Annotated in this window: 48 protein-coding genes and 1 tRNA gene (2 of these 49 cut by a window edge); 23 read left to right on the top strand and 26 right to left on the bottom strand. The window is 47.4% G+C overall.

Going from position 1 to position 57,671, the window contains the following annotated elements; all coding sequences use genetic code 11:
• The 3 genes from EV202_RS03160 to EV202_RS03150 all read left to right on the top strand — a co-directional run.
• Positions 1-367, top strand: the end of a protein-coding gene (locus tag EV202_RS03160; RefSeq protein WP_131925377.1) for a CvfB family protein. The gene continues 470 nt to the left of window position 1, outside the view; the window shows 367 of its 837 coding nt (coding positions 471-837); the start codon falls outside the window, past its left edge; its stop codon occupies positions 365-367.
• Positions 368-529: 162 nt separating this feature from the next.
• Positions 530-1,459, top strand: coding sequence for a hypothetical protein (locus EV202_RS03155; protein WP_131925375.1), 930 nt, complete (start codon positions 530-532; stop codon positions 1,457-1,459).
• A gap of 88 nt (positions 1,460-1,547) precedes the next feature.
• Positions 1,548-2,726 (top strand): MalY/PatB family protein, encoded by a 1,179-nt coding sequence (locus tag EV202_RS03150; protein WP_207903428.1) that lies wholly within the window; start codon positions 1,548-1,550, stop codon positions 2,724-2,726.
• 153 nt (positions 2,727-2,879) lie between these two features.
• Here the strand turns inward: EV202_RS03150 and EV202_RS03145 are convergent, their stop codons facing one another.
• The 5 genes from EV202_RS03145 to EV202_RS03125 form a co-directional block, all read right to left on the bottom strand.
• Positions 2,880-4,211 carry a TolC family protein gene (locus EV202_RS03145; protein ID WP_131925371.1) on the bottom strand — a complete coding sequence of 444 codons (1,332 nt, stop codon included), beginning with the start codon at positions 4,209-4,211 and terminating at the stop codon, positions 2,880-2,882.
• Positions 4,212-4,239: 28 nt separating this feature from the next.
• Positions 4,240-5,346 (bottom strand): efflux RND transporter periplasmic adaptor subunit, encoded by a 1,107-nt coding sequence (locus EV202_RS03140; RefSeq protein ID WP_125238019.1) that lies wholly within the window; start codon positions 5,344-5,346, stop codon positions 4,240-4,242.
• 99 nt (positions 5,347-5,445) lie between these two features.
• Positions 5,446-6,690 (bottom strand): ABC transporter permease, encoded by a 1,245-nt coding sequence (locus EV202_RS03135; RefSeq protein ID WP_106069019.1) that lies wholly within the window; start codon positions 6,688-6,690, stop codon positions 5,446-5,448.
• Between the two features lie 41 nt (positions 6,691-6,731).
• Positions 6,732-7,985: an ABC transporter permease gene (locus tag EV202_RS03130; RefSeq protein ID WP_131925369.1), complete on the bottom strand. Its 1,254-nt coding sequence runs from the start codon at positions 7,983-7,985 to the stop codon at positions 6,732-6,734.
• Positions 7,986-8,082: 97 nt separating this feature from the next.
• The gene (locus EV202_RS03125; protein ID WP_106069017.1) at positions 8,083-8,799 is read right to left on the bottom strand and encodes an ABC transporter ATP-binding protein; all 717 of its coding nucleotides are present in this window, start codon (positions 8,797-8,799) and stop codon (positions 8,083-8,085) included.
• Between the two features lie 178 nt (positions 8,800-8,977).
• Between EV202_RS03125 and EV202_RS03120 the strand changes: the two genes are divergently transcribed.
• Complete coding sequence (locus EV202_RS03120; protein WP_106069016.1) at positions 8,978-9,958, top strand: ROK family protein; 981 nt, start codon at positions 8,978-8,980, stop codon at positions 9,956-9,958.
• Positions 9,959-10,602: 644 nt separating this feature from the next.
• Here the strand turns inward: EV202_RS03120 and ilvC are convergent.
• The 5 genes from ilvC to ilvD all read right to left on the bottom strand — a co-directional run bounded on the left by ilvC (position 10,603) and on the right by ilvD (position 16,641).
• Positions 10,603-11,646, bottom strand: a complete 1,044-nt coding sequence (ilvC, locus tag EV202_RS03115; protein WP_131925367.1) for a ketol-acid reductoisomerase — start codon at positions 11,644-11,646, stop codon at positions 10,603-10,605.
• A gap of 49 nt (positions 11,647-11,695) precedes the next feature.
• Entirely contained in the window at positions 11,696-12,445 is a 750-nt protein-coding gene (locus tag EV202_RS03110) for an acyl-[acyl-carrier-protein] thioesterase (RefSeq protein WP_131925365.1), read from the bottom strand.
• Positions 12,438-13,004 (bottom strand): acetolactate synthase small subunit, encoded by a 567-nt coding sequence (gene ilvN / locus EV202_RS03105; protein WP_131925363.1) that lies wholly within the window; start codon positions 13,002-13,004, stop codon positions 12,438-12,440. Before ilvN ends, EV202_RS03110 begins: the two co-directional genes overlap by 8 nt.
• Positions 13,005-13,024: 20 nt before the next feature.
• A complete protein-coding gene (ilvB, locus tag EV202_RS03100) occupies positions 13,025-14,776 on the bottom strand; it encodes a biosynthetic-type acetolactate synthase large subunit (RefSeq protein WP_131925361.1) in 1,752 nt (583 codons plus the stop codon).
• A gap of 65 nt (positions 14,777-14,841) precedes the next feature.
• The gene (gene ilvD / locus EV202_RS03095; RefSeq protein WP_131925359.1) at positions 14,842-16,641 is read right to left on the bottom strand and encodes a dihydroxy-acid dehydratase; all 1,800 of its coding nucleotides are present in this window, start codon (positions 16,639-16,641) and stop codon (positions 14,842-14,844) included.
• A 503-nt stretch (positions 16,642-17,144) separates the two neighbouring features.
• Between ilvD and EV202_RS03090 the strand changes: the two genes are divergently transcribed.
• Positions 17,145-17,720, top strand: coding sequence for an FKBP-type peptidyl-prolyl cis-trans isomerase (locus tag EV202_RS03090; RefSeq protein ID WP_131925357.1), 576 nt, complete (start codon positions 17,145-17,147; stop codon positions 17,718-17,720).
• Between the two features lie 189 nt (positions 17,721-17,909).
• Here EV202_RS03090 and EV202_RS03085 read toward each other — a convergent pair whose 3' ends face one another.
• Positions 17,910-19,193 (bottom strand): L-cysteine desulfidase family protein, encoded by a 1,284-nt coding sequence (locus EV202_RS03085; RefSeq protein WP_131925355.1) that lies wholly within the window; start codon positions 19,191-19,193, stop codon positions 17,910-17,912.
• Between the two features lie 732 nt (positions 19,194-19,925).
• Between EV202_RS03085 and aroC the strand changes: the two genes are divergently transcribed.
• Genes aroC through EV202_RS03070 form a run of 3 tightly spaced genes read left to right on the top strand, consistent with a single transcriptional unit; the run spans position 19,926 to position 23,535 of the window.
• Entirely contained in the window at positions 19,926-21,002 is a 1,077-nt protein-coding gene (aroC, locus tag EV202_RS03080) for a chorismate synthase (protein ID WP_131925353.1), read from the top strand.
• 43 nt (positions 21,003-21,045) lie between these two features.
• Positions 21,046-22,401 (top strand): dipeptidase, encoded by a 1,356-nt coding sequence (locus EV202_RS03075; RefSeq protein WP_125238008.1) that lies wholly within the window; start codon positions 21,046-21,048, stop codon positions 22,399-22,401.
• A 54-nt stretch (positions 22,402-22,455) separates the two neighbouring features.
• Positions 22,456-23,535, top strand: coding sequence for an anhydro-N-acetylmuramic acid kinase (locus tag EV202_RS03070; protein WP_131925351.1), 1,080 nt, complete (start codon positions 22,456-22,458; stop codon positions 23,533-23,535).
• A gap of 40 nt (positions 23,536-23,575) precedes the next feature.
• Here the strand turns inward: EV202_RS03070 and EV202_RS03065 are convergent, their stop codons facing one another.
• From EV202_RS03065 to mutA, 3 genes are all read right to left on the bottom strand, one after another.
• Complete coding sequence (locus tag EV202_RS03065; RefSeq protein WP_131925349.1) at positions 23,576-25,768, bottom strand: DNA topoisomerase 3; 2,193 nt, start codon at positions 25,766-25,768, stop codon at positions 23,576-23,578.
• A 403-nt stretch (positions 25,769-26,171) separates the two neighbouring features.
• Positions 26,172-28,319, bottom strand: a complete 2,148-nt coding sequence (gene scpA / locus EV202_RS03060; RefSeq protein ID WP_131925347.1) for a methylmalonyl-CoA mutase — start codon at positions 28,317-28,319, stop codon at positions 26,172-26,174.
• Between the two features lies 1 nt (position 28,320).
• Positions 28,321-30,222 carry a methylmalonyl-CoA mutase small subunit gene (gene mutA, locus EV202_RS03055; protein ID WP_106069004.1) on the bottom strand — a complete coding sequence of 634 codons (1,902 nt, stop codon included), beginning with the start codon at positions 30,220-30,222 and terminating at the stop codon, positions 28,321-28,323.
• A 273-nt stretch (positions 30,223-30,495) separates the two neighbouring features.
• Here mutA and EV202_RS03050 point away from each other — a divergent pair, with 273 nt between their 5' ends.
• Positions 30,496-32,157, top strand: a complete 1,662-nt coding sequence (locus tag EV202_RS03050; RefSeq protein ID WP_131925345.1) for a putative transporter — start codon at positions 30,496-30,498, stop codon at positions 32,155-32,157.
• A gap of 353 nt (positions 32,158-32,510) precedes the next feature.
• Here EV202_RS03050 and EV202_RS03045 read toward each other — a convergent pair whose 3' ends face one another.
• A complete protein-coding gene (locus EV202_RS03045) occupies positions 32,511-34,412 on the bottom strand; it encodes an AAA domain-containing protein (RefSeq protein WP_131925343.1) in 1,902 nt (633 codons plus the stop codon).
• 653 nt (positions 34,413-35,065) lie between these two features.
• Here EV202_RS03045 and EV202_RS03040 point away from each other — a divergent pair.
• The 3 genes from EV202_RS03040 to EV202_RS03030 all read left to right on the top strand — a co-directional run bounded on the left by EV202_RS03040 (position 35,066) and on the right by EV202_RS03030 (position 39,881).
• Positions 35,066-37,309 (top strand): aconitate hydratase, encoded by a 2,244-nt coding sequence (locus EV202_RS03040; protein WP_131925341.1) that lies wholly within the window; start codon positions 35,066-35,068, stop codon positions 37,307-37,309.
• Positions 37,310-37,312: 3 nt separating this feature from the next.
• The gene (icd, locus tag EV202_RS03035; protein WP_131925339.1) at positions 37,313-38,464 is read left to right on the top strand and encodes an NADP-dependent isocitrate dehydrogenase; all 1,152 of its coding nucleotides are present in this window, start codon (positions 37,313-37,315) and stop codon (positions 38,462-38,464) included.
• Between the two features lie 73 nt (positions 38,465-38,537).
• Complete coding sequence (locus tag EV202_RS03030; protein ID WP_131752198.1) at positions 38,538-39,881, top strand: citrate/2-methylcitrate synthase; 1,344 nt, start codon at positions 38,538-38,540, stop codon at positions 39,879-39,881.
• A 390-nt stretch (positions 39,882-40,271) separates the two neighbouring features.
• Here EV202_RS03030 and pfkA read toward each other — a convergent pair whose 3' ends face one another.
• From pfkA to cmk, 3 genes are all read right to left on the bottom strand, one after another.
• Positions 40,272-41,252, bottom strand: coding sequence for a 6-phosphofructokinase (pfkA, locus tag EV202_RS03025; RefSeq protein WP_106068998.1), 981 nt, complete (start codon positions 41,250-41,252; stop codon positions 40,272-40,274).
• Between the two features lie 143 nt (positions 41,253-41,395).
• A complete protein-coding gene (locus tag EV202_RS03020; RefSeq protein WP_106068997.1) occupies positions 41,396-42,259 on the bottom strand; it encodes a 4-hydroxy-3-methylbut-2-enyl diphosphate reductase in 864 nt (287 codons plus the stop codon).
• 94 nt (positions 42,260-42,353) lie between these two features.
• Entirely contained in the window at positions 42,354-43,046 is a 693-nt protein-coding gene (cmk, locus tag EV202_RS03015; protein WP_106068996.1) for a (d)CMP kinase, read from the bottom strand.
• Between the two features lie 265 nt (positions 43,047-43,311).
• On the opposite strand from cmk, the gene EV202_RS03010 reads away from it, so the two are divergent.
• The 9 genes from EV202_RS03010 to EV202_RS02970 all read left to right on the top strand — a co-directional run bounded on the left by EV202_RS03010 (position 43,312) and on the right by EV202_RS02970 (position 49,289).
• Positions 43,312-43,998: an energy transducer TonB gene (locus EV202_RS03010; RefSeq protein WP_106068995.1), complete on the top strand. Its 687-nt coding sequence runs from the start codon at positions 43,312-43,314 to the stop codon at positions 43,996-43,998.
• 81 nt (positions 43,999-44,079) lie between these two features.
• Positions 44,080-45,054, top strand: a complete 975-nt coding sequence (locus tag EV202_RS03005) for a polyprenyl synthetase family protein (protein WP_131925337.1) — start codon at positions 44,080-44,082, stop codon at positions 45,052-45,054.
• 18 nt (positions 45,055-45,072) lie between these two features.
• Complete coding sequence (locus tag EV202_RS03000) at positions 45,073-45,768, top strand: hypothetical protein (RefSeq protein ID WP_131925335.1); 696 nt, start codon at positions 45,073-45,075, stop codon at positions 45,766-45,768.
• A gap of 14 nt (positions 45,769-45,782) precedes the next feature.
• Positions 45,783-46,562, top strand: a complete 780-nt coding sequence (locus EV202_RS02995) for a TatD family hydrolase (protein ID WP_131925333.1) — start codon at positions 45,783-45,785, stop codon at positions 46,560-46,562.
• 161 nt (positions 46,563-46,723) lie between these two features.
• Positions 46,724-46,811: transfer RNA gene (locus tag EV202_RS02990), tRNA-Ser, on the top strand.
• An 81-nt stretch (positions 46,812-46,892) separates the two neighbouring features.
• Complete coding sequence (locus EV202_RS02985; RefSeq protein ID WP_131925331.1) at positions 46,893-47,708, top strand: MotA/TolQ/ExbB proton channel family protein; 816 nt, start codon at positions 46,893-46,895, stop codon at positions 47,706-47,708.
• Between the two features lie 5 nt (positions 47,709-47,713).
• Complete coding sequence (locus EV202_RS02980) at positions 47,714-48,199, top strand: hypothetical protein (protein ID WP_106068990.1); 486 nt, start codon at positions 47,714-47,716, stop codon at positions 48,197-48,199.
• Between the two features lie 35 nt (positions 48,200-48,234).
• On the top strand, positions 48,235-48,825 hold the full coding sequence (locus EV202_RS02975) for an ExbD/TolR family protein (RefSeq protein ID WP_106068989.1): 591 nt from the start codon (positions 48,235-48,237) through the stop codon (positions 48,823-48,825).
• Complete coding sequence (locus tag EV202_RS02970; RefSeq protein WP_007210400.1) at positions 48,825-49,289, top strand: ExbD/TolR family protein; 465 nt, start codon at positions 48,825-48,827, stop codon at positions 49,287-49,289. Before EV202_RS02975 ends, EV202_RS02970 begins: the two co-directional genes overlap by 1 nt.
• Before the next feature lie 185 nt (positions 49,290-49,474).
• Here the strand turns inward: EV202_RS02970 and EV202_RS02965 are convergent, their stop codons facing one another.
• Positions 49,475-50,011 carry a GNAT family N-acetyltransferase gene (locus EV202_RS02965; RefSeq protein ID WP_131925329.1) on the bottom strand — a complete coding sequence of 179 codons (537 nt, stop codon included), beginning with the start codon at positions 50,009-50,011 and terminating at the stop codon, positions 49,475-49,477.
• A 25-nt stretch (positions 50,012-50,036) separates the two neighbouring features.
• Positions 50,037-51,314 carry an IgA Peptidase M64 gene (locus tag EV202_RS02960; protein ID WP_131925434.1) on the bottom strand — a complete coding sequence of 426 codons (1,278 nt, stop codon included), beginning with the start codon at positions 51,312-51,314 and terminating at the stop codon, positions 50,037-50,039.
• A gap of 232 nt (positions 51,315-51,546) precedes the next feature.
• On the opposite strand from EV202_RS02960, the gene EV202_RS02955 reads away from it, so the two are divergent.
• A complete protein-coding gene (locus EV202_RS02955) occupies positions 51,547-52,023 on the top strand; it encodes an Lrp/AsnC family transcriptional regulator (RefSeq protein ID WP_106070482.1) in 477 nt (158 codons plus the stop codon).
• A 2-nt stretch (positions 52,024-52,025) separates the two neighbouring features.
• On the opposite strand, the gene EV202_RS02950 is transcribed toward EV202_RS02955, so the two are convergent.
• From EV202_RS02950 to EV202_RS02925, 6 genes are all read right to left on the bottom strand, one after another.
• Positions 52,026-52,514 carry a dihydrofolate reductase gene (locus tag EV202_RS02950; protein ID WP_131925327.1) on the bottom strand — a complete coding sequence of 163 codons (489 nt, stop codon included), beginning with the start codon at positions 52,512-52,514 and terminating at the stop codon, positions 52,026-52,028.
• Positions 52,515-52,531: 17 nt separating this feature from the next.
• Entirely contained in the window at positions 52,532-53,326 is a 795-nt protein-coding gene (locus EV202_RS02945) for a thymidylate synthase (RefSeq protein ID WP_131925325.1), read from the bottom strand.
• Positions 53,327-53,672: 346 nt separating this feature from the next.
• The gene (gene cls, locus EV202_RS02940; RefSeq protein WP_131925432.1) at positions 53,673-54,821 is read right to left on the bottom strand and encodes a cardiolipin synthase; all 1,149 of its coding nucleotides are present in this window, start codon (positions 54,819-54,821) and stop codon (positions 53,673-53,675) included.
• 224 nt (positions 54,822-55,045) lie between these two features.
• Positions 55,046-55,375, bottom strand: coding sequence for a DUF5056 domain-containing protein (locus tag EV202_RS02935; RefSeq protein ID WP_131925323.1), 330 nt, complete (start codon positions 55,373-55,375; stop codon positions 55,046-55,048).
• A complete protein-coding gene (locus tag EV202_RS02930; protein WP_106068982.1) occupies positions 55,362-55,907 on the bottom strand; it encodes an RNA polymerase sigma factor in 546 nt (181 codons plus the stop codon). The genes EV202_RS02935 and EV202_RS02930 overlap by 14 nt, the downstream gene beginning before the upstream one ends.
• Positions 55,904-56,644, bottom strand: coding sequence for a DUF6249 domain-containing protein (locus tag EV202_RS02925; RefSeq protein ID WP_106068981.1), 741 nt, complete (start codon positions 56,642-56,644; stop codon positions 55,904-55,906). Before EV202_RS02925 ends, EV202_RS02930 begins: the two co-directional genes overlap by 4 nt.
• Positions 56,645-57,341: 697 nt before the next feature.
• Between EV202_RS02925 and EV202_RS02920 the strand changes: the two genes are divergently transcribed.
• Positions 57,342-57,671, top strand: partial view of a hypothetical protein gene (locus EV202_RS02920; protein WP_131925321.1) — the 5' portion only. The gene runs 6 nt beyond the window's last position; the window shows 330 of its 336 coding nt (coding positions 1-330); it begins with the start codon at positions 57,342-57,344; the stop codon falls past the right edge of the window.

The following is a 57,671-nucleotide window of genomic DNA, read 5'->3' as shown; positions in this document are numbered from 1 at the left end:
AACGGATTTGGGTTTCAAGGCTATTATTGAACATCAATACGGCGGTCTGCTTTACGAAAGCGAGATCTTCCGACCGTTGCAAGCGGGCATGACGCTAAAAGCATACGTGAAGCAGGTGCGTGAAGATGGCAAGATAGACTTGATGTTGCAGAAGCCGGGAGCCGGGAAAGTGGAAGATTTTGCGGTTACCCTTTTGGAGTACATCCGCGAACAAGGTGGTACTACCTCACTGAATGATAAAAGTCCCGCAGAAGATATCTATGCCGTTTTCGGTGTTAGCAAGAAAACATTCAAGAAGGCAGTGGGGGATTTATACAAGAAACAGTTGGTGATACTGGAAGATAACAAAATAAGGATTAGGAATTAGTCTTTCATCTTTAGGAATTCCCCTATCTATAAATAGAGACAATCATTAGGGAGAGGGACTTTCTCTTCCTACTTTTGTCGTACAATCAAAAAGAGTAAATCGTGATATGACAATCCATAGGGAGTCGCATCATGAGATAAATTGCTAAAAAAAGGAGGGGTTATGAAACGGATAATATTTGTTTTTGTTGCAACGATGTTGAGTTTCACAGTTTGCAATGCCGCTATGAGCAACAGCCGGCTGCGTAAGGAAACCCGTTTCCTTACAGATAAAATGGCTTATGAACTGAATTTGAGCACGGAACAGTATAACGACGTCTATGAAATTAATTATGATTTCATAGACGGTGTACGCTATCTGATGAATGATGTACTCAGGGGTGAAGAGTGGGCATTGGATCGTTACTATGACTATCTGGATATGCGTAACGACGACCTGCGTTGGGTGTTGAGCAATCGCCAATATGCCCGCTTTGTGCAAACGTCTTATTTCTATCGTCCGATTTATGTCGATAACGGGCGCTGGGCTTTCAGAGTCTACGTTACGTATTCCAATCACAACCATTACTATTTCCCGCAACCGTATCACTATCGTACATATCGGGGTGGACACGGTAGGGCACACTATGACAATAGTTATTATAGAGGACGTTACCGGTATCCCTATTATACAGGGGCATGGAGTATCAGAAACGATAAATCCTATCATGCCAACCGTCGCTCTGATTTTGAATCGGTGAATGTGCGGTCCAACTCTGGCAGACGTCCTGCCGATAGAGACGATGTTTATACAACAAGGCGCAGCAGTCGGGAAATAAATACCGATACCCGTCGCGATAGCGCTAATGGCAGGAATATGGATATGCGCCGCAACAATGGTAATGATAAGAACAGTAATGTTCGTCGTAGCGACAGAGATGAGAGGAGGAGTACAGTGCGTCGTAGTGCTGACGAGCTAAGGAATAATGATGTCCGCCGCAGTAACAATAATTCTCGTGAAAGCATAGACAATAACAGTAATCGCTCGCGTAGAAGAAGTGCGGAAAACGCAACGGACGAGAACAATAGTGGGCATGTTCGTCGCAGCAGATGATAGACTGACAGCCGGCGATTGTTCTGAAGATATTCAGTAAGCTTTGGGTGAGTAATGAACAGAACGATAGCAAAAAAGAACAAACGTGATGGGAAAATATGATTTTGACAAAGTGATAGATCGTCGGGGCACCGGTGCCTTGAAGCTGGATATGTTGCAGGAATATTACGGTGACCCCGACTTGCTACCCTTGTGGGTGGCAGATATGGACTTTGAGACACCCGCTTTCATCACCGAAGCATTGCATAAAAGGCTGGAACATTCCTTATTCGGCTATACAGTGCCACCGGAGGAGTATTGGCCCACGGTTATTCGCTGGATTTCCACACACCATGATTGGGAGGTGCGGCGCGAATGGCTGACCTATATTCCGGGGATTGTGAAGGGCATCGGTATGGCTGTCAACGTGTTTGTAAAAGAAGACGAGGAGGTGATCATACAACCTCCCGTCTATCATCCTTTCCGCCTTACACCTTTGGCCAACGGGCGCAGAGTGGTATATAATCCGCTTCGTATGAACGAGGATGGCTCTTACAGCATGGACTTCGAGAATCTTGAGGCTGTGACCGGAGAGAAATGCCGGATGTTGATTCTTTCCAATCCGCACAATCCGGCAGGCATTGTATGGGATAGGGAAACGTTGGTACGTCTGGCCGATTTCTGCCATCAGCGCAATATCCTTGTTATTTCCGATGAGATACATTGTGATATGGCACTTTGGAATAATAAACACATTCCCTTTGCCTCTGTTTCGGAAGCCGCTGCCGCTTGCAGCATCACGTTCGGCGCACCTTCCAAAACGTTCAATATCGCAGGTATTGTCAGTTCCTATGCCATTGTGCCGAACTCCATTATCCGGCAGCGTTTCTTCAATTGGCTGAAGGCAAATGAACTGGGCGTACCCGCGGTTTTTGCACCCATAGCCACGATTGCTGCTTTCCGGGATGGGGAACCTTGGCGCAGAGAGATGTTGAAATATGTGGAAGGGAACATCGATTTGGTAATTGACTATTGCTCTGCCTGTCTGCCTCAAATCAGGCCCTTGCGTCCTCAGGCATCATTCTTGGTATGGCTAAACTGCCGTGGGCTGGGATTGGGTCACGATGAACTGGTGGATTTTTTTGTGAAGAAAGCTCGATTGGCATTGAACGACGGCGAGATATTCGGGCAGGGTGGCGAAGGTTTTATGCGGCTGAATGTAGCTTCTCCGCGTTCTGTGATACGAAAGGCATTGGAGCAACTCCGCCAAGCTGTGGTAGAGTTGTAGAATCACTAATTGTTGTCACTTGTTACAAAGAAAATCCCCTCTTTTCCGGTGTATGAAATGGAAAGAGGGGATAAATTAAACACAACAACTAAAATTATATTATTCGCTTCACTTTTCAGTGATGGTTTTAATGGGCTTCATCCGTATATCTTCTCATTCGATGGCTTTCCCTTTGTAGAAATCCAATATCTTGGTACGGAACAGATAGTCATATTTGGCTTGTAGTTCGTCCGATTGCGCCTTCATAAGATTCTGTTTGGCTTCATTGTATTCCACGGCATTGGCTTTTCCGTTTTCATACTTCTCGCTCATCAGCTTGAACGATTCCTCGCCGGCAATGGTGGCGGCGTGGCTGCTGGTGTACTTGCTCTCAGCTGCTGCGGCATTATACCACGCCTGCTGAATTTCTTTGTAAAGCACCTTTTTGGCATTGTCCAGTTGCAAGGCATGGTTTTCGTGTTCCAAACGTGCTGTGCGTACACGGTTACGGGTAGCCAGACGATTGAAAATAGGTATGTTGAGGCTGAACCCTACATATTTGTTGAAGTTGTCGTTCATCTGCTGGCTGAATGTACGGTCGATGGTGGAGTAATAGTTCGTGCCAAGGCTGCCGTTCAGACTCAATTGCGGGTAATAGTTGCTTTGGGCAATGCGGATATTGTGCTTGCTGCCTTCCAGACGGAACTGTGCGGCTTGGATGGAAGCTTTGCTCGCCATCGCTGTCTGAAAGATTTCGTCCGGAGGAGTGAGCGGTATCAAGTCCGGATTCACGGTTGGAGATTCCAACCTGAAGCCTTCCGGAGTCTCCAGCTCGATAAGCTGGCTGAGGTCGAGCAGTGCCAGTTTGTAGCTATTGTCGGTCTGCACCACATTCATTTCATCCTGCGCCACACGTGCTTTGGCTTCGGCCAGTTCGGCGGGAGAGGCTTTGCCCAGTTCTGCCAGCCGACCGATGCGGGCATATTGCTCTTTGCTTAATTGAGCCTGCCCCAAAGCTACCTGATGCAACTCTTCGTTGAACAACACTTGCAGATAGGCCGAAGCTATGTTGATTGCGATATCTTCTTTGGCCTTGTCCAAGTCGGCCATGGCGGCTTTGAGGTTCAGTTTTGCCAGTGCATACCTGTTGGGAATTTCCAGACCGGTAAAGATGGGAATATTGGTATTGACGGAGAAGTTGGTGCCGTGGCTGCTGGTATTTACGTACACGGTGGAATAATTTCCGGTGTCTTCGTTCTTGATGGCCGTTTGTGTGCGTCCCCAGTTCCAGCTTTGACCGGCATTGGCATTCAGATTCGGCAGTCGTGCCCATTTGGCCGTATTTACTTCTACGGCACTTTGTTTAGCGGCATTGGCCGTTTGGCGGATGCCGATGTTATGTTCGATGGCATAGTCTATGCATTGGCGCAAAGTCCACCGCTCCTGCGCTTGCACCGAGATGCAGCCCAATATCACGAGGGATAGGAATATCTTTTTATGTTTCATATTATATCTGTTGTTAGGCTATTACAGTTTATTTATCCTTTTTCTCTGCTCCGCGAATTTTGTCTTTGGCGGTAATCCCACTCTTGATGGCAATTTTGATGCCGTCGCTCATACCCACTTTAATGGGGCGGCGTTCAAATTTTTGCGCCGGTATGCTATCCGTCATCACATATACAAACGTGCTGTCTCCGCTGAATTCCACAGTGCTTTCCGGCAGAGCCAGTACCTTCTGCGCACGTTCCAGTACGATTTCTGCGTTTGCGGAATAGCCCGAACGAATCTGTACGCTGTCAGGAGCCGATATGGCTGCTTTGATTTCAAACTGGTTGGCACCGTTCTGTTCCACGCCTTTCGGAGATATATATTCCAATATGGCGTTGAACGATAAATTCTGCAAGGCACCGATGGTAAGTTTCACCGACATGCCTTCGTGTACGCGTCCCACTTCCGTCTCGTCAATGTTGCCACGGAAAATCAGGTCGTTCATATTGGCTACGGTAGCTATCGTGGTTCCGTCGTTGAAAGTATTACTCATAATAACCGAGTTTCCCACTTTGATGGGTACATCCAAAATCAGTCCGTCAATCGTAGAGCGGATGAGCGTGCTGCTGAAAGAGGCGCTGTTCTTGGTGATACCTTCCTTCACGATTTCCAGATTGTCTTTGGCTGTCTGCAACTCTTCGCGTGCCTGCTTTACGGCCACTTCTCCTTTTTCATATTCTTCGGCACTGATAAGTTTGTCTTTATATAATTTCTGTGTACGTGCAAAGTCTGTTTCGGCCTGTGTCGCATTGATTCCGGCCAGTCGTACGCGGCTTTCGGCAGAGTTCAATGTTCCTAACTCCGGAATCACTTTCACTTTGGCTATGACCTCGTTCTTCTTGATGGTTTGCCCCGCTTCCTTGTACACCTCTGAAACGATGCCCGAAATCTGCGGCTTGATTAGAACTTCATCTCTCGGCTCTACCTTGCCGGTAGCCACGGTGGTTTTTTCAAGGTCTGTCACTTCCGGAATTACGGTTTCGTACACCACTACCTTAGGCCGGGACTTTTGGTACAGGAATACAAACGTCCAAATAAACAAGGCAGCTACTACTACCAACAATGCGATTTTCAGATACTTTTTAGTTTTCATCTTATTCTTATATTATTGTTTTATTTTACAATATTGAGATTTTGCTGTATTGGGAATCTTGTTTTTATTAATGGGAATAAACCTGTACGTGTAAGATATTTACTCGTCCCTTATGGCTTCGATGGGCTTGATGTTCATGGCCCGATAGGCCGGTGCAATGCCGGCGGTGATTCCCAGCGCCATTACCATGATGGCAGCGCCTATCGCCATTCCGAAACTTACTTGGAAATCGGCCGGCAGATTAGAGGATTCCATGCCCATATTCATCATTTGCAATATAAATACGGAAAACGAGATGCCTGCCATGCCGGCAATCAGCGTCAGCACCATGCTTTCGGTCAGAATCTGCTCCATGATGGTACGCGGTGTGGCTCCAATGGCACGGCGGATACCTATCTCCGTGGTGCGTTCCTTTACGGTCACCATCATGATGTTCGACACGCCGATGACTCCGCTTATCAGTGTGCCCAAACCAATCATCCATATCAGCAGGTTGATGCTCTTGAATAGTGAATCGACCATTGAGAACAAAGCTTCGGCATTTAGAAACTGCATGCACTGCGTGTCGTCCGGATGCAGCAGATGGTATTGCTTGACGACACTTTCTATGTGCGGTTGCACTTCCGTCACTTTATATCCCGGTTTCATGGTGAGGCACATCAGCCCGATATCACCTCCGATGTTGTAGGTTGCGGCATAGGTGCTGAAGGGAATGGCGATGCTTTCGTCCGCGCTGCCACTTATCTGTATGTTGCCGCTTGTATCGCCTGCCATGCCAATCACCTGATAGTAAATGCCGTCTGCTTTTATCAGTTTTCCGCAAGGGTCGACATCCTTTCCGAATAATTCTTCGCTGACCTTTTTCCCGATGAAGCATACTTTGCGTTTCTCCAGAATGTCAATATCGTTAATGAAGCGGCCGTATTTTACCTTCTGCTTTTCTATAAAGTCGTATTCGGGATAAAGCCCTTTGATAACCACGCTTTCACTCTTCTTGTCTTGATAGACGGCAGTCGCACCCCATCGGTTCTGTAAGCAGGTCACGATGTCGACACCTTCTATCTGACGCACTCGCTGTATGTCTGTCTGTTCCAGATTCCACCAGCGACCTTTGCGGAATCCTTTGTAGGCTTCTCCGGTGCGTTGCGGCCAGACGAAAGCCGAGTTTTGTGCGAATCCCTCGAAGTTGCTGCTCATCAATGCTTTGAATCCGTTTCCTCCACCCATCAGGGTCACCAGCATGAAAATGCCCCAGAATACGCCGAAAGCAGTCAGTAAGCTGCGCGTTTTATTACGCGTGATGGTAAGTAGGATTTCGTTAAATGTATCTAAGTCGAATTTCATAATTTTCCGTATAGTCTGATAATTTTTTAGGATGCGGCTTTTTAATCGGCTCTCAATGCCTCTATCGGACGGGTCTTTACGGCCTTTAGCGCAGGAAACAGGCCTGCCAGAGTGCCTGCCATAATCAGGGTCATTGTAGCGCGGATGGCAATTCCTAAGTCCACGGTAGGATTCAGAAACATGGTTTGCTGTTGTACTCCTATATCCATTACGGCCTTTCCTGCCGTCATGTTCATGTATTCCGTCACTCCTACTCCCGCCACCATTCCTATGTAGCCGAAAAAAGCCGTGATAACCACACTCTCCACGATGACCAGCTTCAGGATAGACCAAGGACGTGCTCCCAAGGCTTTGCGTATGCCGAATTCTCTTGTCCGTTCCTTTACGGTAATCAGCATGATGTTCGATACGCCGACAATGCCGCTCAACAAAGTGAAGAGCCCGATAATCCAGATGGCTGTCCGCATGTAGTCGGCCCCCTTGTTCATCTGCGTCATTTGGGTGAAGCGATTCCATATCCAGATGGCGCCGTCATCGGTCTTGTCGAAACGTTGGTGAGCGCCGATGGCAGCCCGGTAGTCCGCTTCGAAAACCTTGTTTTCTTCTTCCGTATTCAGGTCTTTAATACTCATCAGGATGTTGTTCAACTTGTCTCCTTTGTTATATACCGTCTGTAAGGTGCTGAAAGGAACGAATACGTCTTGTCCGCCACTGTTTCCCTTATCCTTATAGACACCTACCACTTGAAACATCACACCTCCCATATTCAGCATTTTTCCAAGCGGCTTCGCTCCATGTTTGAAAAGTGTTTTCACCGAGCGTTCGTTGAGGATAGTCACTTTCCTTTTCTCACGGATATCCAATTGATTGATAAACCGTCCTTCGACCACGGTGGGGCGTTCTATCTCCAGATAGTTGGGATGTACGCCCATCAGTCGCTCGTTGATGTACTCGTTGCCATAGCTGATGTTCATGCCGCTTTGGTATATCACAGCCCCCGCATTTTCCACATGCTTCCGCATGTTTCGGGTGATGGTGAGGTCGCCGTTGTTCAGTTGGATTCTCCTTCCCTGACTCAGTCCGTCATAAGGTTTGCTGGTCCATCCGGCGCCCACTTTTATCGAATTCATGGCCAACGAAGCCATTTGTTCGTTTTGTGCATTCATCACCCCGTTGCCTGCTCCCAACAGCAGAATAAGGATGAAGATGCCCCATGCCACAGCAAAACCTGTGAGGGCGGTACGCAGTTTGTTGCGTTTGATGGTTCCGTATATTTCCTGCCAAAGGTCTATCATCTGTTCAATTTATTATTTCCTTATTTACAATTTTCAATTTACCAGGCAATGCGGCGAACCGGATTGCGGTTACGTTTTCTGCCGTCCTGTCTCCCGGTTACTTCATGAGTCCGTCTTTTCCGAAAGGCGAAGCGTCGTGATTCAGATTCTCTTCGATATTGCCTATGATACCATCCTTGATGTGGATGATTTTGTCTGTCTGATTGGATACGCCGCTTTCGTGGGTCACCACTACGATGGTCATGCCGGCTTTATGCAGGTCTTTCAGAATCTGCATCACTTCCACGGATGTCTTGCTGTCCAGCGCGCCGGTAGGTTCATCGGCCAAGATTATCTGCGGTTGGGTGATGAGGGCACGGGCAATGGCCACACGTTGCTTCTGTCCGCCGGACATTTCGTTCGGCATGTGGTGCGCCCACTCTTTCAGTCCCAAACGGTCCAGATATTCCATTGCCAACGCGTTGCGTTTGCGGCGGCTCACCCCTTGGTAGAAGAGAGGGAGGGCTACGTTTTCCATGGCATTCTTAAAAGAAATCAGGTTGAACGACTGGAAAATGAAACCGATCATTCGGTTCCTGTATTCGGCGGCTTTCGTCTCGCCGAGGTTTTTGATGAGTGTACCATTTAAATAATATTCTCCGGTGTCGTAGTTATCCAGAATGCCCAGAATGTTCAGTAATGTGGATTTTCCCGAACCGGATGCTCCCATGATGGAAACGAATTCTCCCTTTCCGATGTGGAGGTCGATGCCTTTGAGCACATGCAGAGGTGCTCCGTTGTTGTAGGTCTTGTTGATTTCTTTTAGCTGTATCACGGTTTCACTGTTTATTACTTGCTTTGGTTTTCGCTATTTTGACTATTAGACGCAAAGGGGGTGTCAAAAGTTGCAGTAGAGGAACACTTTTTTAAAAAAAGATTTTGCAGTGTCATTTTTCTTTGTGTAATTTGTAACCATAAATAATATTAACTAACCCTTTAAGCAAAGAAATATCATGAATTCAAGCATGGAAAAACCCTATGTGGTGGGTATTGACATAGGCGGTACAAATACTGTCTTTGGTATTGTAGATGCGCGCGGAACCATCATAACCAGTGGCTCTATCAAGACCGGAGCCTATGAGAAGGCCGAAGATTATGTAGATGAAGTATGCAAGAATCTGCTCCCTCTGATTATTGCCAATGGCGGTGTGGATAAAATAAAGGGAATCGGCATCGGTGCTCCCAACGGTAACTATTATAGCGGCACCATTGAATTTGCCCCGAATCTTCCTTGGAAGGGAGTGATTCCTTTGGCTGCCATGTTTGAGGAACGTTTGGGCATCCCTACCGCATTGACCAATGACGCTAATGCCGCCGGTATAGGCGAGATGACCTACGGTGCCGCACGCGGAATGAAAGATTTCATTATGATTACGCTTGGCACAGGTGTGGGTAGCGGTATCGTTATCAACGGCCAGATGGTTTACGGTCACGACGGTTTTGCCGGTGAATTGGGACATACCATTATCCGTCGCGAAAACGGCCGTCTTTGCGGATGCGGACGCCACGGCTGTTTGGAAACCTACTGTTCGGCCACGGGTGTAGCCCGTTCGGCACGCGAGTTTCTTGCCGCGCGTACCGAACCCAGTTTGCTGCGCTCCATTCCCGCCGAGAACATCACCTCCAAAGATGTGTATGATGCGGCCGTCAAGGGCGATAAGCTGGCTCAAGACATTTTCGAGTTTACGGGAACCATTCTGGGCGAGGCTTTGGCCGACTTCATCGCTTTTTCCAGTCCGGAGGCCATCGTTCTCTTCGGCGGTCTGGCAAAGGCGGGCGATTATATCTTCAAACCTATCCAGAAAGCCATTGACGCCAATATCCTGAGCATCTATAAGGGTAAGACCAAGTTGCTGGCCTCCGAGTTGAAAGACTCTGACGCTGCCGTATTAGGTGCCAGTGCGTTGGGTTGGGAGCTGAAAGAAATCAGATAACATTTTTATCCTGCTAAATTTGATAAATGGAACGTGCGCTGAAAGCTGACGAGCTTGAAGCGCACGTTTTTTTTTCGCTGACATCGTTTGTCTTCTCGCATCTTATTTCGGGCTTGCATAGGATTGACTTCCGCTCGTAACCTCACACTTCGTCACCCGTAACTCCGCACTTCGTCGCCCTCAACCCCACACTTCACCGTCTGCAATCCCACACCTTGCACTCGTTGAGCTCTCACGTTATGGTGCATACGGTGTGGCGTTGAACTTGTCAACGTGTGGGAGGAGCTGTTCCGAAAATTGTCTTTCTCCCTCCTCCACCTTGAAGTGCACCCCAAAAGTTTTATGTCCAACTTTTGGGGTGCACTTCAAGGTGGAGGAGGTATTTTCTATTCTTCTCTTCTCTATTCTTTTCTTCTCTCGCGCGCGCGAGGGAAAGTTTGTATGGTAACTCGTTAAGACACTGTCTGTTATTCCTGTTTTCGATGCTTTGCGGACTGCTTGCCGACTCCGAGTCGGCAGGCAGTTGGCTTGAAGCCGGCAAGCAGTTGGATACAGGTTCGTGCGGAGTTGCCGTGCAAACTTCGGACACTTTCAAAACGATGCGTCAGGAGATTTTTTGCCGGCCTCAACCGGCAAAAGCAATTTTAATTATTCTCCGGACGAAGTTTACGTACAGTAACAGCAGTCTGCCACATTTCGCTTTCGCGCAAGGCTTTCAGCTCGGCATTCAGTTTTTCACGGTAGTCGGGCTTGGAGTTGCTATCGATGGAAATCTGAGCTTCGTTTCCGGACTTCACGCTTTCGTACAGCTTCTGCACGACGGGCTTGATGGCATCGTGGAACGGGGTCATCCAGTCGAGCGCACCGCGCTGAGCCGTAGTGGAGCAGTTGGCATACATCCAGTCCATACCGTTCTTGGCAAACAAGGGCATCAAAGATTGGGTCAACTCTTCCACCGTTTCGTTGAAAGCCTCGGAGGGAGTATGCCCGTTTTCACGCAACACCTCGTACTGTGCCAGCAACAATCCCTGAATGGCACCCATCAATGAACCACGCTCACCGGTCAAATCGGAGGTAGCCTCGCGGATGAAAGTCGTCTCGAACAGATAGCCCGAACCAATGCCGATGCCCAATGCGATGGTCTTGTCGAAAGCCCGGCCGGTGGCATCCTGATAGATGGCATAAGACGAGTTCAAACCGCGACCTTCGAGAAACATGGTGCGAAGTGAAGTGCCGGAGCCTTTTGGAGCAACCATAATCACATCAATATCTTTGGGAGGAACCACTCCCGTGCGGTCGTTCCAAGTGATGGCAAAGCCGTGGGAGAAATAAAGTGCCTTGCCGGGAGTGAGACAGGGCTTGATGACGGGCCATACGGACATTACAGCCGCATCGGATAGCAAACACATCACGACAGTACCCCTTTGGCAGGCTTCTTCGATGCTGAACAGCGTTTCGCCCGGCACCCATCCGTCGGCCACGGCTTTTTCGTACGTCTTGCCCGGACGTTGTCCCACAATCACGTTGAAACCGTTATCGCGCAGGTTGCAAGCCTGACCGGGCCCCTGCACGCCGTAACCGATGACTGCAATGGTTTCGTCTTTCAAAATCTCACGCGCTTTTTCCAAAGGAAACTCTTCGCGGGTCATCACATTCTCGATAACACCGCCAAAATTTAATTGTGCCATATCTGTTTAAGTTTTTATTTGCGGCTTACGCCAACGTTTATGATTCTGTTTATTTCTCCGTAAATATCACTTTGGAGCGGCAAACCATCTCTCCACTGTTCTTCTTCACTTCCACAGTGTAAATGCCGCCACCGTCATCGTCCATAAAGAAGGTAAGTTCATCCCCATAATAACTTTCGGCTACATAGGCCATCTCAAAACGACGGATGCGCTTTGCCCGATACATCTCCATAGGAAACAAGTCGAGGATATGCTCTATATAGCGGACGCTGTTGACGTGTCCGTTAATATCAATGTCGCTGTACTTGGCAACCAGTGCGGTCAGCGGCTCCGTGGAAGTTGTTTTGATGCGCGAAGGCTTCTCGATAGGGCAAGGCTCATCGCAAATATAATCCATAATGCCGCCTCCATGAAGAGCATGCAGATCGGCCGGCTTACGCGTATTCATACTGATCATGGCCCATACAGAGCGCGCATAACCTATTTTTCGTCCTACTTTGTCGATAAGGGCAAAGTTACGATCCGTAAAAAGGCGATAGACATTCTCCACCCACGTCTGAATGGAAAACTCCTCATACTGATAGGGCATCTCATCCAACTCGATGGCCAGACGGGACAACACCCAGGTATAATTATCCTCGTTCAAGGCAGCGATGCCGAAGCCTCGATCGGTAGCATGGAAGCCGGCGCAATTCAGCAAATGATTGCCCAATACGCCCAAGGTCAGCCGTCCGGTAAAATCGACATGAAACGGTTCGGCTACAAACTTATACGTTCCTATCTTGTTATTCTCACTCATTGCCGTTTTGTTTACTTTGAAGGTATTTTGTCTCACGCTCAGCCAAGTATTCGTTGACCCGCTCAAAACAACTAGTGGTAATGGCAACACGACCCGAACGAACAAACTGAAGCACACAACCTAACGCACTCAACTCTTCATTAAGACCAGTTATGTCTTCGCTCATGCCATTCTTCTCTACAATAGAAAATACTGCATTGACCTCCACAATACGCGCATTGTATTTTCGGATAACTTTAGAAACTTCCGGTTTCTCTTCCAATATGGAAGTGGTTATCTTATAAAGAGCTATTTCATGTTGGTAGATTTCATCGTCCGTAAAGTAATGGGCCTGCAACACATCTATTTTCTTGGTGATTTGCTTGGCCACCTTTTCAATGGTCTCTTTGTCCGTCCAAGCAGTGATGGTATATTTGTGTACCCCTTTGATGGAGGAGGCCGATACATTCAGGCTTTCGATATTGATTTGCCGGCGGGTAAAAACAGCCGTCACCTGATTGAGCAGACCGGCAAAGTTTTCCGAATGGACGATAATGGTATATAATGTTTTGTCACTCATATTTCTTTCGATTTTAAAAGTCAGCATTCCAGTAGCATCTGGTTCACCGAACCACCCGGTGGGGTCATCGGCATCACATTTCCTTCTTCTTCCACGCAAGCTTCGAGCAGGAACGGGCCATCCGTGGCAATCATCTCATCAATCGCTGCTGCCAACTCTTCGCGCTTCATGACCCGACGGGCAGGAATGGCATAGGCCGACGCTATTTTCATATAGTCAGGGTTCATCATAGGGGTGAACGAATAACGGCGGTTAAAGAACATCGCCTGCCATTGCCGAACGTTGCCGAGGAAGTTATTGTTCAGCAGAATTATTTTCACCGGTGCCTTTTGCTCCATAACAGTGCCCAGCTCCTGTATGTTCATCTGTAATCCTCCATCGCCCATGAAAACGCATACTGTACGGTCGGGACTGCCAAAAGTGGCGCCTATGGCGGCCGGAAGCCCGAAACCCATAGTGCCCAAACCGCCTGAGGTGACAATGCTACGCTTCTTGCTATATTTGAAATATCGGGCGGCCATCATCTGATTTTGCCCCACGTCGGTGACCAATATAGCCTCATTGCCGGTAGCCTCGCTGACAGCACGCACCACTTCGCCCATGCTCAAAGCTTTGCCTGCCGGATGCAATTCCGGCCGAATGACTTTTTCCTCTTCTACCTTCTCATAAGGCAGAAAAGTTTCGAGCCATTCTTTATGTTCCGCAGGCTTCAGCAATTCGGTCACCGCAGCCAGCGTCTCCTTGCAGTCGCCCAACACGGCAACATCCACTTTAACGTTCTTATCTATCTCGGCCGGGTCTATATCGAAATGAATAATCTTTGCCTGTGTGGCATAAGTGGACAATTTGCCGGTGACACGGTCGTCGAAGCGCATGCCCACGGCAATCAGCACATCGCATTTGCCTGTATTGATATTGGGCCCCAAATTTCCGTGCATCCCCAGCATTCCCTTGTTCAAAGGATGTGCCGTAGGCAAAGCGGAAAGTCCCAGCAGGGTACATCCGGCAGGCATTCCGGCTTTCTCGATAAAAGTACGGAGTTCCTGTTGAGCTTCTCCCAACTCTACCCCTTGTCCCACCAATACCAAAGGACGCACCGCTCCGTTTATCAGCTCGGCTGCTTGTCTGATGGCTTCGGAATTCATTTCGGGAACCGGAAGATAACTGCGAATATAGTCCACTTTCGTGGGAACGTATTCGGTTTTATCTACTTGCGCATTCTTGGCAAAATCAAGCACCACCGGGCCGGGACGTCCGCTCTTTGCCACATAAAAAGCACGAGCCACCGCCCACGCCACATCTTCGGCGCGACGGATTTGATAACTCCATTTCGTTATTGGCTGTGTGATACCTACTAAATCGACTTCCTGAAAAGCATCTGTACCCAAAAAGTTTGTTCCTACCTGACCGGCTATGACAACAATCGGCGTGCTGTCTATCATGGCATCGGCAATGCCCGTAATAGTATTGGTGGCGCCCGGGCCGCTGGTGACTAAACATACGCCGACTTCGCCAGAAACACGCGCAAAGCCTTGTGCGGCATGAGCCGCCCCCTGCTCATGCCGAACCAGAATATGGTTCAAAGTCTTACGATGGTCGTATAAGGCGTCAAACACCGGCATGATACTTCCTCCCGGATAACCGAAGATGGTTTTTACTCCCTGATATTCCAAAGAGCGCATCAATGCTTCGGCACCTGTTATCTGAACTTCACTGCAATCTGTTCCCGAAAAGGAAGAGGAGGCATTGTTTTTTGTATCACTATTTATCATATTCAATAAATCTTCTGATTTCTTTCCGTTAAAATGTTTTCTTAATTCTCCATGTTTCGCGAAGTCTATATCAACCTCACAGCTCCTTTATCCGCCGAACTTACCATGCCGGCATATGCTTTCAGTGCTTTGGATATTTCGCGAGTACGTGTGACCGGTGTCATGGGGCGGGCGTCCAATTCTTCATCCGTCAACCTCACGTTGATGCTACGTTCCGGAATATTGATTTCAATGATATCTCCATCTTGAATCTTGCCGATGTTTCCACCGGCTGCAGCTTCGGGAGAGATATGCCCTATGCTGAGTCCGGAGGTGCCTCCACTGAAACGTCCGTCGGTAATCAGTGCACACTCCTTACCCAAATGGCGTGACTTGATATAAGAGGTGGGATAAAGCATCTCCTGCATGCCCGGCCCTCCTTTAGGACCTTCGTGGGTGATGACAACGACGTCGCCACTGACCACCTTTCCTCCCAATATACCGTTGCAGGCAGCTTCCTGCGAATCGAAAACCTTGGCCGGACCGGTAAACTTCCAGATACTTTCATCCACTCCGGCCGTTTTTACGACACAGCCATCTTGGGCTATATTTCCTTTCAGAACAGCCAAGCCGCCATCCTTGCTGTAGGCATGCTCCAATCCGCGGATACACCCGGCAACGCGGTCTGCATCCAGTTCTTTGTAAAATACCGCTTGCGAACCAAGCACGAGATTGAACTTTCCGGCAGCGGCGCTGGAGAATTTCTCAATGGCTTCCTCGCATACATTAGGAGAAGTGATGCTATAGCGGTCTATTGCTTCCGCCAACGTCATTCCGTCCACACGAAGAACACCGGTGTCTACCAGTCCGCCTTTCGCCAGTTCGTCCATTATGGCAATGATGCCACCGGCACGATTCACATCTTGGATATGATATTTTTGAGTATTAGGAGCCACTTTGCACAAACAAGGGGTTTGACGGGAGAGCATATCGATGTCGTCCATCGTAAAGCGGGTTTCGGCTTCATGGGCTATTGCCAACAAATGAAGCACCGTATTGGTAGAGCCTCCCATTGCAATATCCAGTGTCATGGCGTTCAGAAAAGCTTCGCGGGTGGCAATGCTGCGCGGGAGTACGCTGTCATCTCCTTCTTCATAGTACCTGAAAGCATTCTTTACGATTAATTTTGCGGCATCTTCAAACAGCTTCCTGCGGTTGGTATGAGTGGCCACAATCGTCCCGTTGCCGGGCAAGGCCAACCCCAGTGCCTCATTCAGACAGTTCATCGAATTGGCCGTAAACATGCCCGAACAACATCCGCATGTGGGACAGGCCCGTTGTTCTATTTGGGCAACTTCATTGTCGCCTACACTTTCATCGGCCGATTGTATCATGGCATCGATCAAGTCCAGATGTCTGCCATTCCATTCACCGGCTTCCATCGGACCACCCGAAACGAACACGGCAGGAATATTCAGCCGCATTGCCGCCATCAGCATGCCCGGAGTAATTTTGTCGCAATTGCTGATGCAAATCATGGCATCTGCTTTATGGGCATTCACCATATATTCCACGCTATCGGCAATGAGGTCTCGCGAGGGTAAGGAATAAAGCATGCCGTCATGTCCCATAGCGATGCCATCGTCAATGGCAATGGTGTTGAACTCTGCTGCAAAGCATCCCATTTTTTCAATCTCACCCTTTACAAACTGACCGATTTCATGCAGGTGGACGTGTCCGGGTACGAACTGTGTAAACGAATTGACTATAGCGATAATGGGCTTTCCCATTTGTTCTTGCTTCATGCCATTGGCCGTCCACAAAGCCCGGGCGCCTGCCATGCGGCGTCCCTGTGTGCTGAACGAACTACGTAACCGATGCTTCATCTTAATACTCCTTTCAATGAAAAAGCCTTTCTCACCGTTATGAGAAAGGCTTTTTAAAATTATCTTCTATCATACGAATACATACACAAACCTTTCTCACGCTCCCAATGTCACCACCACGACGCGAATAATATGCAGGACTGCCAGGTTAATAGATGTATGCAAGTTCATATCTCTTTTTATCTCTGTTAATTTGGTTGCAAAGGTAAGGGCTTTTTTATAATATCCAAACAAATTGAATAAAAAAAAGAGGATTGGGCAAGAAATCGTAAGAAAACCATCTCCTTAAATACTTATTTTATTACATGAAAGAGGAACAAGTGACTCTTCGGACAAGTTTTAGCAAAGTTCCTAAGACGGATGAAGCTGCTTAATAATCTGAAAATTACTCCATTTGCTCGGTAGCTGAAATAAATTATTCGTATCTTTGCCCGGCGTAAAAGCCGAAGGCTGAAACGGACGATAAAGTTTATTTAATTTTTTACTTAAAGAAAAAAGAATCAATGGAAAAAATAGAAAACAAGTACATTACCGTAGCATACAAGCTGTACTCAATAGAAAACGGAGAAAAGGATTTCACTGAAGAAGCACCTGCTGAACATCCTTTCCAATTCATATCCGGATTGGGAATGACACTGGAATCGTTTGAAGCCCGGCTTAAGGACTTGAATGCCGGCGACAAATTCGATTTCACCATTGCAGCCGCCGATGCTTATGGTGACTATGACGATGATCACGTGATCGAACTTCCCAAAGAAGTATTCTTCATAGAAGGAGAGTTTGATAATGAGCGTGTGGTAGAAGGTGCCGTACTCCCCTTGATGACTTCGGAGGGACAACGCGTCAACGGAAGCGTGGTAGAAGTGAAAAAAGACGTGGTTGTGATGGATATGAATCATCCGCTTGCCGGTTGTGATTTGAATTTTGTGGGCGAAGTTGTGGTAAGCCGTCAGGCTACAAACGACGAGATTGCAGAAGTGGTACGCATGATAAGCGGTGGTTGCGGATGTGGCGGTGATTGTGGAGACGGATGCGGTGATGGTTGTGGTGACGGATGTGGTGGCGGATGCTGTCACTAAGCCACCGGTAGATATATCTTGATTGGGAAAGGCTCTCCCTTAATATTGATAAAGGTTGTGCCACGGGCACCTTTATGATTTTCTTTTAGGCGCGGATTTCGCGAATTTCACGGATTTATCGATAACACCGTGTGTTTCGCGAAATCCGCGCCTGATAAGTATGAGCATAGGCACTTTTCATGCGCTGCATCAATGCTTGTGCGTCATGATTTCCAATACCAGCTTGTCTGTTTCGTTCATGCCTTTTGAACCTATCTCAGTCAAGTTGCGAATACTTTGGTCCACATTTTCATCGATAATACCTTCCACGGAAGTCACACAACGATCTTCCATGGCCATGATGGCAGAAAGTACCGCGGTTGAAACGCCGGTGGTTACCTTCAGTGCACAACTGGGCTTGGCTCCATCGCAAATCATACCGGTGAGATTGGCAATCATATTCTGCACGGCATAAGCCACCCGGTCATAGTCTCCTCCCATCAGCCATGTGATTCCGCAACTGGAGCCGGTGGCTGCCACGACACAACCGCAAAGAGCGGATAACCTTCCTAAACTCTGCTTGATATAAATCACCGTCAGATGGCTCAACATCAAGGCACGGATGATTTCTTCTTCCGATTTTCCGTTTTCCTCGGCATAGACCAGAACCGGTAAAGTGGCCGATATGCCTTGATTTCCGCTGCCTGAATTGCTCATCACCGGAATCATGGCACCTGCCATACGTGCGTCGCATGCTCCGGAGGTATAAGAAAGAATGTGGGAAAATACGCTGTCGCCCATCACTTGGTGTTTATACGTGCCGCGAAGAATCTTACCCAAACCGTGGCCGTAGTTTCCTTCGAAAGAGCGTTCGGCTGCTGCTTTGTTCAGCCGCGCTGTCTCCAGAATGAAGCGGATTTCATCCAACGGGGCCGTCAGCGCAAAGTCATAGACTTTGCGCAAACTCAAGTTCGGCACACTGTTCTCTTTTTCTTCATCGGCAGTGGCTTGCTTGCTCAGTAGCACCTCTTGGTTGCGTGCCACAGATATAAAAGTTGTGTGTCCGCCGGCAATGACGGCGGTAGACTTATCTTCTCCTGCCTCGCAGCGCACTTCTATATACAGTTTTTCTTCAATGTCTTCTTTCAGTGCTATGTGAATGCGCTTCTCGTCGATAAACCGTTTTCCTTGCTCCACCGCATCGGGTGTACAATCTTTCAATACTTCTAACTGATATTCCGACTTGCCGATTAACACGCCCAACGCCACTGCGATAGGCAATCCGATCATACCGGTTCCGGGTATGCCTACCCCCATTGCGTTTTTCAAGATATTAGCACTTAAAAGCACGGTAACCTTTTCCGGACATTTGTCTAATATTTCGGCTGCCTTTGCTGCACACAATGCCACAGCAATAGGTTCCGTACACCCTATAGCCGGTATCACTTCCGATTTGACCAGAGCTATAATCTGTTGCCTTTCTGTTTCTGTCATAATGTTTTATAGTATAGATGCCTCGAAGCACAAATGTACATTATTATTTTCATAAACCAAGCAACATTTACGTAAAGCTGAAGAAGATTTTCTCTGGCATGATGCATCCTGCAAAAAGAGAACTGAAAACAAGCACGAAGCCTCCGGCCGGCCATAAATCAAGTCGGTGGAATCTTACTGAAAAGCTGTAGCGTTATTCTGTGAAAACCGGGGAACTCTTTTTTTTGAAAAATCTCATCAAATTCATCGCTTAAAGAGGAGAAAAAAAGAAGAGATGGAGTCTGTTCCATACTGAGGGTACATCAGTCGTATACTGATGTGGCTTCAGTCGTATACTGATGGTACATCAGTCGTATACTGATCTACCCCCTCGTCAGAATGCATTCTGGCAAGGGTCTGCCGATTTCGGAGCTTTCTTTGAGGTTTAAGTGAATAATGTTTACATAAACGGCGTATTTCCAAACTGTTTGCGCAAATCATCCCTTTATACAGAGGCGTAGCCATCCTAAGCATTAAGACGGAGCATCGGGCTGTTGCCCTCGCAAACTGCTTCCTTGGGATTTATTAAAAGGCAGTGGGGAATCCGACATCAAGGTCGGGCTAAATAAGGAAAAATCAAGCGGAAACTAAACGTTATATCGTTTTTTTTGTTATCTTTATATTCTCAAACTTCGTTGGAGAAAGAAAATGAAAGTACATCTACCTCATACATAAACCTTTAAAGCTATTGATATGTTCAACTCATTTGGAAATATTTTTCGCCTTACCAGCTTCGGAGAATCGCACGGTAAAGGCATCGGGGGCGTAATAGATGGATTTCCGTCGGGAATCGCCATCGACATGGATTTTGTACAATCTGAACTCGACAGCCGTCGCCCCGGACAATCGCGCATAACGACCGCAAGAAAAGAAGGAGATAAAGTGGAATTTCTTTCCGGAATCTTCGAAGGTAAATCAACGGGTTGTCCCATAGGTTTTATTGTATGGAATGAAAATCAGCATTCCGACGATTATAACAACTTAAAGGAAGTATACCGCCCTTCGCATGCCGACTATACTTACAATGTGAAATATGGTATTCGCGACCATCGGGGAGGAGGACGTTCTTCGGCACGCGAGACCATTTCGCGTGTTGTGGCCGGAGCGTTGGCCAAATTGGCACTGAAACAATTGGGTATACAGATCACAGCATATACCTCGCAAGTAGGTCCCATCCGGTTGGAAGAAAATTATACTGCCTATGACCTCGACCTGATAGATACCAATCCGGTGCGCTGCCCCGATCCGGAGAAGGCTAAAGAGATGGAAGAACTCATCTTCAAGATAAAAGGAGAAGGAGATACCATCGGGGGTGTCATCACTTGCGTCATCAAAGGCTGTCCTATCGGACTGGGGCAACCGGTGTACGGCAAACTGCATGCTGCCCTTGGCGGTGCCATGCTTAGCATCAATGCCGCCAAAGCCTTTGAATATGGTGATGGCTTCAAAGGTCTGAAGCAGAAAGGTTCGGAGCAGAACGATGTGTTCTACAACAATAACGGACGTATTGAAACACGCACCAATCATTCAGGAGGCATACAAGGCGGTATCAGCAACGGGCAAGACATTTACTTCCGAGTAGCTTTCAAGCCCGTAGCCACTGTATTGATGGAACAACACACGGTAAATATTGACGGCATAGACACCACGTTGAAAGCCCGAGGCCGTCATGACCCGTGCGTGCTGCCACGTGCCGTGCCCATTGTAGAAGCAATGGCTGCCATCACTCTGCTGGACTTCTACCTGATAGATAGGACGACACAGTTATAGAGTTATTAATGGTGAGCGTTAACCCTTATCCCCTAACTTACGTATGGAAATAAAAAAGTATATTGCAGAAAATGAGCCGCGAATGCTCGAAGAGTTATTCAGCCTTATCCGTATTCCGAGTATAAGTGCCAAACCGGAACATCATGACGACATGTTGGCTTGCGCCGAACGTTGGGCGCAACTGTTGTTACAAGCCGGGGCAGACGAAGCCTTGGTGATGCCCTCGAAAGGCAATCCCATCGTCTTCGGACAAAAAATAGCAGACCCGAATGCCAAAACCGTGTTGGTATACGCCCACTATGACGTAATGCCGGCAGAGCCGTTGGAACTTTGGAAAAGCAACCCCTTCGAGCCGGAAGTGCGTGACGGGCACATCTGGGCACGCGGTGCCGACGATGACAAGGGGCAATCTTTCATTCAAGTGAAGGCTTTTGAATATCTCGTTAAGAACGACTTGTTGCGGACCAATGTAAAATTCATTTTCGAGGGTGAAGAAGAAATCGGTTCGCCAAGTCTGGAAAGTTTCTGTCAGGAACATAAAGAGCTATTGAAAGCAGACGTCATATTAGTGTCGGATACCAGCATGCTCGGTGCCGACCTGCCTTCATTGACCACCGGCCTTCGCGGATTGGCCTATTGGGAGATAGAGGTTACAGGTCCTAACCGCGACCTTCATTCGGGACATTTCGGAGGTGCCGTGGCCAATCCCATCAATGTATTATGCCAAATGATCGGCAAAGTGACGGATGCTGACGGGCGCATTACCGTTCCCGGATTCTATGACGATGTAGAGGAAGTTCCGCAAGCAGAACGCAATATGATAGCTCACATCCCCTTCGATGAAGAAAAGTATAAGAAAGCCATCGGCGTGCGGGCACTCTTCGGCGAGAAAGGCTACAGCACACTGGAGCGTAATAGTTGCCGTCCGTCATTCGATGTGTGCGGCATTTGGGGAGGATATACAGGCGAAGGTTCCAAGACCGTACTTCCGTCCAAGGCTTACGCCAAAGTGTCCTGTCGACTTGTTCCACACCAAGACCACCATAAAATCTCCCAACTGTTTGCCGACTATATTCTGAGCATTGCACCCGACACTGTGCAGGTAAAGGTCACTCCTATGCATGGCGGACAAGGCTATGTATGTCCCATCTCATTACCGGCCTATCAGGCTGCCGAGAAAGGCTTCGAAAAAGCATTCGGCAAGAAGCCCCTGGCCGTACGCCGTGGCGGAAGCATTCCTATCATATCTACATTCGAGCAGGTATTGGGACTGAAAACGGTATTGATGGGTTTCGGACTTGAGTCCAATGCCATCCACTCTCCCAACGAAAATATGTCACTTGACATTTTCCGCAAGGGAATAGAAGCCGTGACGGAATTTTATCAGAACTACAAATAATCATCTCAGGGCCTGTTTTCTTCTGCAAACAGGCTCTTCAATATATCCATCAACATGAAAGATTTTCAAATCAGAGCCATCGGACTTATGTCCGGCACTTCCCTCGATGGACTGGACGTTTGCTGTTGCACCTTCCTGAGACAATCAGGAAAATGGAGTTTCCGAATAGATTGCGCTAAAGGCTACGACTATCCGGAAGAAATGAAACAGATACTCGGCACCGGCGCACAGCAGATGAGTGCTTTGGACTTTATCACCTTTCATAGCGCTTACGGCAAGTTCCTCGGCGAACGGGTAAACGACTTCATACGGGAATTCAACGTGCGTCCGGACATAATAGCCTCTCATGGGCACACCATCTTCCACGAGCCGAAAAAGAAAATCATGTATCAAATAGGAGACGGAGCCGCCATTGCAGCCGAGACCCGGATTCCCACTGTGTCGGATTTTCGCCGGTTGGACATCATGTTGGGCGGTCAAGGCGCTCCGCTTGTACCGATAGGAGACCGCTTGCTTTTCAGCGAATATGATTATTGCCTGAACATAGGCGGCTTCTCCAACATCTCGTTCGAGCAAGAGGGGAAGCGCATCGCTTTCGATATCAGTCCGGTGAATTATGTAATTAACCATTACTGCCGACAAATAGGATTGGAATTTGACCGTGACGGAGACATCGCCCGCCAAGGCACTATCTGCCAAAGTCTATTAGACGAATTGAACGGCATGGATTTCTATCGCCAATCAGGTCCGAAGTCATTGGGGCGCGAGTGGGTAGAAACGCTTGTCTATCCGATGTTGGAACGTTATGAGTTAAGCATGGAGGACAGATTGCGTACGTTTTATGAGCATGCCGCCCATCAAGTGCAACGTGTCATCACGGCGCATCTGCTTTCAGGGGGCAGCGACAAGCTGCTGATTACCGGTGGAGGCGCTTTCAACAAATTCCTGATAGAGCGGATCGGTGCGCTCTGCCCGTGCGAGATTGTTATTCCCGACCGACAGATTATTGAATACAAAGAAGCTTTGATTTTTGCTTTCCTCGGTGCGCTCTACATGGCTGATGAACCCGGCTGCCTTGCTTCCGTAACAGGAGCACCGATAGATAATATAGGAGGGATGTTGTTCAAAATATAAACGAACCGACAAAAACTGGATACAGAACTGGTTATATGATCTATTCGAACGGCTTGCGGAAAGCGCAGCCACTCCTCCACTCGGAACACCCGTAAGCCGTTCTTCCTTTGATAATGGTGCCTTTGCCACAAAGAGGACAAGGAGTGCCGATCAAGAGGTCTGTTGCTTGTTGGGGCGACGTTGTGATGCTTGCCGCATCTTTCTTTTCCCCCCCTCTCTTCTGCGGTGCTCTCTTCTTGGGTTCTTGTTTGGGTCTGTCGCTTTTCCCCGTTTTCTTGGCAGGCGACTGTTCTTTTTTTACCTCCGCAGCCTGTATGGTGATGCGGCGATTGCTATTATCGGAAAGTACATTCATCACCACCTCAGACACCATTTGCTTTAATTCCTCCAGAAATTGCCCGGCATTATAAGTGCGTTTTTCTATCTCACGGAGTTTCTTTTCCCATATGCCGGTCAGCTCTGCCGACTTCAACAACTCTTCATGGATAATCTGTATCAATTCCACACCTGTGGGGGTTGCTATCAGGTTCTTTTTCTCCTTACGGATATAATTTCGTTTGAATAACGTCTCGATGATTGCCGCACGCGTAGATGGTCGGCCGATGCCGTTTTCCTTCAAAGCATCGCGAAGTTCATCGTTGTCCACCAATTTTCCGGCAGTCTCCATGGCACGAAGCAGGGTCGCTTCGGTATAAGGGCGGGGCGGCTGTGTCCATTTCTCCATCAATTCAGGTAAGTGAGGGCCGCTTTCGCCTTTCACAAAGGCAGGCAACAACTTGTCGGCCGAAGATTCTTTTTCCTCTTTTTCCTCTTCAACAGCTTCATTAGGCGATTGTTGCGAAGCGGCAAACACGACTCTCCACCCCGGAACTAGTATCTGCCGGCCGGTGGCTTTGAACAATATCTGCTCCACTTCCCCCAGCACAGTGGTGGTGGCAAACTGGCAATCGGGATAAAACGCGGCAATGAATCGGCGGGCGATAAGGTCGTAGACCTGCTTCTCCATGTTGCTCAATGCTTGCGGATATTGCCCGGTAGGAATAATGGCATGGTGGTCGGTCACTTTGGAGTTGTCGAACACTTTCTTCGACTTGGGCAACGGCTTCTCTTCCAATGGGGCAGTGAGGGAAGCATAATCACGCAGCCCTTTCAAGATGCCGGGGCATTTGGGGTAGATATCATCACTGAGAAAAGTGGTGTCTACACGTGGATAAGTTACCACTTTTTTCTCATACAGAGATTGAATGGTCTTCAACGTATCGTCAGCAGAGAAAGCAAACTTCTTGTTACACTCTACCTGAAGCGATGTAAGATCGAAAAGCCGGGGAGGAGCTTCCTTACCGTTCTTCTTTACTACCGAAGTAATCGTGAATGGAGCATGCTTTATCTGCTCCAGTAGAGCAACGCCACGGTCATAGTCCGTAATGGGGTCTATGCCGGGGTTATCATCGGTTGTCTTGTTCAAGGCCGAAACAGCATTGTCTTTCTTGTCATCGCTCTGCTTCTCGGCTTCCAGAACCAGTTCCTCCTCGCTTTTACGGATAAGAGCTGTGAACGTGGTTTCGCGATAGATGGTGCTCAGTACCCAATATTGCTTGGGCACAAAATTCTGTATCTCCAACTGACGGTTCACGATCAAAGCCAATGTCGGTGTCTGTACACGTCCTATGGAAAGCACCTGCCTGTTTTGCCCATACTTCATCGTATAAAGACGGGTGGCATTCATGCCAAGCAACCAATCACCGATGGCACGAGACAGTCCTGCCTCATACAAAGGCTGGAAGTCTGAAGCGTCACGTAGTTTGGCGAACCCCTCACGAATGGCTTCTTCCGTCAACGAGGAGATCCATAGACGCTTCACCGGACAATGCGCACCGGCTTTTTGCATCACCCAGCGTTGAATCAATTCTCCTTCCTGTCCGGCATCGCCGCAATTTATAATCATGTCGGCATGCTGCATGAGGTTTTCTATGGTATGAAACTGGCGTTCGTAGGTAGGATTGCTGATGAGTTTGATGCCGAAGCGAGGGGGAATCATGGGTAAGCTTCCCAAACTCCATGATTTCCAGTTGGGCGTATATTCGTGCGGTTCCTTCAGTGTACAAAGGTGGCCGAATGTCCAAGTGACCTGATACCCGTTTCCCTCGATGTATCCGTCTTTCTTGTCTTTCGCTCCCAACACATCGGCTATGTCACGTGCCACAGAGGGCTTTTCGGCAATACAAACTATCATTCGTTATTCTTCATTTTTATTCGTGGAGCAAAGGTACAAAAAGAGGAGGAATGAGAAAAATAATCTCCCAATAAGTCAAAAGATACTATTTTGAGAGGAGGCTGAAAAGAATGTTGCGAAATGGGGAAACGTATAGGCATAAAAAAAGGAGTACCGCTGTACTCCAACCTTTGTTAACCTTAAATCTAATACTATGAAAAACACATTGCAAAGATACGGACTTTGAGATAATCTGCAAACTTTCCAAGAAAAAAAAGCATGTTCTATAACACAGATTAAGAAAAAGGAGTGGAAATGCAAAGACTTTCCACCCCTTTTTAACATTTAAAACCAATACTATTCTTTTATCGAAGTGTACTCTTTGTCTATCAGAGAACGATTTCCCAAAGAATAGCCGGTTCTCTTATTCTTCATCCAACAAGATATCGAGAATCTGGCAAGCAGCCTTTGCTACCGGAGTACCGGGGCCGAAGATAGCGGCTACACCTGCTTTGTAAAGGAAATCGTAGTCTTGTGCGGGGATTACACCACCGGCTATTACTATAATATCCTCACGTCCCAACTTCTTAAGCTCTTCGATGATCTGCGGAACCAACGTCTTATGGCCGGCAGCCAGTGAAGAAACACCTACTACATGCACATCGTTTTCCACTGCTTCGCGGGCTGCTTCGGCCGGAGTTTGGAACAACGGCCCCATATCCACATCGAAACCACAGTCGGCATATCCGGTCGCTACCACTTTAGCGCCACGATCGTGACCGTCCTGTCCCATCTTGGCTATCATAATACGGGGCTGACGTCCCTCTTTCTTAGCAAACTTCTCGGCCAATTCGCAGGCACGTTGGAAGTCGCTGTCATTCTTACTTTCTGATGAATACACGCCTGAAATAGTTCTGATTACTGCTTTATAACGTCCTACAATCTTTTCGCAAGCATAAGAGATTTCGCCCAAAGTGGCGCGAACACGAGCTGCTTCTACCGCCAGTTCAAGCAAGTTGCCCTTACCGCTTTCCACGCACTCGGTGATGGCTGCTAATGCTTTATCCACCTCGGCTTGGTTGCGTCCTTCTTTCAGGCGTTTCAGATTTTCAATCTGCTCTTGGCGAACAGCTGTATTGTCAATCTCAAGGATATCAATCGGAGCTTCTTTCTCCAAACGATATTTATTCACACCTACGATGGTCTGTGAACCGCTGTCGATATGCGCCTGCGTGCGTGCGGCCGCTTCTTCGATACGCATCTTGGGAATACCGGTCTCGATGGCCTTTGCCATACCGCCGAGTTTCTCCACTTCCTGCAAAAGTTCCCAAGCCTTATGAGCAAGTTCGTTAGTCAGAGACTCTACATAATAAGAACCGCCCCACGGGTCGACATTCTTGCAGATGTAAGTTTCTTCCTGAATATAAATCTGAGTATTACGTGCAATACGTGCAGAAAAATCGGTAGGCAAGGCTATCGCCTCGTCAAGCGCATTGGTGTGCAGCGATTGCGTATGTCCCAATGCAGCAGCCATAGCCTCGATACAAGTACGCCCCACATTATTGAACGGGTCTTGCTCGGTCAGCGACCAGCCGGAAGTCTGGGAGTGTGTACGCAAAGCCAAAGATTTAGGATTCTTCGGGTTGAATTGCTTCACAATCTTTGCCCATAGCATACGGGCTGCACGCATCTTGGCTATTTCCATGAAGTGGTTGGTACCGATGGCCCAGAAGAAAGAAAGCCGCGGGGCAAATGCATCGATGTCGATACCGGCAGCAGTTCCGGCACGCAAATATTCCAGACCGTCGGCCAGCGTATAAGCCAACTCTATATCTGCCGTAGCACCGGCCTCCTGCATATGATAGCCGGAGATAGAGATAGAATTGAACTTAGGCATCTTCTGCGAAGTATATTCAAAGATGTCGGAAATAATCTTCATGGAGAATGCAGGCGGATAAATATAGGTGTTACGCACCATGAACTCTTTCAGAATATCATTCTGGATTGTACCCGCCATTTCTTCCAGTTTGGCTCCTTGTTCCAGACCGGCATTGATATAGAACGCCATAACGGGAAGCACAGCGCCGTTCATGGTCATGGAAACGGACATTTTGCTCAAGGGAATGCCGTCGAAAAGCACCTTCATGTTCTCTAACGAACAGATGGATACACCGGCCTTACCCACGTCGCCCACCACACGTTCGTGGTCGGGGTCGTAGCCACGGTGGGTAGCCAAGTCGAACGCTACGGACAAACCTTTCTGCCCGGAAGCCAAATTACGACGATAGAAAGCATTGGACTCTTCGGCCGTAGAGAAACCCGCGTACTGACGAATGGTCCAAGGACGCAGCGTGTACATCACAGAGTATGGTCCGCGCAAATAAGGAGGAAGGCCGGCGGCATAATTCAAATGCTCCATTCCTTCGAGGTCTTCCTTTGTATAAACAGGCTTCACTTCAATATGTTCCGGCGTCTTCCAGTCAGCACGGATATCATTAGCCTTTTGCCACTCGGCTCCATTAACGGGTCGGAAAGCGGCATATATATCTAAGTTCTTAAAATCTTTTCTCATCTTACTTCAAAAGTTTAGCGTTGTATTCCTTTAATGTTTCCAGCACGTTGACACGAACATGGATAAAGTTTTCGATGCCGGCAGCCTTCAGTTCGTCCATGCAGGCGGGGGCACCGGCCACGATGAACATGGCACGGCCATTCAGAGCCTTGAAAGCCGGAACGGCATACTCCACATATTCATCATCGCTTGAACAAAGCACTACGATATCGGCCTTGGCAGCCATGGCGGCTTCTACACCCTCTTCTACTGTGGGGAAGCCAAGATTGTCAACAACCTCATATCCGGCACAAGCCAGGAAGTTACATGAGAATTGCGCACGCGCCTGACGCATGGCAAGGTTACCGATAGTAAGCATAAATGCTTTCGGACGTTTTCCCGAAGCCTCTGTTTCAAGGCGTAAAGCTTCAAACTCACTGGCTGCACGGTCGAAGTTCAATGTAGGCACATCCTTTTCGCATGTATCATGACCGCCACAGCAACTGGTTGCCTTGAGCGGTTGCTTTTCGCCTGCCTTTTCATTGAAGTTGGGGAACTGATTGGTACCCAGCAACACTTCCTTGCGCTTGGCAATGTCTGCATGACGGGCTTTATTGCTTTCGTTCACCGCAGCCTGCACCTTACCGGCTTTGACTGCGTTGTAGAATCCACCTTCCTCTTCTACGGCGAGGAACAAGTCCCAAGCCTGTTTGGCTATGGAGACTGTCAGATTTTCAATGTAGTAAGAACCGGCAGCAGGATCGATAACTTTATCAAAATGAGATTCTTCTTTCAGCAATAACTGCTGGTTACGAGCCATACGTTCAGAAAACTCATTGGGCGCATCGTAAGCCTTGTCGAACGGAGCAACGGTCATAGAGTCTACGCCGGCAATAGCAGCACTCATGGCCTCGGTCTGCGTACGCAACAAATTCACGTATGCATCGAACAAAGTAAGATTAAAAGTGGAAGTTTCCGCATGGATTCTCATCTTGGCTGCACAACGGCATTCGTTATGTTCACCCTTGTTCTTGCGGTGGTCGCGCAGACATTCAGGTTCATAAGCAGCTACGATATTTGCCCAAAGCATACGTGCCGCACGGAATTTAGCTATCTCAAGAAAATAATTGGAGCTGATACCGAAGTTGAACTTTATCTTTTTGGCCACTACGGCGGCAGGAAGTCCCGCCTCGGTCAATCGGTTCATGTATTCATTTCCCCAAGCCAACGCATAGCCCAATTCTTGATAAATATAGGCACCTGCATTGTTCAAGCTCAGGGCACTCACATTCAGTACACGATATTTGGGAAGTTCGGCAGTGGCTTCGATCAAGGCCTTGGCTGTTGCCTGTACATCTCCCTTTTCCTTGCCTTTGGTCAGCATTTTGTTGAAGAAGTCATAGTTTATGGAACCTTGCAACTTCGACAAATCATAATCTTTCTTCCGGAAGTAAGCCACAAGAAGCTCGGCAAGCTCTACCACATGTCCCTGGCAAGTAGAGAAGTTGAGTTCTACACATTCGGCACAAATGTCTTTCAGCAAAGTTTCAATGTACGCTGCGCTCAGTTCCTTGGCTTTTACATGAAAAGAAAGCGAATCAATACCCTTATTCAAAATATCCAGTGCCTTGGCATTGGCTTCTTGGGGAGATTCTACCCTGATTTCCTGACGAACAAGCCACTCGTTGTTATCTTTCTTGGTACCTCTGAGATAAGGAAATTCACCGGGAAGGGCATCTGTGGTCTTCAATCCCTCAAGATCTTCCATCCGGTAGAAAGGTTTCACCTTAAATCCTTCGTTTGTCTTCCAAACGAGTTTCTTCTCATAATCCGCGCCTTTCAAATCGGCGATAACCTTCTCCATCCACTGTTCGGTGGAAACGGGAGAAAAGTCCGAGAAGAGTTTTTCTTTACTGTCTGCCATAGTTTATTTAAAATTAAAAATAGATGAATACTATTCATTCTGTCGTCTAAGAGACTTGCAAATATACTGAATTACTTAGAAGAACAAAGCGTTTTAGTGAAAAATAGCATGCTTATGCAACCATCTGTCAATCACCGGAAGGGGAAGTTCGCCACCTTCGTTGCAGGTTTTGCAAAGCCCACATGACAAAAAGAACAACAAAGCCTTTGCCACCTCCTCATTATTGACTACTTTTGCGCAAAATTTATAAAACAAGTATATTTTAAGGTAACTATGGATTGGTTAGAAACTTTGCTATGGGATCCCTCATCCGTGGCACACATCGTTTGCTTATATGCATTCGTTATCTCTGTGGGCGTATTATTAGGTAAAATTAAAATCTTCGGCGTATCATTGGGAGTGACATTTGTGCTCTTCGCCGGTATCCTGATGGGGCATTTCGGCTTCACGGGAGAGACCCACATTCTGCACTTCATCCGCGAATTCGGTTTGATTTTATTCGTATTCTGCATCGGTTTGCAAGTAGGACCGGCCTTCTTTTCTTCTTTCAAGAAAGGAGGCATGACGCTGAACATGCTTGCCGTAGGCGTTGTGGCGCTGAACATCGCGGTGGCACTGAGCATTTATTTCATTGACGGAAACATAGAATTGCCCATGATTGTGGGTATCCTCTACGGTGCTGTAACAAACACTCCCGGTTTGGGTGCCGCCAACGAAGCGTTGAACCAGCTTCACTATACGGGCGACCCGATTGCCCTGGGATATGCCTGCGCCTATCCGCTCGGTGTGGTGGGTATCATAGGCTCAATCATTGCTGTGCGCTATATCTGCCGCGTCAATCTGAAAAAAGAAGAAGAGGAACTTCATACACAAGAGACGGACTCCAAGCATCGGCCCCACATGTTGCATCTGGAGGTGCGCAATGAGTCTATCAACGGCAAGAAGCTGCTTCAAATCAAGGAATTCTTGGGACGCCCGTTTGTCTGCTCGCGCATTCGGCACGAAGGACATGTCAGCATTCCCAATCAAGACACTGAGTTTCATATCGGCGACCAACTGTTTATTGTCTGCTCTGAAGAAGATGCCGAAGCCGTAACCGCTTTTATCGGCAAGGAGATAGAGATGGATTGGGAAAGACAAGACACTCCGTTGGTTTCACGACGCATTCTGGTCACCAAATCCGAAATCAACGGCAAGAAACTGGGAAGTCTGCACTTCCGCAGCATGTATGGAGTTAATGTAACCCGTGTCAACCGTTCGGGCGTGGATTTATTCGCCGACCCTAATCTGGTACTTCAGGTGGGCGACCGTGTGATGGTTGTGGGACAACAAGATGCCGTAGAACGTGTGGCGGGTGTATTGGGCAACCAATTGAAGCGTCTGGACACTCCGAACATCGTGACCATTTTCGTAGGTATCTTCCTTGGAATTCTGTTGGGAAGCCTTCCTATCGCATTTCCCGGTATGCCGACACCCGTAAAGCTTGGTTTGGCAGGCGGCCCGCTTGTGGTAGCCATTCTTATCGGCCGTTTCGGACACAAGATACGTCTCGTGACCTATACTACCATGAGCGCCAACCTGATGTTGCGTGAAATAGGTATCGTGCTTTTCCTTGCCAGCGTAGGCATAGAGGCGGGAGAACATTTCGTTCAGACAGTGGTGGAAGGTAACGGGTTGTCGTACGTGGGATACGGATTCCTGATAACCGTCGTTCCCCTACTCATTGTCGGCATCGTAGCTCGTCTTTATTTCAAAGTGAACTATTTCATTCTCATGGGGCTTATCGCCGGCAGCAACACCGATCCTCCTGCATTGGCCTATTCTAACCAGACAGCAGGTAACGACGCACCGGCAGTAGGCTATTCAACGGTTTATCCGTTAACCATGTTCCTGCGCATCTTGGCGGGACAGATGATTCTGTTGGCGATGATGTAGACTCTTAGGCAATAAAGCAAGAAAATCCTGATAGGTGGATTAAACTTTCTGTCAAGAATTAGCACCAATCGTTTCTCGATAGGTATCCCTTGCGAGAGATATCTGCAGACCAGCTTTGGTGGGGATATATCTCCACCATGCTGCATCTATATGCCGAGCGTGCTGCATCTATACTTACAGCCGAAGGCATCCATATAGCAAGCCGGAGCGCGAAGGAGAGTTCTCAAAGAGGTAAATGTTTTTCTTTTCCTGAAAGGGGTTCGGGGTTGGAAGTGCGTGGTGTTTCTTTCATCGTAATCGGCTTTAGGGGTAATGAAAGCAAATGGTATGTATGCCGACGGCTCGTTTAAGTTTTAGCATCCTCTCTTTGTGAGTGAGGAGCAGAAGTCCAGCAGCTTTTTATAGAAAACGTGAAGGCTCAAGGTTTCCGTGTCTCCCAGTATCACCAGTTTCATTCTGGCACGGGTGATGGCTACGTTCATTCTTCTCAAGTCATTCAGGAATCCTATCTGTCCTTCGTTGTTGGCACGAACCAAGCTGATGAAGATGACATCGCGTTCTTGTCCCTGAAAACCATCTACCGTATGTACGGTGAACAAGCTGCGGTAAGGCTTTAAAGAGGCATCACCTTTTATCTTATTGCGAAGGTATTGCACTTGTGCTTTGTAGGGAGAGATGATACCGAAGTCAATCCTTTCTTCCAGAATACGGTTCCCGCCGATTCGCTCTATATAGGCCTTCAGTTGCGACAGAAGCAAATCGGCTTCCGCCTTATTGATGCGCCCGAAAGTTTCTCCTACAAACTCCTCCTTGAAATCCATTCGGGAGGTGTCTATCCAGCTAATAGGGATGTCCCAGTCAAGAATGCCTCGGTAGCGCACTTCGGGAGCAGCTTCCAGTTCATTGTTATAGAACCATTGGGAAGAGAACTTCATGATGTCTTCGTGCATGCGATACTGCACTTTTAATAAAGAGACGACCGATGGCTTATTAGTTACGGTTTTCTCCATCAACGTTTGTTCCAGACCTCGACGGGCAGCCTCGTGGCACTTTATGGTAGGTGGCAGTTGGCAATGGTCGCCGGCCAATATTACGCGGTCTGCTTTGCGGATGGCTATCCAGCAGGCGGCTTCGAGGGCTTGGGCGGCTTCGTCGATAAACAGCGTGCCGAAGCGGCGTCCGTTGAGCAGGCGGTGGTTACTGCTCACCAAGGTGGATGCAATGACGTGTGCGCTGTCGAAAAGTTCGGCATTGATTTGTATTTCGAGTGCCGTGGCACGGTCGCGCAGGCGACTCATGCGGTTGCGCACGCTTTCGCGCTCGTCGTAGCTGCCCCGGCGGGCACGTCCGCCCAGCTCGCGCAGATTCTTTCGGATGCTCCATAATTCGGGATAGAGAGGGTGATTCTCAAAACGTCGTTCGTAGGTGAAGGAGAGCATTTTGTCGTTCACGCGGGTAGGGTTGCCGATGCGCAGCACATTAACGCCCCTGTCCACTAATTTCTCCGATATCCAGTCGACGGCCGTGTTGCTTTGGGCGCATACTAATACCTGAGGTTCGCGGTGCAGTGTCTCGTAGATGGCTTCTACAAGCGTCGTCGTTTTCCCCGTGCCCGGAGGGCCATGCACGATGGATACGTCGCGGGCGCACAACACCTTGTTCACTGCCGTTTCCTGCGTAGCGTTCAGCCACGGGAAGCGCACCGGATAGAGTTCCCTGAATCCGACTTTCGCACTGCCCAGCAAGATGTCTCGCAGTTCGGCCAGCCGGTTGCCTTTGGCACGAAGCGTGTCTTCCAATGCTTCGAACATGGTGCGGTAGGACGTTTCGTCGAAGTAGAGTTGCACGCCGAGGTTATCGGCGGCCTGCACCTCCATGATGGCGCCCGCTCCGGGCATCACTGCCACCATGCGCGTGTCGTCGGCATAGCTGACGGTAGCGGTGAAATTCATATAGATGATTTTCCCATCGGCCGATTGGCGGAAGAAACAGATGGGGCGTCCGAACTCGAAACTGTGTTCTATGTCGGTGTCTTCAGTGCGCGTAATCTCTATCACCAACTGATTCAACGAATTGTAGTAACTCCGTCCCGGAGTGGCGGGATGCCAGCAAAGTCCCCGTTTGACTTTTCGGGCAACACCCATGTTCTCTGTCTGCCTCTTGAATTCTTCCTTTTCGTATTCATACTCCATGCGCAGCAAGTTTTGTTGCCGTTGGAGGTGTATGATGGGGCTGTTCGTTTCTTGTTCTTTCATGCCTGCAAAGGTAGTTATTCTTAGAGCATGTTTTAAATTTTCCTCACAAGTTTTTCTGTTTCTTTTGAGCTTCTTTTCGGTCAGTTCCCTTCTTTTGGCTTGCGGTATAACTCTTTATGCTCCTACCTGGGTTCGGGATAAGAAGCAGGTCGATACCCTCACCAGCGGCTTGTGTTTTAAAGTCGAAGCGCATTGGTTATCAGACGTTTGCCCCTGCCCTGTCAGACACTTGCCTCTGACGGCTCAAACACTTGTGTCTGTCACGTCAAACACAAGTGTCTGTCGGATTGGACACTTGCCTCTGTCACGACAAAGGCTTGCAGCTGTCAAAACAGGGGGGGGGAGGAGGGCAGGTGGGCGTAAAAGCTCTCTTCTGCCCGGCCGCTGTAAACCGGTGCATTCAAGAAATATCTGCCCGATAGGATGCAGCCCCAATCTTCAGCAAAAGAAACCGTTTCTCCCTCAGGTACACTCCTCTTGCAAACAGAATAATATCCTTTAAAGATTTGCCGAATGATACTGAGCAAAAAACAGAAAGACTTTCCGTTTTTATGTCACAAAACAGCTTTTTTGGTTAAACTCTTTACCTTTTTGCTTTGTTAAACCTTTTAATTGTAATCTTTATAAAATTGGAATATTAAGAAAGTAAGGCTATGGTTTATGATTTAACGATGCTCAAGACGTTCTATGCAAGCTATGTAGGAAAGATTGAACATATCCGGAATATATTGCAACGTCCGATGACTTTAACAGAGAAAATATTATATGCCCATTTATATGATGAGCGTAAGGTAAAAGACTACGGACGGGGGGAAGAGTATGTAAATTTCCGTCCCGACCGCGTGGCCATGCAGGATGCCACGGCACAAATGGCTTTATTGCAATTCATGAATGCCGGTCGTGAACAGGTTGCCGTGCCCTCTACCGTTCATTGCGACCATCTGATTCAAGCCAACAAAGGGGCTGAAGAGGATATCGCTACCGCTACGAAAACGAATGAAGAAGTCTATGATTTTCTTTGCAATGTTTCTTCGCGCTACGGTATCGGCTTTTGGCAGCCCGGGGCAGGCATCATTCATCAGGTGGTGCTTGAAAACTATGCGTTTCCGGGCGGAATGATGGTAGGTACCGATTCTCATACGCCTAATGCCGGAGGCTTGGGCATGGTGGCCATCGGCGTGGGTGGAGCCGATGCCGTGGATGTGATGACCGGCATGGAATGGGAACTGAAGATGCCGCGCCTGATAGGAGTGCGCCTGACCGGGACATTGAGCGGTTGGGTTGCTCCTAAAGACGTTATACTGAAATTGGCAGGTATTCTTACCGTGAAAGGAGGGACGAATGCCATCATTGAATACTTCGGGCCGGGAACAGCGTCGCTGTCGGCCACCGGAAAGGCCACCATCTGCAACATGGGTGCGGAAGTAGGAGCCACTACCTCGCTTTTCCCTTACGATGAACGCATGGATATTTACTTAAAGGCCACCGGGCGTGCGGAAGTGGCGGCAATGGCGGCCGATGTTGCGGCCGAGCTTCGCGCAGACGAGGAGGTGATGGCAAATCCGGAAAAGTACTACGACCGCATTATCGAAATAGACCTCTCGGCATTGGAGCCTTACGTCAACGGTCCGTTTACCCCCGATGCGGCAACGCCGATATCGAAGTTTGCCGAAGCGGTAGTGGCGAACAATTATCCGCGCAAGATGGAGGTGGGCCTGATTGGCTCGTGCACCAATTCGTCCTATCAGGATTTGAGCCGTGCAGCTTCCGTTGCCCGCCAAGTGAAGGAAAAGAATCTGAAAGTGGCCTCTCCGTTGATTGTCAATCCCGGTTCGGAGCAGATACGCGCAACGGCTGACCGAGACGGGATGATTGCCGCTTTTGAGGGGATTGGCGCAACGATTATGGCCAATGCCTGCGGCCCTTGCATCGGCCAGTGGAAACGCCACACCGATGACCCCGAACGCAAAAACTCCATTGTCACCTCCTTCAACCGTAATTTTGCGAAACGTGCCGACGGCAATCCGAATACGTTTGCCTTTGTGGCTTCTCCTGAGATGACCATGGCGCTGACCATTGCGGGCGATCTCTGCTTTAACCCTCTGCGCGACACATTGGCGAATGCCGACGGAGAACAGGTGAAACTATCCGAACCGGTCGGAGAGGAATTGCCCCGGAATGGCTTTATCGGCGGTCGCGAAGGCTATCTTGCACCCGGTGGAGCGAAGACGGAGATTGCGGTCGATGCCCGTTCGGAGCGTTTGCAGTTGCTTGCTCCGTTCCCGGCGTGGGACGGCGAAGAGTTGCCTGAGATGCCTTTACTGATTAAGGTAAAGGGAAAATGTACCACTGACCATATTTCGATGGCCGGGCCGTGGCTTCGTTTTCGCGGACATCTGGAGAATATCTCGGATAATATGCTGATGGGGGCTGTCAATGCCTTCAACGGAGAGACGAATAGTGTCTGGAACCGTTCCACCCATACGTACGAAACGGTATCGGGCACAGCCAAGATGTATAAGTCCGAAGGTATTCGCACCATTGTCGTGGCCGAAGAAAATTACGGTGAGGGTTCCAGTCGCGAACATGCTGCCATGGAGCCGCGTTTCCTGAACGTGCGTGTCATTCTGGCAAAAAGCTTTGCCCGCATCCACGAGACGAATTTGAAGAAACAAGGCATGTTGGCATTGACATTCATCGATAAGTCGGATTATGACCGGATTCGGGAGCGCGACCTGATTTCAGTCACCGGCTTGAAAAAACTTGCTCCGGGAAGCCGGCTGACGGTTGCTCTTCATCACGAAGACGGCAGTAGCGAGAGTTTTGAAGTACAACATACATATAATGAACAGCAGATTGGTTGGTTCCGTGCCGGCTCTGCTCTTAATGCACGATAGATTATGGAAAAAATTACCGTACCGTTTATTACCGGAGATGGAGTGGGGAAGGAAGTGACCCCGTCCATGCAGATTGTTGTGAATGCTTCTGTCAAGAAAGCCTATGGCGACCGCAGAGGCATCGAATGGAAAGAAGTGCCGGCGGGCGAACAGGCTTTCAATGAAACCGGCTCGTGGCTGCCGGAAGAGACGATGGAAGCTTTCCGTACCTACAAAGTGGGTATCAAAGGGCCGTTGACTACGCCCGTCGGAGGCGGAATCCGTTCTTTGAATGTGGCGTTGCGCCAGACGCTCGATTTATACGTTTGTCAGCGTCCCGTGCGTTGGTATAAGGGCATCGTTTCGCCGGTGAAAGAGCCGCAGAAGGTGGATATGTGTGTGTTTCGCGAGAACACCGAAGATATTTATGCCGGCATAGAGTGGGAGGCCGGAACTCCTGAAGCCGAGAAGTTCTACCGTTTCCTGCACGACGAAATGGGAGTGACGAAAGTCCGTTTCCCCGAATCGTCTTCGTTTGGCGTGAAACCGGTATCGAAAGAAGGCACGGAGCGTCTGGTGCGTGCCGCTTGCCGCTATGCCCTCGACCATCAGTTGCCTTCCGTGACATTGGTGCACAAGGGAAACATCATGAAGTTCACGGAGGGAGGTTTCAAGAAATGGGGCTACGAACTGGCCGAACGGGAATTCGGCAAAGAAATAGCAGAAGGGCGGCTGGTTATCAAGGATTGCATTGCCGATGCTTTCCTGCAAAACACCTTGCTTATTCCCGAAGAGTACTCCGTCATTGCTACGCTGAACCTGAACGGCGACTACATCTCCGACCAATTGGCCGCTATGGTGGGCGGAATAGGCATCGCTCCGGGAGCAAACATCAACTATCGGACAGGGCATGCCATTTTTGAGGCTACGCACGGAACGGCTCCGAACATTGCGGGCAAGGACATCGTGAATCCTTGTTCCATCATCTTGTCGGCAGTGATGATGCTTGATTTTTTAGGTTGGCAGGGAGCCGCCTCGTTGATAGAAAAGGCATTGGAGGACAGTTTCACGGAAGGCCGTGCAACAGCCGATTTGGCCCGTTTCATGCCCGGAGGCGTTTCGCTCGGCACTTCGGCCTTTACAGAAGAAATTGTGCAAAGAATAGCGAAACAGTAATAAAACAAGAATACTCCTCAGCCTCTCTCTTCTATCGGGGGTAGGAGAAAAGTTATAATAATAAGTAGATATCATGAAAAAGGAATATTTGATTTATAAGCTTTCCGAAGATCTGAAGGAAGCTGCCCGTATCGAGAACGAATTGTTCAGGAAGTTTGATGTGAAACGCGGTTTGCGTAATGAAGACGGTACGGGCGTATTGGTGGGCTTGACCAAAATTGGTAATGTGGTAGGTTACGAGCGCATTTCCGGCGGGGGACTGAAACCCATTCCCGGCAAGCTGTTCTACCGCGGTTATGATGTGGAAGATTTGGCGCATGCCGTTATCAAGGAGAAACGATTCGGCTTTGAAGAAGTGGCCTACTTGCTGCTTTCCGGCCGTCTGCCCGACAAGGAGGAGCTGGCTTCTTTCTGCGAACTGATTAATGACAATATGCCGTTGGAGCAGAAAACAAAGATGAATATCATCGAACTCGAAGGGAATAACATCATGAATATCCTCTCGCGCAGCGTGCTCGAGATGTATCGTTTCGACCCGGATGCCGACGATACCTCCCGCGACAACCTGATGCGGCAAAGCATCGAGCTTATCTCTAAGTTCCCAACCATTATTGCCTATGCCTACAATATGCTCCGCCATGCCACTCATGGACGCTCATTGCATATCCGTCATCCGCAGGAGAATCTTTCCATTGCCGAGAACTTCCTATATATGTTGAAAAAAGATTATACGGAACTGGATGCCCGCACGCTCGACCTGTTGCTGGTGCTTCAGGCCGAACATGGCGGTGGTAATAACTCGACCTTCACCGTGCGTGTCACCTCTTCTACCGGAACTGATACTTACTCGGCCATTGCGGCAGGTATCGGTTCTTTGAAAGGCCCGCTTCACGGTGGCGCCAATATTCAGGTGGCCGATATGTTCCACCATTTGCAGGCAAACATCCGGGATTGGACGAGTGTCGATGAGATTGACACCTATTTTACCCGGATGCTCAATAAAGAGGTGTACAATAAGACCGGATTGATTTATGGCATCGGCCATGCCGTCTATACCATTTCCGATCCGCGTGCCATTCTGCTGAAAGAGCTTGCCCGCGACCTTGCCCGCGAAAAAGGCAAAGAACGTGAGTTTGCGTTTCTGGAGCTGTTGGAAGAGCGTGCCATCGACGTCTTCGGCCGTGTGAAGAACAATGGAAAGACCGTTTCAAGCAACGTCGATTTCTATTCAGGATTTGTTTACGAACTGATTGGATTGCCGCAGGAAATCTTTACTCCGCTGTTTGCCATGGCGCGCATTGTGGGTTGGTGCGCCCATCGCAATGAAGAACTGAATTTTGAAGGGAAGCGCATCATTCGTCCTGCTTATAAAAATGTGTTGGACGACGTGACGTATATACCCATCAAGAAACGGTGAGGCATATCTCCCGTTTTTGGGGGATAATCCGAAGATGCGACGGGCGAACTCCTCCTGTTTGCATTCAATGTAATTCGGCACTTTGCACTTGTGCAATCCTAAGCCCGCACTTGGTTGGGCGTATGCCCACACTTTAGGAGGCGTATGCCCGCACTTTAGGGGAGATAAGCCCGCACCTTAAGGGAGGTAAGCCCGCATCTTAGGAAAGGTGAGTCCGCACCTTAGGAAAGGTGAACCGGGCTATAGACAAAGATGACTTAAAAAAATACGGATTATGCAGGGGGGGACGGAAAAAATTATCCTTATCCGCGAACACTGCATAATCCGTATTATTTTTATCTGCATGCAAGGAAAGTCCGAATCTTCTCTGCATGCGTGTTTGGATTTCTATCAGATGGATAGTTCTCTCAAGACATTGACGAGTTCTTTTTTTATCGGCTTGTCATTCTTGATGGCTTTGGTGAAGGGAACATATACCACCTCGTCGTGCTCGATTCCAATCATGACATTGCGCTGTCCTTCCATGATGGCATCGATGGCTGCCGCACCCAAACGGCTGGCAAGGATACGGTCGTGTGCTGTGGGACTTCCGCCTCGCTGCAAATGTCCGAGAATGGTGACGCGCACGTCATATTGGGGGTATTCGTTCTTTACGCGTTCTGCATAGTGCATGGCGCCGCCTGTCAGCTCGCTTTCAGCCACCAATACGATGCTGCTGTTCTTGGACTTCCGGAATCCGTTCTTGATAAATTCTTCCAATTGATCCACTTCCGTACTGAATTCCGGGATGATGGCCGCTTCTGCTCCGGAAGCAATGGCGCCGTTCAAGGCAAGGAAGCCGGCATCGCGCCCCATCACTTCCACAAAGAACAGACGTTCGTGCGAAGTGGCCGTATCGCGAATCTTGTCGACAGCATCCAGAATCGTATTCAATGCCGTGTCATACCCGATGGTGGTATCTGTTCCATACAAATCGTTGTCAATGGTTCCCGGCAATCCGATGCAAGGCACGTCGAACTCTTGAGCAAAGATGCGGGCGCCGGTCAGGGAGCCGTCTCCACCAATGATCACCAAAGCGTCGATACCTTCTTTCTTCATGTTTTCGTATGCAATCTGCCGCCCTTCGGGAGTGGTGAACTCTTTACAGCGTGCCGTCTTTAGGATAGTGCCTCCCAATTGGATGATGTTGCTGACATTCTGGCTTTTGAATTCTTTGATTTCGCCTGTCACCAAGCCTTTGTAACCTCTATATATGCCTTTCACTGATAGTCCGTTGTAAATAGCGGTACGTGTCACGGCCCGTATAGCCGCATTCATTCCCGGAGCATCGCCTCCCGATGTCAAGATGCCAATACACTTAACCATTCCCATAACAATCTTTTGTTTAGTGTTAATAATTGCCGCACATCCGTGTGCATGCCTGTTTTTTTTGATGGCGCAAAGATAATAAAAAGCTGAAGCTGTGGTTGATAATTTACGTTAATTTGCTGTTCCAAACGGATGACAAACAGACCTTAAAGTTTCGACTTTATTGCTTCGGAAATTTCCTCCATCAGCCACTTCGGGGTGGAAGTAGCTCCGCAAAGGCCGATGGAATTTGCGCCTGCAAGCAGAGATTGGTCTATCTCTTCGGCATTATCTACCAGATGCGAATTGGGGTTGACTTTCTTACACTCGCTGAAGAGCATTTTACCGTTGGAACTTTTCTTGCCGCTGACAAAAAAGATTAAGTCGTGCGAAGCTGCAAATCGCCGGATGTTGGGTATTCGGTTGGCCACTTGCCGGCAGATGGTGTCGTATGATTCGAATGTGACATCCGGGGATATATGTCCTTCGATGTATTTCACAATATCTCCGAACCCGTCTAAGGACTTGGTCGTTTGAGAATAGAGGCGGATATCTTTGCTGAAATCCAGTTTTTTTACTTCTGCCGGCTTCTCGATGACGATTGCTTCTCCTGAAGTTTGCCCTACCAGTCCCAAAACTTCGGCGTGTCCGTTCTTCCCATAGATAACAATCTGTTTGTCTTTGTTGTCATCCTTACTATGCTCCTGTCTTATTCTCTTTTGCAGACGGAGTACGACCGGGCAGGTGGCATCAATGATTTCAATATTGTTCTGCCGGGCTGTTTCATACGTCTCAGGTGGTTCTCCGTGGGCACGCAGCAACACTTTGGCATTGTGCAGGCGGTTGAATTCGTCGTGATTGATTGTTATTAAGCCCATTGCTTTCAGGCGCTCCACTTCGCGGCTGTTGTGCACGATGTCTCCCAGACAATACAGGGTTTCCCCTTTTGCCAGTTCCTCTTCGGCTTTATGTATTGCGGTGACAACTCCGAAACAAAAGCCTGACCCTTCGTCTATTTCCACTTTTGCCATAACAGATTCCGTTTTTTCTATGTGTAATGTCGGTGTCTGCTCCGTACCTTATAATAGATACGGAGTTGACACGGAGCGGATATGTTATCTCGCTTTATTTGCTTTCTGTAACCCGTTTGAACTGTTCGGCCAGCCATTCTTTTTGCTGGAGAATGGTCATGTGGCTGTTATCCAGCAGTAAGGCATCATCGGCCTTACGGAGTGGGCTTACTTCGCGGTTTTGATCGATATAATCCCTTTGTTTTACATTTTCAAGAATCTCGTCGAAGCAGGCTTCTTCTCCTTTGGCTTTCAGCTCATCGTAGCGACGCTGTGCTCGGATTTCGGGAGTAGCCGTTACGAAGATTTTCAGTTCGGCATCCGGAAATACGGTGGTGCCGATGTCTCGCCCATCCATGACAATGCCTTTGGCTTTTCCCATTTCCTGCTGTTGCGCTACCATGGCTTTACGTACAAAGTCCAGTGTGGCAATGGGACTGACACGTGATGAGACTTCCATTGTACGTATCTTATCTTCCACATTTACACCATTCAGATAAGTGTCCGGTCGTCCGGTTTCCGGATTCAAACGGAAAGAAATATGGATATCATCGATTAGCTTTTTCAGCTTTTCCGTATCTATACGGTCGTCCTGAAAAATGCCATTCTTTATGCTATATAGTGTAACTGCACGGTACATGGCGCCACTGTCTATATATATATAACCAATTTCATGGGCAAGGTCTTTGGCCATGGTGCTTTTCCCACAAGAGGAAAAACCATCGATTGCTATTGTTATCTTTTTCATAATTCTTTGTGCACTAAGTAATATAATAGGGTGATACCTACAAAAAGAAAATCTCAATGTTGCATTAAAAATCCTGCCAAAGATACGGCATTTTTAAAATATCTCGCTACATTTGTGCCACAAAAGCATGTGTAGGCTTTTGAAGGATTAAAAAAATGAAAATGAAAAGTCCTTTGTGTGAAAAAAGGCAACGGGATATGTGCATTTATAGGAAAAGTGCTATATTTGCCCCAAATGGGAAACACTAATTATATAACAATAGATTATGGAAATTAAGAAATCACCTAAGGCAGACTTGGAGAACAAAAAGTCGACTTGGCTGTTGGTCGGTTATGTAATTGTGCTCGCTTTCATGTTTGTAGCGTTTGAATGGACAAAACGCGATATCAAGATTGATACGAGCCAGGCTCTTACCGACTTAGTATTTGAAGAGGAAATCGTTCCTATTACGGAGCAACCGGAACAGGTTACTCCTCCACCTCCCGAAGCTCCTTCCATTGCGGAAACGTTGACCATTGTGGAGAATGAAGCTGACGTTCAGGAAACAGCAATTGTATCTTCCGAAGAATTGAACCAAGCTGTAACAATCAAATATGTTCCTGTGACTGTGGCAGAAGAAGAACCGGAAGAACAGACAATCTTCGAGGTTGTAGAGAATATGCCGGAATTCCCACAGGGTGGTATGGCAGGTTTGATGCAGTATTTGAGCAAAAACATTAAGTACCCCACTATTGCACAAGAAAACGGAACTCAAGGTCGTGTGACCGTACAGTTTGTGGTTAACAAAGACGGTGGTATCGTCGACGCTAAAGTGCTGAGAGGTGTTGACCCGTATTTGGACAAAGAGGCTGTCCGTGTGATTATGGGTATGCCGAAGTGGAAACCGGGTATGCAACGTGGTAAACCGGTACGTGTGAAATATACGGTACCTGTAACCTTTAGATTGCAGTAAAAGATATCTGAAATGGAAAGAGGCTGCCGGAATGCAGCCTTTTTTCTTTACCTCTGTTCCTTAAATTTTGAAAAGAAGAGAATGTTTGCAGCTTCTACGCTTTTAGAAAGAATCAATGCTCATATTTCGGCATTGCAGTTCACTCGTACCCCTCAGGGATTGTACACCCCTATTGCTTATGTCCTGTCAATGGGTGGAAAAAGAATTCGTCCGGTGCTGATGCTGATGGCCTACAATCTGTATCGCGAAGACATAACCCGTATATTTGCTCCGGCTACGGGCATCGAGGTATATCATAACTATACGCTTTTGCACGACGACTTGATGGATCGTGCTGACCGCCGTCGCGGAAAGGATACGGTACATCGAGTGTGGGGCGACAATACGGCTATCCTTTCGGGTGATGCAATGCTTGTGATGGCCTATCAATTCATGGCTCAATGTCCGGAAGAAAATCTGAAGGAAGTGATGGAGCTTTTCAGTCGGACAGCATTGGAGATCTGTGAAGGACAACAATTGGATATGGAGTTTGAACGACGGAAAGACGTGACAGAGGAGGAGTATCTGGAGATGATACGCCTGAAGACGTCAGTGTTGCTGGCTGCAAGTTTAAAGATCGGTGCTCTTTTAGGTGGTGCTTCTGTCGAAGATGCAGAATATTTGTATGATTTCGGTATGAATCTGGGTGTTGCTTTTCAATTGAAAGATGATTTTCTGGATGTTTATGGTGATGCAGCTGTTTTCGGAAAAAATATTGGAGGCGATATCTTGTGCAACAAGAAGACCTATATGTTGATAAAGGCGTTTGAACATGCGGATGATGAGCAATGTCGGCAACTGAATGCATGGGTGGATGCCATTTCGTTCTCTCCGGCGGAAAAAATAGCAGCGGTCACTGATTTGTACAATAAGATCGGTGTCAGAGAACTCTGTGAACAAAAAATGAAGGAGTATTCTGAACGTGCGATGAAGAGCCTTGCGGCTGTTAAAGTGACGGACGAAAAGAAAAAGGAACTCGAACTGTTGATGACTGAACTGATGCATAGAGAAGTATAATAATAAACCGGGATAAGCATGCCATATAGAAGATTGCCGAATACAGACCAAGCAAGGATACGGGCACTGAAAGCAGTGGTCGTCAAGGGAGAGGTGTGTAACGTCTATGATTTGGCCGTGTCTTTGAAAAGCCTGACCGAGGCCCGTAATTTTCTTACCAAGTTTGAGGCGGCGCAAGCTTATTACATGGAATGTTTTGAACGTCAGGCGCAAGCCGGACGTAAGCATCTGATGAATGTGAAGACTGCTCGTCTGTATCTTTCCCATTTTATTCAGGTCTTGCATTTGGCTGTCATACGCTCGGAAGTGCGCACGGCGCATTTGGCATATTATGGCTTGGAAGATAGTAAGAATAATGTGCCGGATTTGTCCACAGAGTCGGCATTGGTGGAATGGGGGCGCAAAATAGTGGATGGGGAGACACGGCGTATTTCTCAAGGGGGCATACCGATCTACAATCCCACAATAGCGAAAGTCAGGGTGCATTATGATATTTTCATGGATAGTTATGAGAAGCAACGGAATTATCAGTCTTTAACGGCACGTAGTCTGGAAACTTTAGCATCAATGCGCGCAGAGGCGGATGGGTTGATTCTGGATATTTGGAATCAGGTTGAAGAAAAGTATATAGAGGTTTCCCCCAATGAAGAACGGTTGGATTTGTGCCGCGATTACGGACTTGTGTATTATTACCGTTCCGGAGAGAAACGTTAGGAGCAAACTGAAAAATGAGATTAGTTGATTCACATTCCCATCTTTTTTTAGAAGAATTCAAGGAGGATTTACCGCAAGTGATGGCTCGTGCCTGTGCTGCGGGGGTCACGCATATCTTTATGCCTAATATTGACAGTACCACTATCGAACCGATGCTTCGAGTGTGCAGAGCGTATAAGGGATACTGTTATCCGATGATAGGCTTACATCCCACCTCTGTGAATGCAGATTATGTGCAGGAATTGGAAGTGATGGCCCGGGAACTGGGCTCATCGAAGGAATATGTAGCGATTGGAGAGATCGGCATGGATTTATATTGGGACAAAACCTTTCTGAAAGAGCAGGAAATGGCGCTGAACAGGCAGATTGAATGGGCTTTGGAATATGACTTGCCGGTGGTGATTCATTGTCGGGAGGCGTTTGACTATATATATAATGTATTGAAACCTTATCAGGATACTACCCTCAGAGGTATTTTCCATAGTTTCACGGGAACATTGGAGGAAGCTTGCCGAATTATGGAGTTCTCTGATTTTGTGATTGGCATCAATGGGGTGGTTACTTTTAAAAAATCTACTTTACCCGAAGTTTTGAAAGAAATTCCGCTGGAACGCATTGTGTTAGAGACAGATTCGCCCTATCTGACGCCGGCTCCCAATCGAGGTAAGAGGAATGAGAGTGCATACCTGAAAGATACACTGCTGAAGGTGGCTCAAGTGTACGATTGCTCTCCGGAATACGTGGCACAGCTTACTTCTGACGCTGTATTTAAGGTGTTCAGAGTGCTTGAATAACCTCACGGAGATTTTAAAGTTTATTAATTTTGATATTTTATTCAATATAAAACGAAGAGAATAGGCTGGAACAACAAAAAAAAGAATACATTTGTAGCTGAAATCACTTGTGGTTCGCATTTTTTTTGTAATTTGCACCCGTTTTCAGAGAAGGCGTACGAGGAGAGATGCTCGAGTGGTTGAAGAGGCACGCCTGGAAAGCGTGTATACCCCTAAAGGGTATCCGGGGTTCGAATCCCCGTCTCTCCGCGATTGAAAAAGGATATAAGAGATAAATAAATAAATTATAATAAACAAATCAATTAATTAATCTTAAAAATTAGACACACAATGAAAAAGTTATTTGCAATTGTTGCTGTGATGGGAGTCTTAACATTTGGCTCAACTCAACTTGCTCAGGCTCAAGAAGCTCCTGCTGCTGAACAAACGGAACAAGCTGAAGCTGCTGCTGTAGCATCCGCTGCTGACGAAGCTGCTGCTCCTGCTGTTGTTGAAGGTGAAGAAGGTGGTATTCATAAAGAACTCAAAACAAAGTTTATTGAAGGTACTGCTTCTTTCATGAGCTTGGTTGCCATCGCATTGGTTATCGGTCTTGCTTTCTGTATTGAACGTATTATTTACTTGAGCTTGGCTGAAATTAATACTAAGAAGTTTATGGCTGCTGTTGAGGCTGCTTTGGAAAAAGGTGACGTTGAAGCCGCTAAAGACATTGCACGCAACACAAGAGGTCCTATCGCTTCTATCTACTATCAGGGTCTGATGAGAATCGAACAAGGTATTGATGTAGTAGAAAAATCTGTAGTATCTTACGGTGGTGTACAAGCCGGTTATTTGGAAAAAGGTTGCTCTTGGATCACATTGTTCATTGCAATGGCTCCGTCTTTGGGATTCTTGGGTACTGTAATCGGTATGGTTCAGGCATTTGATAAAATCCAACAAGTAGGTGATATCTCTCCGACGGTTGTAGCAGGTGGTATGAAGGTTGCTTTGATCACTACTATCTTCGGTTTGATCGTTGCTTTGATTCTGCAGGTGTTCTATAACTACATCCTGTCTAAGATTGAAGCTCTGACAAGTGAAATGGAAGACTCTTCTATCTCTCTGTTGGATATGGTTATCAAATATGACTTGAAATACAAAAAATAATTAAGATGGCTAAGTTATCATATAAAGTATCATATTACATACTCTACGCCATGTTTGCTGTCATTTTGGCAGTGTTGGGCTTGTTCTATTTCGGTGGAGATGCTCAGGGCGATGCAGTATTGGCGAGCGTTGACGCAGAAATGTGGCAACCGGCTCAAACAGACAGTTTGATCTTCTTGATGTACGGTTTGCTCTTTTTGGCAGTGGTTGCTACGGTGGTTGCTTTCTTGTTCCAATTTGGTTCGGCCTTGAAAGATAACCCGGGAAAAGCATTGAAGTCTTTAGTCGGTGTAATAATATTAGCTGCAGTGGTTATTGTAGCTTGGGTTATGGGTAGTGAGCAACCGCTCAATATTCCGGGTTATGATGGTGCAGATAATGTTCCTTTCTGGTTGAAGATTACTGATATGTTCCTTTACTCTATCTACATATTGTTTGGTGCAACAGTGCTTGCTATCATCTTTAGTAGTGTTAAGAAGAGATTATCATAACTAATTGGGGCAATCCCGATCTAAAAGTAATTACAATGGCAAAAGGAAAAAGAAAAGTACCTGATATTAACTCCAGTTCTACAGCGGATATTGCGTTCCTGTTGCTGATCTTTTTCTTGATTACAACATCTATGGATACTGACCGTGGTTTGGCAAGACGTTTGCCACCTCCGCCAGAAAAAGAACAGAAAATGGATGATGTGAAGAAGAAAGAACGTAACGTATTGCAAGTCTTCCTGAATATGAACGACCAGTTAATGTGTGGTAATGAATATATCAGTGTAGACCAATTGCGTGCAAAAACGAAAGAGTTTATTGCTAACCCGTATAATGATGAAACAAAACCGGAAAAGATCTCTAAGAATGTTGCTTTCTTCGGTACTGTTCAAGTTACGGATGGGCATGTGATTTCTTTGCGTTGTGACCGTGGCTCTTCATATAAGGCGTATTTGGCCGTACAGAACGAGTTAGTGGCAGCTTATAATGAGTTGCGCGATGAACTGGCTCAGGAAAAATGGCAGAAGAAATATGCAGATTTGGATGCAGAGCAACAAGATGCAATTCGTGAAATATATTCTCAGAAGATTTCTGAGGCAGAACCTAAAAAGTACGGAGAAAAGAAGTAATGGGAAAATTTAATAAGACTGGTAAACGTGAGATGCCGGCGTTGAACACTTCTTCTCTGCCTGACCTTATCTTCACCTTGTTGTTCTTCTTCATGATTGTAACAACGATGCGTGAGGTAACATTAAAGGTTGAGTTTAAGGTTCCGCAAGCCACAGAATTGGAAAAACTTGAAAAGAAATCTTTGGTTACGTTTATCTACGTAGGAAAACCTACTGCTGAGTTTCGTAAGAAATTAGGTAATGAGAGCCGTATCCAATTGAACGACAGCTATGCTGAAGTTGCTGAAATTCAGGATTACATTATTGGTGAACGTGCCAGTATGAAAGAGGAAGATCAGCCGCAAATGACTGTTTCTTTAAAAGTAGACCAAGATACGAAGATGGGTATCGTGACCGATATCAAAGAAGCTCTTCGTAAAGCTTATGCATTGAAACTTAACTACTCTGCGCAACCGCGTCAGTAAGTAGTCTCGGTTTAATTATAATAAAGGTCGTTTGGAATGCCAAGTGACCTTTATTTTTTATGCACACTAATTATTGGAGTATCCTGGAAAGTCTGTTATGGGAGTGAGATTCCTCCCCTCCAAGTTATTTTTTGCAGTATGCCCCCCTTTCTCCAATTGTGGACAGGTGCTTCGTCAAGTGCCTGTTATTGCTTTATATTGTAGACTTCGCGGTAGATGCGTTCCTTTACGATATCAAAAGAATCGCTGCATCGCATGTCTCCATGTACCATGAGCCGCATGGAGAGATAGCTGTCGCCTGCCTTGTAGGGTGGCTGCTGATAAGGTTTCTCCCATAAGGAGAAGCCATTGCGTTGGTAAAACAGAATGCGACGTTGTGCTATTTCTTCCTTTGGCATTTCTGCTTCCAACACGATGGGGCATTCTAACTGTCGGCATAAGTGCTTCAACACATTCTTACCATGCCCTTCGTTGCGATGTTCGGGGGAGATGGCAAAATGCTCTATGTAATAAAACTGTTCAAAGTCCCAATAGGTAATGAAACCTATCGGTTCGTTATCTTGGAAAATGATGTTGCTATGAAACGCAGTTTGAGTGTCTGTGTTCTTGCGCTGCTCCTCAGGTTCCCGATACTCTTCCAGAGGGAAGGAAGCAATCATAAGTCTTTCCATGTAGTGATACAAGGTTGTGTCGGCTGTTGTTATGCGTTGCAGTCTTATCATTGTCGATTTAAATCCTTTCTTGAACTTATTCGGTATAGAACCGGATGATACGGCGAATGGCTCGCTGGCAAACCGGACAGAACTCCGGACATTCGTTGGTACGCATGCGGCAGTTGTCTGCCGGTCGATAAATACCCTTGGAAGAGTATCCACCTCCTTCATATACACCTACGGGAAATTTCTTACTATCAGCAACGGGAGTAGGAATAGGAGTTCCTTTCACCAGCATGTCTTGCCATTTGGATGCAAAGTTTGTCTGTGTAGTGATATTCTGTTCCCACGGCTCTATGTCCAATGGATAGGTGTCTGTCATCACATCGTTGTCGTAGTAATATTCATCTGCCAGTCCGCCGAAGCTGTGTCCGAACTCGTGTACTACAACAGGGCGGAACATGGAGTGATGGGCTGTTGTCAATGTATAGGAGTTGTAGATGCCGCCTCCGCCATATTCTTTTGTATTGGCCAGGATAATGATATGTTCGTATGGAATACCCGCCAGGGCATCGTGTATGGATTTGACGCGTGAGGTTGTCAGGTATCTGTCAGAGTAGAATGTACTGAAATGTGAACTGAATGCCGTTCTTTTCCACTCTCCGAGACGGGGTACACTCACTCCGCTGTCTTCCGATGGGCTGTTCACCACCACAACATTGAAGTGCTTTTTCATGGATTGAAAAGGCTCGTGCGAGAACAGGGCTTCGAAGGCTATGGTTGCGTCTTGATGGAATAGCGGCATTTCATCAAGGGTATATCCTTCTGCAAGAATGGCAATGTCTATACATTTATCCGGGCTGCCATTTTGCAGCAAATAGGAATGTGGCGTGACATGGGCTGTTCCTTTCTGATGTATCAGGACATCGTCGGGGTTGACCAAATGCTTCAGGCTGGTACGGGTGTTTTTGCGTGGGTCGAGGATTTTGATTTCTATCTCAGCCAGACGCAGCGGGTAAGGGAGGAGAAATGTATTTTCAAACCCTTTACTTACGCTTTGTGCTTCGTCTGTCTCCAACCACTCCTGAAAGAGCGAAGAAAACGAGGTTTTATAGATTATGCTGTCACTCATCACATCGCGCATTACGATTTGTCCGTTTCCTTGTAGCGGAAGTTCGGCTAAGTGGTGCTTTCTTCCTGCCCAGCCGGGGAGAGAAGACAATTCATCCACGCATATTTCCTGTTTGTTGGCATTTCCGGTGAAGATATAATCTACACGCAGAGACTTATCCGCAAAATAGTGGGCAAAACTTTGGGCACGCATAGCTGACGCTGCAACTATACATAATAAAAATAAGGTATATTTTTTCATGGCATCTGTAATTGGTGTTGCCACAAAGATATGTTTTTTTAAGTTTATCTGCAATTTTTCGTTCGTAAGAGATAGAGGCTGCGTCTATTTGGGCATTTGGGATGGAAATATTATTCTTTTTTTGCAAGATAAAGTAATAAACCGTATCTTTATTGGCGAAAAAATAGTTACTTTGCATGTCTCTGTATGGATATACGGAGATTATCGGATTATTAATCATTTAAAACTTAAAATGGGACATCATCAATTGGATACTTTAGACGAGCAGATATTGAAGCTTATTGCCGATAATGCACGTATTCCTTTTCTTGAAGTGGCCAGAGCCTGCAATGTGTCGGGAGCAGCCATTCATCAGCGCATTCAGAAGCTTACTAACATGGGTATATTGAAAGGCTCTGAATATGTCATCGATCCTGAAAAGATAGGTTATGAAACGTGTGCTTATATTGGCATTTTCTTGCAGGATCCCGCCTCTTTCGATGCAGTGACGAAGGCCTTGGAAGCTATTCCGGAAGTTGTGGAATGTCATTTCACGACGGGCAAATACGATATGTTTATAAAACTCTATGCCCGCAACAACCACCATTTGCTGAGCATCATACACGATAAGTTGCAGCCGTTGGGACTGGCACGTACTGAAACCTTGATTTCATTCCACGAAGCCATCAAGCGTCAGATGCCGATAGAGATAGAAGAAGGGAAAGATTGATTTTATCGGCGGATATAGTCGACAAAGGCATAAGGGTAGGGATGTTTCTCATCTGCAAAGTGAGACTCCCTGCTTTTTTCTTGCCATATTTCCGAATCCACTGCCGGAAAGTAAGCATCGGCCTGAGGAGCTTCTGCATCTACTTCTGTCAGGCAGAGGGCATCGGCAATGGGGAGCGCCTGACGATAAACACTTGCACCGCCAATGATGTAAATTTGTTCGTCGGGTCTACATTTGTTCAATGCATCTTCCAGTGAAGAAAAAACTTCCGCTCCGGGGTAAACCGCATCTTTGCGGGAAGTGAGAATTATGTTGCGCCGATTGGGTAAAGCTCCTTTCGGCAAAGATTCGAATGTTTTTCTGCCCATGATGATTGTGTTTCCGGTGGTTAGGGCCTTGAAGCGTTTCAAATCGTTCGGAAGCCAAAACAGCAGTTTGTTCTGATAACCGATGCCCATGTGGCGGTCGATGGCGGCGATGATACTTACCATAATTCTTTCAATCTGTTTTATATTGATACTTTTCCTGCAATATGCGGGTGTGGGTTGTAATTGACCAGCTCGAAGTCTTCGAATTTGAAATCGAAAATGCTTTTTACATCCGGATTGATTTTCATTTGCGGCAGTTTCCGTGGTTCGCGCGTCAGTTGTAGCCTTACCTGTTCCAAATGGTTGAGATAGATATGAGCATCTCCCAGCGTGTGGATGAAGTCGCCGGCTTCCAATCCGGTTACTTGTGCCATCATCTGCAAGAGCAAGGCGTAGGATGCAATGTTGAAAGGTACTCCTAAGAAAATGTCTGCACTGCGCTGGTACAATTGCAGGCTCAATTTCCCGTTGGCAACATAGAATTGGAAGAAGGCGTGGCATGGAGGCAGGTTCATATTGTTCAAATCGCCTACGTTCCATGCGCTGACTATAATCCGGCGTGAGTCGGGATTGCGTTTGATGGATTCCACTGCTTCGCTGATTTGGTCGATGCTCCCTCCCTTATAGTCCGGCCACGACCGCCATTGATAACCGTAAATATGCCCCAAGTCTCCATTCCCGTCCGCCCACTCGTTCCAGATGCGTACGCCGTTATCTTGCAGATATTTCACGTTGGTATCTCCTTGAAGAAACCATAACAGTTCGTGTATGATGGATTTCAGATGCAGTTTTTTGGTTGTCAGGCAAGGGAAGCCTTCATTCAGATTGAAGCGCATCTGATGCCCGAATATGCTGATAGTACCGGTGCCGGTGCGATCGCTTTTTTCCGTTCCTTCGGCCAGTACACGGTTGAGCAGGTCTAAATATTGTTTCATTGAGAGATTACCATTGAGTTTATTGAGGCAAAGTTAGTGCTTTTAAAGAATCTACCAAAGAAAAGAGAGGACACTTATGCTACCGGCGTTTTACGTTTGACTTCAGCCGAAGTTACAGTGGGGCTTCGGTCGAACTTACAGTACGGCAACAGTCGAACTTACAGTGGGGCTTCGGTCGAAGTTACAGTACGGCAACAGCCGAACTTACAGTGGGGCTTCGGTCGAAGTTACAGTACGGCAACAGTCGAACTTACAGTACGACTTCGGTCGAACTTACAGTACGACAACAGTCGAACTTACAGTCCCTCACTTGTACAAGTGTAAGATGCTTATTATCAGTAGTGTATTATAAGAAAGGGGTCAACAGATTACCCACCCAGCCCACGAACTTCTTCCATGTCGGGCGTTTCTTCCAATATTCGGGTGTCATCAGCGTGCTGTTTAGTTTGTCTCGCTCAAACATTTTGTCCAGTTGGCAGGTGGTTGCAGGGTCGAAGATGAATGCATTTGTCTCATAATCGTAGCGCAGGCTGCGGCTGTTGAGGTTGGCAGTGCCCACGGTGCAGAAGCTGCCGTCCACCATCATGATTTTGGAATGGTGGAAACCGCCGTTGAAGAGATAAATTTTGGCTCCTTTCTTCATCAGCTTGTGTGCGATATGGAATGAGGCTTCGGGGGTAAAGTAAATATCCGACACGGCGGGTATCATGATTTCTACTTCAACACCTTTCTTCAGGGCGTTTTTTATGGCTTGGCGGATTGACTTGGTCGGCACGAAGTAGGGGTTCACGATTCGGATGCTTTTTTGTGCGGCTTGGATAGAAGCTGCATAAGCATGGCTGATGGAGCGGGGCGTTTCTCGTGGAGTACGGTCCACGACGGCTATTTCTTCGGCGATGCTGTCGGGGAATTGAGGGGTGTCGGGAAAGTATGCCGGACCTCCGACGTGTTGCCCTGTTTCCCGGTTCCACATCGTCAGGAAGATGCCTTGCAGATAACGCACGGCATCCCCTTCGAGGTGCAGGTGCATATCATGCCAGTTACCGATTTTGGGTAAGCCGTTGATGTAATAATCGGCGATGTTCATGCCGCCGGTATAGCCTATTTGCCCATCGATTACTGCTATCTTTCGATGGTCCCGGTGCGCGGCATGGTTTATCCAAGGAAAAGTGATGGGGTCGAACTTCACTATTTCAATGTCTCGTGCTCTGATAGACCGAAGGTGGCGCTTTCTCAAAGGACGGTTGTTGGACCAATTGCCGAAAGCATCGAACATGGCACGCACCTCCACACCCTCGCCGGCTTTTTGGGCTAAAAGTTTGAACAATGCGTTGGCTATGGAGTCGTTTCGGAAGTTGAAGTATTCCAGATGAATATGATGCCGGGCATGGCGAATGCTTTCGAAGAGATCGGTAAACTTTTCGCGGCCGCTCATCAGAAGTTTTACCTCATTGTTGCGTGTGACAGGAGCTTCCATCCCTTTCAGATAGTTCATCACAATGGTGTCGCTCGCTGTTTGCGCCTGAATATTACAAGCAGAGAGAATAAATAATATAATAAGTAGAAGATGCTTCAAATCCGGATTTCCTTATTTCATTTTAGAGTGGGCAAAGGTACATAAAAACCTTGAAATCCATATCTGTTGAATAGGAAAATCGGCTTTCCCTGCCTGTGCCATGGGGTTGGAAAGCTTGTGCTGTAGAAACCATGCGGTGTCCTCTATGCCAATGAGGAAACCTTGTGGTAAACCAAATAAAGTAATACTATTCCGGCTATTGCCAAAGATTTAGGATCAAGTTCTGCTGCCCCGCATTGCACTATTGCTTGGAAAGTCTCGCGTAGCGTGTTGAGTATTGCTTGCAGTCCGTCAAGAGTGATGAGCAACACAAGGGCAAGCGTGAAACAGAAGATGCTCCAAACCTGAGACAGACGTTGGCTGCGGTTGGGCAAGTGGCGTAGCACACGGCGGCTGAATCCATTGTCGGCTATTTCTTGCCGATGTTCGGCGAAGAACGAGGTCAGGAGTTTGTCATTATCATTTTCCATCATAACCATTTTGTTTTAAATAGGAAGCCATTTTTTCTTTCGCCCGCGAGAGGTGGCTTTTTACCGTTCCCGTGGGGCATCCGGTGATACCCGCAATCTTCTCGATGCTTTGGTCTTCCATGTAAAAGAGCGTGATGCAGGTGCGTTCCATTTCTTTCAGCGAAGCCAATGCGCGATAGATGTCCATTTCTTGTCCGATGTCTTTCTGCAGTGTGCTGCATTGGGCATCCACTTGGTATGTCTCCAAATCATCCGTTTCTTTTCGACTGCGAATATAGTCATAAAAAACATTATAGGCAATACGATAGAGCCAAGTGGAGAAACTGGACAGATTTTTGAATGAAGCGATGTTCGTATAAGCTTTGATAAAGGTGTCTTGCGCCAAGTCGTCGCTCAATTCTCCGTCGCCGCAGGTCTGGTGCAGGAAGAACCGCCGCACGGGCGATTGGTATTTCTTCACCAGCTGGTCGAAAGCTTTGGTGTTGTGAAATACCACGACCTGTGCGACTAACGATATGTCATTGAGCTGGCTCATTTCTCCCCATTCTTCTTTTCGCGGTTGCTGATTTCGATGCCTTCTGTCTTGATGTCGCTTTTCCCGCTATTCTCGTCATTCTTTATGCGCATGGAGGGGTTTCCATCGCTGCCCGATTGTGTGTAATAGATGACTAATTGCCCGAAACCGGTAAACATGATCAGCAGTCCGATGCACCCGATGGCAAACCTACCGGTGATGGCCCAGAGGAAGATGAACAGGCCGATGCCGGTGAATATGTTGCTGATGCCTTTGGTGCGCGTATCCGTTGCCGCCGTTTCTTTAAAGAAGTTCTCCGGCAGTTGTTGCCCGCTTGTCAAGGCTTGTTCCGCCAGCCGGTATTTGGCTTTCCGGTTTTTATAGCGGAAAAAGAAGATGGTGAATATGATGAGCAGGGGCAGACCGAATATGAAAACGATGGCTGTTATGGCAATCAATGTTTCAGAAGCATTGCCGTTAAGATCAAATTCATCCCAACCCCAATCGCTCTGATGCTCTCTTCTTTCTTTCCGGCTGTCGTCCGGATAGGAATCGTTTTCACCTGCTTTGCTGCTGTTCTCATAAGTCATGATGCTGAGCGTGTCTGTTTGGGTTTCCCCATTGACGATGGTGTCTCTCAGTTCGATGACTCTTTTGATGTTTCCCTCACTGTCATTCTCTTTCACGGTTCTGTTTTTCCCTTGTGCCAAGCTGCAAAATGTCATGGCAAGCATTAAGCCTAAAATGATGCGTTTCATAAATCTATGTTTTTTTATTTGTTTCTTTGTCCGTTAGACGTATTGTTTCCCCTGTAAAGTTGCAAAGAACAGATGTTTTTTGCAAAAATAATTCGCAGATACGAAAAAGACAATAAAAAACTTGTCTTCTACTGATGTAGGTAGACAGAGAATTACCTGAGCTCGGGATAAGAATCAGGTCGATAACCTCATCCGGAGGCTTGTGTTTTAAAGTCAGATCTTATTGGCTATAAGGTATTTATATCTGCCTTGTCAGACGCTTGTGTCTGACGACTCAAACACTTGTGTCTGTCACGTCAAACACAAGTGTCTGTCGGCTTGAACACTTGCATCTGTCACGGCAAAGGATTGCATCTGTCAAAACAGGAGGAGGGCGGTCGGTCTGAAAGGCTCGCTTCTCTTCTGCCTAATCTCGCTGTAAACCGGTGCTTTCAAGGAATATCTTTCCGACAGGATGCAGCCTCTCATCTTCAGCAAAAGCAACCGCCTATACCAAAATCAGGTAGAGAATTCTCTGAGAGGTAAATGTTTTCCTTTACTGAAAGGTTTCGGGGATTGGAAGTGTTGCTCGTATCCCGTCCGGAATCAATGACAAAAAGTAGGTATTTTGCAACTGCTGTTTACGGAAACAGCGCCATTTATTTGTGTTTTTTTGTAAATTCCACTACCTTCGCACTTCAATTTTATAGAGGGTACGTTGAAGAAGTCCAGAAATATAATCAAATGGTTCCTGCCTCTGTTGTTCATTGTTTATTGGGGAGGAATTACGCTGTTTACCCACTCGCATGTGGTGAATGGTGTGATTATTGTGCATTCCCATCCGTTCCAGGGCGAACATGAACATACCGAGGTACAGCTGGAGACTATTCTTTATTTGGCTTCTTTTGTTTCCCCCTCCCTTACTTTATGCCCTGTAGCCGCATCCGTCTTCTTCGTTTTGTTGTGCGTACTTGTTGTGCTTGCCACAGAACGCATTAAATGTCGCAGGTCTTGCGACGGCATCAGTCTGCGCGCTCCTCCTTGTCTT

Source organism: Prevotella heparinolytica (assembly GCF_004342845.1).
GTDB lineage: Bacteria > Bacteroidota > Bacteroidia > Bacteroidales > Bacteroidaceae > Bacteroides > Bacteroides heparinolyticus.
This window is presented reverse-complemented; position numbering and strand designations above follow the sequence as displayed.

What these genes read in the sequence shown, in the direction of transcription:
- EV202_RS03040 (WP_131925341.1), top strand. Translation starts at nt 35,066, where the DNA reads ATGGTTTATGATTTAACGATGCTCAAGACGTTCTATGCAAGCTATGTA.
- EV202_RS03000 (WP_131925335.1), top strand. Translation starts at nt 45,073, where the DNA reads ATGCCATATAGAAGATTGCCGAATACAGACCAAGCAAGGATACGGGCA.
- EV202_RS02965 (WP_131925329.1), bottom strand. Translation starts at nt 50,011, where the DNA reads ATGATAAGACTGCAACGCATAACAACAGCCGACACAACCTTGTATCAC.
- ilvB (WP_131925361.1), bottom strand. Translation starts at nt 14,776, where the DNA reads ATGATAAATAGTGATACAAAAAACAATGCCTCCTCTTCCTTTTCGGGA.
- EV202_RS03150 (WP_207903428.1), top strand. Translation starts at nt 1,548, where the DNA reads ATGGGAAAATATGATTTTGACAAAGTGATAGATCGTCGGGGCACCGGT.
- EV202_RS02925 (WP_106068981.1), bottom strand. Translation starts at nt 56,644, where the DNA reads ATGAAACGCATCATTTTAGGCTTAATGCTTGCCATGACATTTTGCAGC.
- EV202_RS03110 (WP_131925365.1), bottom strand. Translation starts at nt 12,445, where the DNA reads ATGAGTGAGAATAACAAGATAGGAACGTATAAGTTTGTAGCCGAACCG.
- aroC (WP_131925353.1), top strand. Translation starts at nt 19,926, where the DNA reads ATGTTCAACTCATTTGGAAATATTTTTCGCCTTACCAGCTTCGGAGAA.
- EV202_RS02935 (WP_131925323.1), bottom strand. Translation starts at nt 55,375, where the DNA reads ATGATGGAAAATGATAATGACAAACTCCTGACCTCGTTCTTCGCCGAA.
- mutA (WP_106069004.1), bottom strand. Translation starts at nt 30,222, where the DNA reads ATGGCAGACAGTAAAGAAAAACTCTTCTCGGACTTTTCTCCCGTTTCC.
- EV202_RS02955 (WP_106070482.1), top strand. Translation starts at nt 51,547, where the DNA reads ATGGGACATCATCAATTGGATACTTTAGACGAGCAGATATTGAAGCTT.
- EV202_RS03135 (WP_106069019.1), bottom strand. Translation starts at nt 6,690, where the DNA reads ATGAAATTCGACTTAGATACATTTAACGAAATCCTACTTACCATCACG.
- EV202_RS03010 (WP_106068995.1), top strand. Translation starts at nt 43,312, where the DNA reads ATGGAAATTAAGAAATCACCTAAGGCAGACTTGGAGAACAAAAAGTCG.
- cls (WP_131925432.1), bottom strand. Translation starts at nt 54,821, where the DNA reads ATGAACTATCTGAAAGGGATGGAAGCTCCTGTCACACGCAACAATGAG.
- pfkA (WP_106068998.1), bottom strand. Translation starts at nt 41,252, where the DNA reads ATGGGAATGGTTAAGTGTATTGGCATCTTGACATCGGGAGGCGATGCT.
- EV202_RS02930 (WP_106068982.1), bottom strand. Translation starts at nt 55,907, where the DNA reads ATGAGCCAGCTCAATGACATATCGTTAGTCGCACAGGTCGTGGTATTT.
- EV202_RS02945 (WP_131925325.1), bottom strand. Translation starts at nt 53,326, where the DNA reads ATGAAACAATATTTAGACCTGCTCAACCGTGTACTGGCCGAAGGAACG.
- EV202_RS03155 (WP_131925375.1), top strand. Translation starts at nt 530, where the DNA reads ATGAAACGGATAATATTTGTTTTTGTTGCAACGATGTTGAGTTTCACA.
- EV202_RS02985 (WP_131925331.1), top strand. Translation starts at nt 46,893, where the DNA reads ATGAAAAAGTTATTTGCAATTGTTGCTGTGATGGGAGTCTTAACATTT.
- ilvN (WP_131925363.1), bottom strand. Translation starts at nt 13,004, where the DNA reads ATGAGTGACAAAACATTATATACCATTATCGTCCATTCGGAAAACTTT.
- EV202_RS03075 (WP_125238008.1), top strand. Translation starts at nt 21,046, where the DNA reads ATGGAAATAAAAAAGTATATTGCAGAAAATGAGCCGCGAATGCTCGAA.
- cmk (WP_106068996.1), bottom strand. Translation starts at nt 43,046, where the DNA reads ATGAAAAAGATAACAATAGCAATCGATGGTTTTTCCTCTTGTGGGAAA.
- EV202_RS02975 (WP_106068989.1), top strand. Translation starts at nt 48,235, where the DNA reads ATGGCAAAAGGAAAAAGAAAAGTACCTGATATTAACTCCAGTTCTACA.
- EV202_RS02995 (WP_131925333.1), top strand. Translation starts at nt 45,783, where the DNA reads ATGAGATTAGTTGATTCACATTCCCATCTTTTTTTAGAAGAATTCAAG.
- ilvD (WP_131925359.1), bottom strand. Translation starts at nt 16,641, where the DNA reads ATGAAGCATCGGTTACGTAGTTCGTTCAGCACACAGGGACGCCGCATG.
- EV202_RS03145 (WP_131925371.1), bottom strand. Translation starts at nt 4,211, where the DNA reads ATGAAACATAAAAAGATATTCCTATCCCTCGTGATATTGGGCTGCATC.
- EV202_RS03120 (WP_106069016.1), top strand. Translation starts at nt 8,978, where the DNA reads ATGAATTCAAGCATGGAAAAACCCTATGTGGTGGGTATTGACATAGGC.
- EV202_RS03050 (WP_131925345.1), top strand. Translation starts at nt 30,496, where the DNA reads ATGGATTGGTTAGAAACTTTGCTATGGGATCCCTCATCCGTGGCACAC.
- EV202_RS02950 (WP_131925327.1), bottom strand. Translation starts at nt 52,514, where the DNA reads ATGGTAAGTATCATCGCCGCCATCGACCGCCACATGGGCATCGGTTAT.
- EV202_RS03085 (WP_131925355.1), bottom strand. Translation starts at nt 19,193, where the DNA reads ATGACAGAAACAGAAAGGCAACAGATTATAGCTCTGGTCAAATCGGAA.
- EV202_RS03005 (WP_131925337.1), top strand. Translation starts at nt 44,080, where the DNA reads ATGTTTGCAGCTTCTACGCTTTTAGAAAGAATCAATGCTCATATTTCG.
- EV202_RS03045 (WP_131925343.1), bottom strand. Translation starts at nt 34,412, where the DNA reads ATGAAAGAACAAGAAACGAACAGCCCCATCATACACCTCCAACGGCAA.
- EV202_RS02970 (WP_007210400.1), top strand. Translation starts at nt 48,825, where the DNA reads ATGGGAAAATTTAATAAGACTGGTAAACGTGAGATGCCGGCGTTGAAC.
- EV202_RS03090 (WP_131925357.1), top strand. Translation starts at nt 17,145, where the DNA reads ATGGAAAAAATAGAAAACAAGTACATTACCGTAGCATACAAGCTGTAC.
- EV202_RS02960 (WP_131925434.1), bottom strand. Translation starts at nt 51,314, where the DNA reads ATGAAAAAATATACCTTATTTTTATTATGTATAGTTGCAGCGTCAGCT.
- EV202_RS03030 (WP_131752198.1), top strand. Translation starts at nt 38,538, where the DNA reads ATGAAAAAGGAATATTTGATTTATAAGCTTTCCGAAGATCTGAAGGAA.
- ilvC (WP_131925367.1), bottom strand. Translation starts at nt 11,646, where the DNA reads ATGGCACAATTAAATTTTGGCGGTGTTATCGAGAATGTGATGACCCGC.
- icd (WP_131925339.1), top strand. Translation starts at nt 37,313, where the DNA reads ATGGAAAAAATTACCGTACCGTTTATTACCGGAGATGGAGTGGGGAAG.
- scpA (WP_131925347.1), bottom strand. Translation starts at nt 28,319, where the DNA reads ATGAGAAAAGATTTTAAGAACTTAGATATATATGCCGCTTTCCGACCC.
- EV202_RS03130 (WP_131925369.1), bottom strand. Translation starts at nt 7,985, where the DNA reads ATGATAGACCTTTGGCAGGAAATATACGGAACCATCAAACGCAACAAA.
- EV202_RS03020 (WP_106068997.1), bottom strand. Translation starts at nt 42,259, where the DNA reads ATGGCAAAAGTGGAAATAGACGAAGGGTCAGGCTTTTGTTTCGGAGTT.
- EV202_RS03140 (WP_125238019.1), bottom strand. Translation starts at nt 5,346, where the DNA reads ATGAAAACTAAAAAGTATCTGAAAATCGCATTGTTGGTAGTAGTAGCT.
- EV202_RS03065 (WP_131925349.1), bottom strand. Translation starts at nt 25,768, where the DNA reads ATGATAGTTTGTATTGCCGAAAAGCCCTCTGTGGCACGTGACATAGCC.
- EV202_RS03070 (WP_131925351.1), top strand. Translation starts at nt 22,456, where the DNA reads ATGAAAGATTTTCAAATCAGAGCCATCGGACTTATGTCCGGCACTTCC.
- EV202_RS02980 (WP_106068990.1), top strand. Translation starts at nt 47,714, where the DNA reads ATGGCTAAGTTATCATATAAAGTATCATATTACATACTCTACGCCATG.